We start from the raw sequence: 49380 nt of genomic DNA, 5'->3' as shown, positions 1-49380 counted from the left end.
GGCGGCGGCGCCGTTGCCGGGGGCGGCGCCGTTGCCGGGGGCGGCGCCGTTGCCGGGGGCGGCGCCGTTGCCGGGGGCGGCGCCGTTGCCGGGGGCGGCGCCGTTGCCGGGGGTCAGCCCCCGGGCCCCCGCGCCTCAGACGCCGGCGGGGCTGTCATCGCCCCGCGGGCCGGTTTGCCGCGCAGCGGCGATTCCGGCCCGGTCGGGGTTCGCGTGGGGTCTGGGGCCCAGCCCCAGGGAACGGGCGAAGGGCGGGGCCGGGGCAAAATCCGCCGCAGCGATGCCGCACCAGGGGATCACGGCCGCCGGCCAGACCGGCCCGAGCGCCTCGGCGCGCTCCGTCGCACCCGGGCGAACCCCCGGGATCTTCACCAGCGCCTGCGGCCCCTGGACGACCGGGACCAGATCCAGGTCCGCCGGGGCAGGGATCGCCAGGGACGGGTCCGCTGAGCCCGGGATCGCCGGGCCCGGGGTCCCGACCTGCCGGCCCGGGATCGCCGGGATCGCCGGAGCCGAGGTCCCGACCAGTCGGCCCGGCCCCGCCGAAGCCGCCTGCCCCCCGGTCCCGACCGTCCGGCCCGGCCCCGTCGGGGTCGACGCGGGCGGGGTCGCGGCCGTCAGTTCCGGCACCGTCGGGGCTCGGAATTCGACGGTGACGACGTACGACCCCGGCTCCGGGAAGTGGTTCGTCGCCTCGGTCGTGGCGACCACGCGGCGGCTCGCCGGATCGATTCGGCAGTCCGTGATCCGTACGTCCTCCCGCGCCGCCCCGGCCGGCCGCTCGGCCGGTGCGCCGCCGGCCCACACGTACAGCCCCAGCGGGGCGAAGACCAGCAGCCCCGCCACGAACACCAGGGCGACCAGCCAGCCCTGCCACTTCAACGCGCTCACGCCACCCATGGGACGATCCTCCCGGCCGACCGCCCCGCGAACCAGCACCCGAGGGCCCACACAGCATTTCGAAGTGGGACCGCCTGGTCACCTGCCGTTCACTCAACCCAGCGCGGAATGTGGGTTTCCGCGAGCACTCTGCACCCGTGAGACGCATCCTGGGAATCGCTCTGGCGGTCCTCCTGATCGGCGGCGTGATAGCGGCCATCGTCATCGGGGGCAAGAAGCCGGAGGGCACGGCAACGAAGACCGTGCGTGGCGTCATCGGTTCGGAGAAGTCCGAGTTCTTCCGCGACCCCGACGTCGTCAAGGCCCTTGCGGACAAGGGCTACACCGTGAAGACGGAGACATCGGGCTCCTGGGCGATGGACCAACTCGCCCTCAAGGAGTTCGACTTCGCCTTCCCCAGCAGCAGTGAACCGGCCAAGGAGATCGAGGCCGCGGCCGGGGTGAAGGGCGCGCAGAACACCAAGCCCTTCTTCTCCCCGCTCGTCGTCATCGCCCGCCCCAACGCCGCCAAGGTCCTCGCCGACCACGGTCTGGCGAAGATGACCGGCAAGAACTCCGGCACGCTCCTCCTCGGCCCCTACCTGAAGGCCGCCGGCGAGGACAAGAAGTGGCAGGAGCTCCAGGGCGGCACCACCGCCTACCCGGAGCTGACCGGCACGGTGTTCATCAAGACCACCGACCCGGCGACCTCCAACTCGGGCGCGCTCTTCCTCGCCACGGCCTCGAACGTGGCCAACAACTCGACCGTCGTCTCCGACGACCAGGGCATCGAGAAGACCGCGCCCCTGATGCGCAAGCTGATCTCGGTGCAGGGGGCCCTGGAGCCGAGCACCGACGATCCCTTCCGGGCCTTCATCAGCGGCAGCGGCGAACCGCTCATCCTCGCCTACGAATCGCAGGTGGCCAGTCTGCTCCTGCAGAAGCAGACGCCGGGCGACATGGTGGTGCTCTACCCGGACACCACCGTCAACTCCCCGCACACCTTCGTGCCGATCAGCGAGAAGGCCAAGGAGCTCGGCGGCCTGCTGGCCACCGATCCGAAGCTGCGCGAGCTCGCGGTCCGCCACGGGTTCCGGCCGCAGGAGGGGGTGGCCGAGTTCACCGCCGCCACCGCGCCGCACTCCGCGTACCTCAACCCGGGGCTGACCGGGATCCGCCAGGTCGGCGCGCCGACCGTCAAGATCCTGATGGCGCTGGCCGCGCGCGCCAAGGGATAGGGGGACAGAACATCATGACATTGACGCCACCCGAGGACAGCCCGCTCGTCCTCACCGCTCCCGAGCCCGTCGCCGCCGTCAAGCGGGAGCAGGCCTCCGGCCTCGTACCGCTCCAGGACGGGGTGCGCGAGGAGATGGCCCGCCGGGCCGGGGAGTACGTCGGCTCGCTGGCCGGCATCGACAGCCGCTCCCCCGAGTTCGCGACCCGGATCGGGGAGATCGCGGGCCTCGGCTCCGCCGACATGCGCGGCGCCGCCCAGCAGTCCAACCGGATGCTGGAGCGGGCCGTGCGCTCGCTCGGCTCGGACGGCGGCGACGCCCAGGGCCGCGTCGCGAGTTCACTGGTCGAACTCCGGCGTACCGTCGAGGAGTTGGATCCGCGCGACACCCCGGCCAAGGGGGTCCGCAAGCTGCTCTCCAAGCTGCCCGGCGGCAACAGGCTCCAGGACCACGTGGCCAGGTACGCCTCCTCGCAGACGACGCTCAACCGGATCGTCGGCGCCCTGCGCGGCGGCCAGGACGAGCTGCGCCGCGACAACGCGGCCCTGCACACCGAGCGGGCGCGCCTGTGGGAGACCATGGGCAAGCTCCAGGAGTACGCGGTGCTCACCGAGGCCCTGGACGCGGCCGTCGAGCAGCGGATCGCCGCCCAGAGCGACCCGCAGCAGGCCGACGCGCTCCGCGTGGACGTGCTGTTCCCGGTGCGGCAGAAGCACCAGGACCTGCTGACCCAGCTGGCCGTCTGCGCGCAGGGCTACCTCGCGATGGACGTGGTCCGGCGCAACAACGACGAGCTGATCAAGGGCGTCGACCGGGCCGCGACCACGACCGTGTCCGCGCTGCGGATCGCCGTGATGCTGGCCGCGGCGATCGACAACCAGGGGAAGGTGATCGCGCAGATCAACACCCTGCGCGATACGACGGAGGACCTGATCCGCGGCAACGCGGAGATGCTGTCCACGCAGAGCGGGGAGATCCAGCGGATCGCCGCCGACCCCGCGGTGGGCGCGGAGACGCTGCGTACGGCCTTCGCCCAGATCTACAAGACGCTGGACGCGATCGACACCTTCAAGGCGCAGGCGACCGAGAACATGGCGGCCACCGTGGAGTCCCTGACGGGTGAACTCCAGAACGCCTCCGCGTACCTGGCGCGCACCCGCAACGCGAGCGCACTGGAAGGCGGGGACCGATGAACGGCATCAGCATCCGCGGCGCCGTGATGCGCCGGCGGCTCGCCGCGGCGGTGGCGCTCGCCGCGACCCTGCTCGGGGCGAGCGCGTGCTCCTCCGAGGACGCGCCGGACAAGCCGAAGCAGACGGCGTACCAGGAGGGCAAGCTGCGGGTCCTGGCCTCCAGCGAACTGTCCGACATGGACGAGGTGCTGAAGGCGGCGAAGAGCGCCACCGGGGTCAGCGTGGAGCTGACCATGTCGGGCACCCTCGACGCGGTCGAGCAGATCGCCTCCGGCAAGGCGGACGGGAAGTACGACGCCGTCTGGCTGTCCTCCAACGACTACCTGCGGCTGCGGCCGGAGGCGGCGGGGAAGCTGTCCAGCGAGACCCCGGTGATGTCCTCGCCGGTGGCCATCGGTGTGAAGCCGCAGGCACTGGCCCGGCTGGGCTGGAAGCCCGGGGAGGTCACCTGGTCGGCGGTGCACGAGGCGGTGGCCACGGGGAAGCTGACGTACGGCATGACCGATCCGGTGCGCTCCAACTCCGGTTTCTCGGCGCTGATTTCCGTGGCGTCGGGGCTCTCGGGCGCGCAGGCGGCGCTGACCGACGCGGACGTGGCGAAGGCGCAGCCGAAGCTGAAGGAGTTCTTCACCGGGCAGAAGCTGACCTCGGGCTCCTCGGGCTGGCTGGCGGCCGCGTACACCAAGCGCGGGGACGTGGACGCGCTGGTGAACTACGAGTCGGTGCTGCTGTCCATGAACCGGGACGCGAAGACGGACCTGACGGTGATCCGGCCGCTCGACGGCGTGGTCACGGCGCACTATCCGCTGACCCTGCTGACCTCGGCCCCGGCCGGGGCCCGCGAGTCGGGGCGGTCGCTGACCGAGTACCTGCGCGGCGCCGACGCGCAGAAGGCGATCACCGAGAAGACCTTCCGGCGGCCCGTCGCGGCCGGTGTGACCCCGGGGGCCGGGCTGAACGCGGACAAGCGGCGCGAGCTGCCGTTCCCGGGCACCCGGTCGGTCGCGGACGGGCTGCTGGCCAGCTACGAGAACGAGCTGCGCCGGCCCTCGCGCACGGTGTACGTCCTGGACACCTCGGGCTCGATGGCCGACGAGGACCGGATCGGGCGGCTGAAGTCGGCGCTCACCGAGCTGACGGGGAGCGGGACTTCGGGGACCGGGCAGAGGTTCCGGGACCGCGAGGAGGTGACGCTGCTGCCGTTCGGCGACAAGGTGAAGAAGGTACTGACGCACGTGGTCGAGCCGGGCAATCCGGGTCCGGCCCTGGACGCGATCCGCGGTGACGTGAAGTCGCTGACACCGGAGGGGGGTACGGCCGTGTACGGCAGCCTGAAGGCGGCGTACCAGCACCTGGGGCAGGGCAACGGGGACGCCTTCACCTCGATCGTGCTGATGACGGACGGCAAGAGCGGCGACAAGGCGAAGGACTTCGACAGCTTCTACGCGGGGCTGCCGGAGGCGCAGAAGCGCACGCCGGTCTTCGCGGTGCTGTTCGGAGACTCGGACCGCAAGGAGCTCACCCACATCACCGAACTGACCGGCGGACGGCTCTTCGACGCCACCGACGGCAACGGTTCCCTGGACGGCGCCTTCGAGGAGATCCGTGGCTACCAGTAGGACGGCCGGGAACGCCTTCGGCGCGGGTCTCCTGAAGTTCCTGGAGTCGAAGAAGAACCTCGCGGGCAGCGCCTGCGGGGTGGTCGGGGTGGGCCTGACCCTGACCGGGGTGGCGGGCACGTACTGGCCGGTGGTGATCGCCGGGCTGTACGCGGCGGGCGCGCTCGTCGCCCCGCCGGACGTGCCCCCGCCCCCGGTGATCCCGGAGCCCGCCGAGCAACTGGGCTTCGTACGGGACGACTTCGCGCGGCTGAGCGAGTACGTCGGCGAGGTGGACCTGCCGGCGGAGCCGGCCGGCATCCTGGCCGAGCTGCTGGCGCTGTACGCGGCGATGCTGGAGCCGGGCTGGGTGGGCCACGTCCTGGCCACCGAGCCGGAGGCGGTGCACGCGCTGACGCGGGCGATCCGGACGGACGTCCCGGAGTGCGTGGACACCTACAACCGGACCCGCTGGTGGACCAGGCTCACGCCGGGCGGGGAATCGCCCGAGCGGCACCTGGAGCGGCAGCTGTCGCTGCTGCTCGAGGAGGCGGAACGCGTGACGGCGGACCTCCGTGAAACGGAGGCCCGCCGTCAGCAGACGCACACGACCTATTTGGAAGGTCGCAGGGAGCCCTAGGTCGGGGAATCCCGCGTCGTCCTACGGCCGGGGACAGCCGGACGCAGGGGTTTCGGGGTGGCCGGGGATCAGCCCAGGCGCGCGATCAGCGCGTCGTACTGGTCCCACAGCTCCTTCGGCGTGTGGTCGCCGTAGGTGTTCAGGTGCTCGGGGACCAGCGAGGCCTCGTCGCGCCAGACCTCCTTGTCGACCGTGAGCAGGAACTCGAGGTCGGCGGCCGGCAGGTCCAGGCCGTCGGTGTCCAGGGACGCGACGGTCGGCAGGATGCCGATCGGGGTCTCCACGCCCTCGGCGGTGCCGTCGAGGCGCTCGACGATCCACTTCAGGACGCGGCTGTTCTCGCCGAAGCCGGGCCACACGAACTTGCCCGCGTCGTTCTTGCGGAACCAGTTCACGTAGTAGATCTTCGGGAGCTTGGACTGGTCCTTGTCCTTGGCGACGTCGACCCAGTGACCCATGTAGTCGCCCATGTTGTAGCCGCAGAACGGCAGCATGGCGAAGGGGTCGCGGCGCAGTTCGCCGACCTTGCCCTCGGCGGCGGCGGTCTTCTCGGAGGCGATGTTCGAGCCGATGAAGACGCCGTGGTTCCAGTCGAAGGACTCGGTGACCAGCGGCACGGCGGAGGCGCGGCGGCCGCCGAAGAGGATCGCGGAGATCGGGACGCCCTTGGGGTCCTCCCACTCGGCGGCGATCGTCGGGCACTGCGAGGCCGGGACGGCGAAGCGGGCGTTGGGGTGGGCCGCCGGGGTCTCCGACTCCGGGGTCCAGGCGTTGCCCTTCCAGTCGATCAGCTGGGCGGGGGCTTCCTCGGTCATGCCCTCCCACCAGACGTCGGAGCCGTCCGGGGTGAGCGCGACGTTGGTGAAGACGGTGTTGGCGTACATCGTCTTCATGGCGTTGGCGTTGGTGTGCTCGCCGGTGCCGGGGGCGACGCCGAAGAAGCCGGCCTCGGGGTTGATCGCGTAGAGGCGGCCGTCCTCGCCGAAGCGCATCCAGGCGATGTCGTCACCGACGGTCTCGACGGTCCAGCCGGGGATCGTGGGCTCCAGCATGGCGAGGTTCGTCTTGCCGCAGGCGGAGGGGAAGGCGGCGGCGATGTACTTCGCCTCGCCGGCCGGCGGGGTGAGCTTGAGGATCAGCATGTGCTCGGCGAGCCAGCCCTCGTCGCGCGCCATGACGGACGCGATGCGCAGGGCGTAGCACTTCTTGCCGAGCAGGGCGTTGCCGCCGTAGCCCGATCCGTAGGACCAGATCTCGCGGGTCTCGGGGAAGTGCGAGATGTACTTGGTGGTGTTGCAGGGCCACGGCACGTCGGCCTCGCCCTCGGCGAGCGGAGCGCCGAGGGTGTGGACGGCCTTGACGAAGAACCCGTCGGTGCCGAGCTCGTCCAGGACGGGCTTGCCCATGCGGGTCATGGTGCGCATGGCGACGGCGACGTAGGCGGAGTCGGTGATCTCGACGCCGATCGCGGAGAGTTCGGAGCCGAGCGGGCCCATGCAGAAGGGGACCACGTACATGGTGCGGCCCTTCATGGAGCCGCGGAAGATGCCGCCCTCTTCGCCCTTGCCGGCGAAGAGCTCCTTCATCTCGGAGGGGGCCTTCCAGTGGTTGGTCGGGCCCGCGTCCTCCTCCTTCTCGGAGCAGATGAAGGTCCGGTCCTCGACGCGCGCGACGTCGGAGGGGTCGGAGGCGGCGTAGTAGGAGTTCGGGCGCTTGGCCGGGTCCAGCTTCTTGAAGGTGCCCTTGGAGACGAGCTCCTCGCACAGGGCCTCGTACTCGGCCTCCGAGCCGTCACACCAGACGATGCGGTCCGGCTGGGTGAGGGCCGCGATCTCGCCGACCCAGGAGACGAGCTCCTGGTGATTCGTCGGGACGTCGGAAGTGGTGGGAGCCGCGTTGTCGCGCGCCACGATTGCTCCTTGTTGATGGATTCGTTTGGTTTGTGCCCCGTGGGGGCCGCGACCCGGACGCTTCGCGCTCCGCTCATCCGGTGCCGACCGCACTCATCTGATCATCCGGTGGATGTGCGCATATGTCCAGGGGGCCTCTCACGTGAGCATCGCCACTCCAGTCAATCTTCCGTAAAGCGCACTAACGGAAACCTACGCAACCGTAGGTAGCATGTTCCGCATGACTTCTGACGCCGCTGCCGTCGCCGCTCCGGTGGTCGAACCGGCCGACCCGGAGCCCAAACCGCTCATGCGCGGCTGGCTGCACACCGGGATGTTCCCCGCCGTGGTGATCGCCGGTCTCGTCCTCATGGCCTTCACCGACTCGACGCGGGCCCGGGTGGCGTGCGGGGTGTACGTCCTCACGGCGTGCCTGCTCTTCGGGGTCAGCGCCGTGTACCACCGCGGCACGTGGGGTCCGCGCGGCGAGGCCATCCTGCGACGGCTCGACCACGCCAACATCTTCCTGATCATCGCGGGCACCTACACCCCGCTCACGGTCCTGCTCCTGCCGGACTCCAGCGGGCGGACCCTGCTGTGGGCGGTCTGGATCGCGGCCGCGGCCGGCATCGCCTTCCGCGTGTTCTGGGTCGGCGCCCCGCGCTGGCTCTACACCCCCTGCTACATCGCGATGGGCTGGGCGGCGGTCTTCTTCCTCCCCGAGTTCATGCGGACCGGCGGGATCGCGGTCCTGGTCCTGGTCATCGTCGGCGGCCTCCTCTACAGCGTCGGCGGCGTCATCTACGGCATGAAGCGCCCGAACCCCTCCCCGCGCTTCTTCGGCTTCCACGAGGTCTTCCACTCCCTGACCCTCGCCGCGTTCGTGGCGCACTACGTCGGCATCTCGCTGGCGGCGTACTCGCACTAGCCGGGCGGGCCCGGTCCGCTCCGGGGCCCCGCCACGCGCGCGGCAGGGCCCCGGGGCGGGCCCGGGACTACGTGCAGGCGTAGCCGTCGCCGTCCGGGTCCAGGCGCAGCGGGTCGCTGCCGTTGACCTTCAGGCGGGGCGGGAAGCGGTGGGACGCCAGCCAGTCGCAGCGGGCCTTCGCCGTCTGCGTCACCTCCGCCGGGAACCGCGTCGGCACGCACACGTTGACCGAGCCGTAATGCCGGTCGCAGCCGGCCACGCTCGGGGGCACCGGTACCGAGTCCCGGCGTCCGGGGTTCTGCTTCGGGGCCGCCTGCGGGGCGTCCGCGAACTCGTGCACGTGCGCGGTCGGGGCCTGCACCGCCTCGGCGACCGAGGGCGCTCCGCCGAGGTGGACCCAGGTGGCCACCGACGGGACGCCGGCCGCGTCGACCCCGAAGAGCATGTACCAGCCGGGCGGCGCCAGGTTGGGGTTGGTGGTCACGTTCAGGTCGACCGTCGTACCGTTGACCACCGACATCGGCAGGTCCACGAACCGCTGGTTGGGGTCCGAGGAGTGCGTGACCGCCGCCGGCCGGATCAGTTCCGCCTTCGCGATCGGCCGGTCCACGGTGACCCGCTGCGTGTCCCCGTACACCCAGTCCGTGTCGATGACCGAGGTGAGCCGCGGGCGCGCCCCCTTGAAGAGGTAGGGCGGGGCGTAGAGCGACACGTTGTCGTTGTAGGTGCCGTTGCCCGGGTTGTCGCCGACCGTCATGACCCGCCCGTCGGGCAGCAGGAAGCCGCCGGAGTGGTACGTGCGCGGGATCGGGTCGGCGGGCAGCCCGGCCTGGTAGGTGTTGGTGACCGGGTCGAAGAACGAGGCCTCGTACACCGGGTCCGCGCGGTCGTGCAGGGCGCCGCCGGTCTCCAGCACCTTGCCGTCCGGCAGCAGCACGGCCGACGGGTACATCTTCCCCTCGGCCCCGGTCTGCGGGCGCTTGCCCGTACCGGTGTCGACCAGGCCCTGCGGGAGGTCGGGGCCGGCCGTGTACACCGGGTTCGCCGCCTTGAGGTCGATCAGGTCGGTGATCCGGTTCGCCGCCGGGTTGGTCTCGTTGTTGCCGCCGCCGATGGTCAGGACCCGCTGGTCCTGCGCCGGGGGCAGCAGCACGCTCGCCGACTCGTCGCGCTGGTCCTTGTTCCGCAGTCCGGGCACGTCCGTGACGGTGTTGGCGTCGTAGTCGTAGATCGACGCGCCGCTGCCCTGGGTGCCGTTGCCGAAGGTGTGGCTGCCCGAGTAGAAGAGCCTGCCGTCCTGCATGAGGATCATCGACGGGTACAGGCCCCAGTACGACCAGGTCTGGTTGACCTCGTTCATCGGCAGCCACTTGTTCTGCGCCGCCGAGAACTTCTCCGCGGTCACGTTGCCCGTCGAGTCCTCCTTCAGACCGCCGAAGGAGATCACGTCGCCGTTCCCGAGGATCGTCGCCGACGGATACCAGTGCCCGCCGTTCATGTCGTTCGTCTTCGTGTACTTCTCCGTCGCCGGGTCGAAGACGTAGCTGTCCTTGAGCCCCTGGTAGCCGATCTTCCCGTCGGCCGACGGATAGCCCTTGTTGCCGCTCATCACCAGCACCCGGCCGTCGGACAGCTGCACGTGCCCGGAGCAGAACATGTCCACGGGCGTCGGGATCGTCTTGAACGAACCGTTCGCCGGGTCGTAGACGGCCGAGGTGAAGCTGCCCGCGTCGAACCGGGCGATGTCGTTGCCCGAGCCCGCGATCAGCAGCACCTTCCCGTTCCTCAGGACCACGGCGTGCATCGAGCGCACCGGGTTCTTCGCCGGGATCACCTCCCACTTGCCCGTCGCGCACTCCTGCGGCGTACCCGTGCAGGTGGGCTGCGGCGGGGGCGCGCCCACCTCCTCCACCGCGTAGTCGTCGCTGGTCAGCACGCCGGCCCCGTAGACGGAGAGCCCCCACGTGATCTTGTCGGTGCCGGGCGGGACGGCGGGCGTACGGACCTGCGTGCGCGACCAGGCCGCGCTGACCGGCGGGTTGGCCAGGTCGGTCCAGTACTGCCAGCCCGCCGTGACGTCGTGCCGGAACACCGTCACCGACACGTCCGGGGTGTCGGACTTGTACCAGGCCGACAGGTCGTACTGCCGGCCCGGGGTGACGGCCGGCGCGCAGGCCGCGTTCTCCGTGACCATCGCCTTGCGGTCACCGCTGACCCGGCGGGTCAGCGCCACCTTCATCGCCTTGGTGCCGGAATGCGCGTCGGCGACGGTGGCGAAGCTGAAGTCGTTGTCGCCCCAGCCGGACCTCTCCCAGCAGGACGGCATGTCGGCGCCCGGCCCCCCGGCCGTCTCGAAACCGGGGTTGGTGATCAGATTGGGCGGCCCCGCCGCGGCCGGCTGCGGTGCGCTCAGCAGCAGTCCCGCGGTCATCGCCCCGACGGCGAGCAGGGCGGCCCGCCGGCCCGCCCCCCGCCGCGTCTTCCCTCGCCGGTACTTCCCCGGCCGGATCTTCCCTCGCATGGAGACGTTCCTTTCGGTACGGGGCCCTTCGGTGCGGCTCACCTCGGGTGGGTACGGCCTGCCTTGCGCGGGAGGTAGACGAGCGCTTCCGTCGCCGCGAACCGCAGGACGAACGTGAGGACCAGCGCGAACGCGGTCGCGGGCAGCACCCCGAAGCCCAGCTCGGCGACGAGCAGGGCGATCAGCGGGATGCGCAGCAGCAGATCGGCATTGGCCAGCAGCGCGAACCGGCCGGCCCGGTCCGCCCAGTGGCGGTGGGAGCGGCGGTCGCGGAACAGCAGGGTCTCGATGAGCAGGAAGTTCCACAGCACCCCGGCCTGGTTCGCCGCCACCTCCGCGAGGAGGTAGTTCATGCCGGCGTGCGTGAGCAGCCACAGTGCGGCCAGGTTCGGGACGAAACCGGAGAGCCCGACGAGACCGAAGCCGATCATGCGGGCGAACGGGGTCGCCGAGCGCAGCGCGGCGAGGTGGGTGAGGAAGCGCAGGCCCTCGCGGGCCGTGGACTTCGACTCGCCCGCGTACCGGTCCTGGAAGACGAACGGCACCTCGGCGACGCGCGCCGGCCGGCAGCGCACGGCCAGCTCCAGCAGGATCTTGTAGCCGAGCGGCTTGAGCACGTCCGCCGTCACGGCCGTGCGGCGCATCGCGAAGAAGCCGCTCATCGGATCGCTGATCCCGCGCAGGGCCCGCGGGAACAGCCCCTTCGCCAGCCAGGTCGCACCGCGCGACACGGCGATCCGGTAGCTTCCGGCGAGCCCCTCCCGGCTGCCCCCGGCGGTGTAGCGGGAGGCGACGACCAGGTCGGCGCCGGTGCGCTCGCCCTCGCCGACGAGTTCGGGTACCAGGTGGGGCGGATGCTGGAGGTCGCCGTCCATGACCACGATCCAGTCGGTGCCCGCCCGTTCGATCCCCGCCACGACCGCCCCGCCGAGGCCCCCCTCGGGACTCTCCCGGTGCAGGACCGCCACCGGGAAGGCGCACGCCGCGGCCGCCTTCTCGATGACGGCCGGCGTGTCGTCCGTGGAGTCGTCGACGAACAGCACCTCGCAGGGCAGGTGCGCGGGGAGCGCCGCACCGATCCGGCGCAGCAACTCCGCCACGTTCCCGGCCTCGTTGAAGGTCGGGACGATGAGGGTGACACTGCCCGGGGCGGGCGTCTCCGAGCGGCCCGGCAGCACCGGAGCCGCCGGCTCCGGGCCGGTCGGGACGTGCGGGGTCCACAGGTCTTCGCTCATGCCGGATCAGCTCCCGTTGACGACGCGGTCGGTGCGACTGGTTTCGATGCGGCTGGTTTCGATGCGCCGTATCTCGATGCGGTCCTCGCCCTCGCCGAAGACGGCGACCGGCGTCGAATGTTCCAGTGCGGCCTTCACGTTGGGCAGCGTCGCCGCGTCCCTGCGGACGGTGGGCGAGGAGACGACGTAATCGACGTCCTGCCAGCCGCGCGGCATCGTCCTGGTCACGGCCGGGTCCAGGTCCGCCTTGTAGAACCAGATGGCGCCCAGCCCGGGATCGAAGCCGTGGTGCACGGCGTCCAGCCACAGGGCGTCGTCGACCAGGACCCGGGTCCCGGCCGGGTCGCGCACCTCGTGCCCGAGCCAGGCCGCGGCCTGCCGGTACGGGACGTTCGCGTCGACCGTGAGGGCCGTACGGTCGCCCTCGTACCAGCGCGGCAGGACGTACACGGCGGCCGAGGCGGCCAGTACGCCGAGCAGGACCCGCCTGCCGTGGGTGAGCGCGCGCCGCTCCCCCGCCGCACGGCGGCCGCGCAGCACGGCGTGCGCGATTCCCGCCGCGGCCCCGGCGAGGACCAGCGCCAGGAACGGCAGCGCCTGGATCACGTACATCGCCGGGAGGTAGCCGGAGGGCCGCAGCGCGACGAGTGCCAGCAGGACGGCGGCCAGTGCCGGGCCGGCGAGCGCCCGCGCGGCGGTCGACCGGACCGAGGCGGCCAGGAGCAGGACGGCGCAGGCCAGTCCGCCGAGCGGCAGCACGGTGTCGTAGTACAGCCAGGACCGCAGGACCCCGTGCGAGCCGGAGCCGGGGTCCAGGACGAACCCGGAGCCGGCGCGGCCCATCTGGTACGTGATGCCGTCGATGAGGGAGACGTGGCCGGAGCCGGGCAGCAGCTCCCCGTTGAGCAGTGCGTAGAGCGGGTACGTCAGCCCGATGAGCGCGCAGGCGGTGACGGCTCCGGTGACGGCGAACTTGCGGGTGTCCCGGTGGCTGTGACGCCACATGGTCACCATCAGCGCCGGCAGCACCACCAGCATCGTCTCCTTGGTCAGGACGGCGGTGGCGGCCGCCAGCCCCGACGCGAAGTGGTGCCACAGGTGGCGGCGGGGGGACGCGGCGAGGCAGAAGGCCAGCAGCATCCACACCGCGGCGAGGTTGTCGAGGAAGATCTCCCGCCGCAGCACGACGCAGAGCGGGGACAGCCCGAACAGGACCATGGCCAGGGCGGCCGCCCAGCGCGGCAGCCGGAGCCTGAGCGCCAGCACGTACAGCAGCACCGAACCGGCGGCGGAGACGGCGAGCATCGAGAACCGCATGGGCGCCACGGTCATCGAGTCGGGCACGAACAGGGACGGCAGGTAGGTCAGCCCCGCGATCTGGATCCAGCCGAGGGGCGGATGGTCGTACCAGTACGTGTAGTGCGCCAGCCCCCGGCCCTCCTGGACGGCCCAGGCCTGCGCCAGATACGTGCCCTCGTCGTCGCTGAGGGCCGGGAAGCCGGTGAGGTTCCAGCCCTGGACGAGCGTGATCGCGAGCAGCAGCACCCCGCAGAGGAGCAGGTCGGGGCAGGAGGAACGGAACCGGACCGGTCCGGTGCGCGGGGCTCGCACGGTGGACGCGGCGCCGGCCGGTCCCCGGCGCTGGGCGGGGACCCTCGGCGGGGCGGAAGCCGGGGCCTGGGCCTGGGCCTGGGCCTGGGCTTGGGACGAAGTCGCGGTCGCGGTCGGGTCGGTCGCGGCCGGCCGGGGCTCCGGATCAGTGGCCGTGGGCACGGTGGTGGTCACTGGTGACTGTCCTCTCGGCTCGACGCGAGCGACCCGGCGAGGTGCGCCCCGGTGTGACTGGTGAGCTCCCACTCGTTGCGCCCGCGCTGCTCGCGCCAGACCGCCCGGATCGCCGCGCCCGCCAGCATCACCTGGTAGAACGGGCCGCCCGCCACGAGCTTGACGTAGTGCGGGAAGCGCACGCGCAGTCCGTACTGACGGCCGAAGTCGTGCAGGCCGACGATCTCGAAGACGAAGGTGACCATCGCGGTGATCATCGGCAGGAAGGTGACGATCGCGATCCCCACGGGCACGTCCAGGAAGAGCGCGACGGCGAAGTTCAGCGGGATCACCACCCCGGAGGTGGCCTGCATGAACGGGGTCATCAGCGTGTAGCGGGCCAGCCAGCGCTGACCCCGGCCGGGCAGCCGGTGCCAGTCCTTCTTCCGGTACACCTGCAGGAAGCCCTGATTCCAGCGGGTCCGCTGCTTGAGCAGGCTCAGCAGCGAGCCCGGGGTCTCCTCGCGGGTGACCATGTCGCTGTCGTAGGCGACAACCACCTTCTTGCCCACGGAAGACAGCCGCACGCCCAGATCGCAGTCCTCGGCGAGGCAGTTCTGGTCCCAGCCGCCCACCTCGCGCAGCACCTCGGTGCGCACGAAGACGGTGTTGCCGCCGAGCGGGATGAACCCCTTCTCCGCGTGCAGGTGCAGGCGCGAGCGGAACCAGAAGAAGTACTCCAGGCAGTTGCGCAGGCTGTACCAGCTGGAGTGGAAGTTGATGAGCTGCACCCCGCCCTGCACCACGTCGGCGCCGGTGGCGCGGAAGGCGTGGTCCACGTGGGCGAGCAGCTCCGGGTGGACCTGGTCCTCGGCGTCGAAGACCCCGACGATGTCGCCCCGACAGTGCGGCAGGGCGGTGTTCAGGGCCTTGGGCTTGTTCTTGACCTCGTTGTGGTCGGTGACGACCCGTACGAGACCGGGCGCCCCGGCGGCGGCCCGCTCCGCCACGGCGGCCGTCTCGGGGTCGTCGTGGCCGACGATCACGATGATCTCGTAGTCGCGGTGGCTCGATTCGAGCAGCCGGTCGATCGTGTGCTCCAGGACCGCCTGCTCGTGGCGGGCCGGCAGGAGCAGCGAGAAGGCCAGCCGGCCGCCGCCGTCGGGGCGGTCGAAGCGGGTCGAGGCCAGCGTCTCGGGCGTGCGCCACGCGTGCATCTGCCACCAGAGCGTGAACGCGGCCATCCAGAAGAGCACGAGTGACACGACAGAAATGAACACGGATGTGAACAAAGCGTCCCCCACAGACACGCCGCATCCCCAGGCGGCGAACGTCGAACCCCCCAAGGGCGGCGCTCGGCGGGCCCCCCGGCCCGCCACCGCACCCGCCCATTTCCCCCTGCGCAGCCCCCCGCTGCGCGCCGGCCGCCGTCACCGACGGCGACCGATCGGTTGCTCCGAAGCCATGAGACTAGGCGGCGAACGTGAAGCCGAGTCACCCCGCCCGATAAAAACCACGTTTCCGGACTGATCTACAGGCAACCGGAATTGGCGCTACTCCGACCACTTCAGGGACGAACCGCCCCCAACTGCTCGGCCAGCTCGACCGGGTCCGTCGTAGGCCGCGCGCAGACGAAATGTCGACACACGTACGCCGTCGGGAGGTCGCGTACGAGAGTGCGCTCGGCCAAGAGGGGGAACTCGCCCCCGCTGCCGTCCGCCGCGCGCGGCAGCCCGGTCGCCACCACCGCCCCGGGAGCCGTCCCCAGCAACGCGGTCCGGTGCAGTTCCGCCCGCGCCGGATCCTCCGGGTGCCCGACGACGGCCACCTCGCGCGGCCCGTCCACGAGCGCCTCGGCCACCGCCAGCCCGTGCCCGATGAAGCGCGGAGCGCGCGGGCCGAGCGCGTGCACCACGGCGAGCGCCCGCTCCGCCGCCGTACGGTGCGGCTCCGATCCGGTGTGCGCGGCGTACGAGAGCAGCGCGCCCGCGGCGGCGGTCCAGCCGGACGGGGCCGCCGTGTCGGTCGGATCCTGGGGCCGGCGGATCAGCTGCTCGGCGTCGTGCGCGGTGTCGTACAGCGATCCGTCCTCGGCGGTGAACCGGTCCAGGACCAGATCGACGAGGAACCCGGCGAACTCCAGCCAGACCCCCTCCCCCGTGACGGCGGCCAGGGCCAGGAACCCCTCGGCCACGTCCCCGTAGTCCTCCAGCACCCCGGCGTTGACCCCGACGTGCCCGTCCTTGCTGGTCCGCGCGAGCCTGGCCCGCCCGGCCGCCGCGTCGAAGTGGACCCGTACGAGGAGATCCGCGGCCTCGGTCGCCCGCTCGACCAGATCGGGCCGGTCGAAGAAGGCCCCGCACTCGGCGAGGGCGGCGACGGCGAGCCCGTTCCAGGCCGCGACGATCTTGTCGTCCCGCCCAGGCGCGGGCCGCGCGGCGCGGGCGGCGAGCAGCCTCTCCTTGATCCCGGCGAGCCGCTCGGGCTCGACGTCCGGCCCGTCCGCGGGGAGTTGCAGTACGGACGTCCCGTGCTCGAAGGTCCCCTCCTCGGTCACCCCGAAGCAGGCGACGGCCAGCTCCCCTTCCTCCTCGCCGAGCACCTCCCTCAACTGGGCGGGAGTCCAGGCGTAGTAGGCCCCCTCCACGTGCTTCCCGGTGTCCGGGTCCTCGCTGTCGGCGTCGAGCGCGGAGGCGAACCCGCCCTCGGAGGTGCGCAGTTCACGCACCATGAAATCGGCCGTCTCCAGGGCCACGCGACGGGCGAGGTCCGATCCGGTGGACCGCCACAGGTGCGCGTACACCCGACAGAGCAGCGCGTTGTCGTAGAGCATCTTCTCGAAGTGCGGAACGACCCACTCCCGGTCCACGGAGTAGCGCGCGAACCCGCCCCCGAGCTGGTCGTAGATACCGCCCCGCGCCATGGCCTCACACGTGTCGGCGGCCATCTGCAGCGCCCCCTCGGACCCGGTCCGGGCGTGGTGGCGCAGCAGGAACTCCAGCACCATGGACGGCGGGAACTTCGGCGCCCCGCCGAATCCGCCGTGCGTCGAGTCGTACTCCCGCACCAGCCCGAGCAGCGCCTGCCCGAGCTCCTCGGGCCCGGGCGTGCCCGCCTTCCCGTAGTCGAGCTTGCGCCCCGCGAGGTCCCGCACGATCCGCTGCGCGACCTCGGCCACCTCGTCGGGCCGCCCCACCCAGGCGGTCCGCACGCCTTCGAGCACCTGCATGAAGGACGGCATGCCGTGCTTGGGCTCGGGCGGGAAGTAGGTGCCGAAGTAGAAGGGCTCGGCCTCGGGCGTCATGAACACGGTCATGGGCCACCCACCCTGCCCGGTGGCGGCCTGCACGGCCTCCATGTACACGGCGTCGATGTCGGGCCGCTCCTCGCGGTCCACCTTGACGTTGACGAAGTGCTCGTTCATATAGGCGGCGGCCAGCTCGTCCTCGAAGGACTCGTGGGCCATGACATGGCACCAGTGGCAGCTCGAGTAGCCGACGCTGAGCATCACCGGCACACCGCGCTCCCGTGCCTCCGCGAAGGCCTCCGGGGACCAGGGCCACCAGTCGACGGGATTGTCGGCGTGCTGGAGCAGGTACGGGGAGGTCTCGTTCGCGAGGCGGTTCGGCATGGGGCCATCCTGCCGCACGGGATCACCGCGCGTGACGACCCGGCGCCGGTGTCCCACGGGTCGGTCAGTGCCGCAGGAGGGGGGTCAGGTGGTGGGTCCAGGTGTCTCGGGTGTGGGTCCAGGTCGTGGTGCAGGTCGTGCGGGACTCGGTGGCCAGGTCCTTGTGCTTCCCGGGGAACGCGCCGTGGACCGCGCAGCGGTGGGATTCCGCGCGGGTGGCGTCCGGGGCGTGTTCGTCCGTGGGGTCGGGGGCCCTTTCGGCGGCGGCCGAGCGGTCGTAGGCGCGGGCCGCCGTCAGGAGGGTGTCGTCGCCCTCGGGGTCGCGGAGCAGGAGCGCCACCTGGGCGAAGCGGTCGGCGGCGTCCTCCTCGGCGCGCGCTCCCTCGTCCGGGAGGTCCAGGGCGTCGATGAGGGCGTGGCCCGCCTCGTGGTAGACGGTCTCGCGGACGAGCTCGGACAGGTCCTCGTCGCGCGGGACCGTGTCCCGTTGCTCGGCGAGGTCGTCGTAGCAGAGCTCGATGCGGCGGGTCCCGGGGTCGTAGCCGGTGCCCTCCCCGTGGCAGGACCGGGCGACGACCATGACCCGGTACGGGAGGTCGACCCAGGCGTTGAGGTCGGCGAGGGTGAACTCGGCGGTCTTCCAGTTGGTGAGGAAGCGGTGGTCGGCATCGTCGGCCGGGTCGGGTTTCTCGTAGCGGAGTACGAAACCCCGGTCGGGCAGGGGCTCTTGCGGCCACCCGCATCCGGCCGCCGAGGCCAGCAGCAATGCCGTCGCACACAGTCCTGGAATCCCCCAGCGTCTGCTCACCGTGCCACCATATGCGACCGGTTGCGCGTCAACTCCCTCTGAACTAGCTCAGATTCCCTCGCGCTCGCGACCGTACCGGCGGACACTTGTGGCACGGTGCCGGAGCTCTCTGAGGGGGATGCCGATGCGGGACAGCCATCGCGGTGAGGCCGAGCGACTGCTGGGACGGGCCGTGGACGAGGAGGCCCGGCGGGGAGCGGGCGGGGCCGCCGGAACCCCGGAGGCCAAGGCCGCGCTGCTCGCACGCGGCAAGGAGGCGCTGGACGCGCTGGCGGCGAGCGCGGCGACGGAGTACGAGGCGTACGTGCGGGCCCTGGACGAGGCCGCGGCGGGGGACGAGTCGCTGGGCGAGGCCTTCCGGCGTGCGAACACCTCGACGGCGTTGCTGGTGACGGCCGTGGCCGCGGTCGCCGCCGTCGGGGCCGACCTGGCCTTCGGCGTGGAGCTCGGCACGGCGCTGACCGCCGGGGCCGTCGCGGGGGTGGCCGGGGCGACGGCGACCGTGGCCAAGGTGACCGCCCTGCACCTGCCGGCGGCGAACCGGCGGGCCGGGGAGCTGGGCCGTCCGGGCGGGCCGGAGCAGTTGAAGCTGCAGTGGCTGTCGGCGCTGGAGGTGCGCGGGGTACGGCCGTTCGTGGAGCAGCAGCGCAAGGTGGCCGCTGCCGCCCGCACCTCCCACCCCAACCTCGGCTCCCTCTCCCCCGTGAACGGGAGCGTCGGCGGCGGTCCCCTCCAGTCGCGTCAGAGCAACCGCAGTGCCGAGGCCCGCCGGCGCAGCATGCTGGAGCAGTCGTTCGGTCAACTGCCGCAGCTGGACGGGGTGTTCGTGGGACGGCGGGACGAGCTGACCCGTATCGCGCAGTGGGTGCGGACCGCGCGGGCCAGTACCGAGACCCGCCCGGTGGTCGTGGTGCTGCACGGTGAGCCGGGGGTGGGGCGCACCACGCTGGCGCTGCGTGCCGCGCAGGCGTTGCGGGACCAGTTCAAGGGTGCCTGTGTGGTGGACCTGCGCGGTGGTGCGGCGGAGACGCCGCTGCCGACGCGCGAGGCGTTGCTGCACCTGATGAACCGGCTCGGTGCCCCGCGGGAGCAGCTGCTCTTCCGGGAGGGTTCTTCGGCTGAGCAGCAGGTGCGCAGGCTGGGCGAGTTGTACCACCAGCATCTGCAGGGCACGCCGGTGACGGTGGTGCTGGACGATGCGGTCGACGCCGCGCAGGTACGGATGCTCGTGCCCGAGCGCTCGGAGAGCCTGGTGCTGGTCACGGCGCGGGAGCCGCTGGCGCTGCCCGAGGACCTGTCGGCGTGGGTGTATCAGCTGCCGGTGGCGCGGCTGTCGCGGGAGAGCGGCGCGGAGCTGGTCCGGGCGGGTGCGGGGGCCGAGCCCGACGCGGCGGGCGCCGCGACCGAGCCGGACGCGGCGGGCGCCGAGGAGGCCCCGTACCGCGAGGAGACCTTACGGAGGCTGCTCGCGCTGGGCGCCGGGCTGCCGCTCGCGCTGCGGGTGCTGTCCCCCTTGGGGACCGAGCGGCGCCCCGAGGGCCTCGCCGGCGCCGAGGGCCCTGAGGGTGTCGGTGCCTCCCTGGACGCCGCGCTCGACCTCGCCTACGCGGCCCTGCCCGAGGAGCGGCGCCGGCTGCTGCGCCGGCTGACGCTGGCCGGCCGGGCCTCGCTCGGGGCGGCCGCGGCGGCGGCGCTGATCGACGCGGACCAGGTGGAGGCCGGGCGGCTGCTGCGCGAGCTGTCCCGTGCGGGGCTGCTGGACCACGTACGCGGGGACCGGTTCCGGATGCACGACGCGGTGCGTTCGTACGCGGCGGCCCGGCTGGCGGCGGACGAGGACCGGGCCGGGGCCGCGGCGGCGCACGAGCGGCTGATCCGGACGTACGCGCAGCTCGCCGACTCGGTGATCCGGATGGTCGACGGGAAGATGTCCACGCGGGCCAACCACTTCGGGAGCCACGGCTTCGCCTCGCTCGACGCGGCGCTGCGCTGGCTGGACGACGAGTCGAGCTTCATCACGGCGGCGCTGCGGCATTCGGAGGGCGTGGACCAGCAGGCGGTCCTGGATCTGCTGGGTGCGCTGTGCGACTTCTGCCTGCTGCGCGGGGACCTGTACCGGCTCGGCGAGATCAACGAGCTGACGCAGGCCGTCGAGGCGGCCGCCCAGGGAGAGGAGGGGCAGCCGGGGCGGCTGGTCCGCTCGGTGCAGTGGCGTACGGGTATCGCGGCGCGCCAGCTGGGCGAGCTCGACAAGTCCCGCACGACCCTGACCTCGCTGGTGGACAGCTTCATGGAGGCCCACCAGGAGGCGGGGGCGGGCATGGCCCTGGTCTCGCTGGGCATCACCCTGCACCACCAGGGCAATCTCCCCGAGGCCTCGGCCCGCATCCGCGAGGCGATCGCGCTGCAGGCGCCGGAGGAGCTGGCGGGCGACCGGGCGTGGGCCCTGCACGCGCTCGGCGCGGTCGAGCGGGACCGGGCGAACCTCGCGGAGGCGCTGCGGCTGCTGCGCGAGTCGCTCGTCCTGCACCGCGAGAGCGAGAGCGTGCACGGCGAGGCCTGGGCGCACCTCCAGCTGGGGCAGGTGTACCTGCGTCTGGGCGAGGTGGCGCGGGCGGAGGCGGAGCTGCGCCTGGCGCTGGAGCTGTACGGGCGTACGCGCGACGACCGCGGCCAGGCCTGGGCGCTGACCCAGCTGGGCCGGGCCCGGGTCGTGGACGGTGATCCGGAGCCGGCGCTGGAGCGGCTGCGCGACGCGCTGGCCCGGCACCGGGAGGCGGAGGACGCGCGGGGCGAGGCCTGGACGCTGTACTACCTCGGGCAGGCGCTGGAGGAGGCCGGGGAGCGGGACCGGGCGGTGCGGGAGCTGGAGCGGGCGCGCACGATGTTCTCGCGGATGCGGGACGTGTACGGGCTCGCGCACGCCCGCCACCACTCGGGCCGGGTGACGCGCGACCAGCAGGCGGCGCGGACGGGGAGCCTGAAGAACTCGGGCTTCGCCCGTCAGCTGCTCATCGACGCGCGGGCGGATTTCCGGCGGATCGGGCTGGCGCACGGGGAGGCGTGGACCTGCCTGGAGCTGGCGGTGGTGGACGCGGGCAACGCGCGGGTCGCGCAGGCGGTGACCCTGTGCGAGGAGGCGGTGCGGCTGTTCATCTCCTACGGGGACCGGCGCGGGGAGGACTGGGCGCGGTTCCTGCGCTGCACGCTCCTGCCGTACGCGCTTCCGGGAGCCGCGGACGAGGCGCGCACGGAGCTGTCGCGGCTGGCGGAGTCCCCGCACGGGATGCGGGACGGGCGTCTGGAGGACTGCCTGGAGTCCTACGCGATGATCCTGGCGCGCGGGGTGGATCCGTCGGAGGGCTGGCAGGCGTGGCGGCTGTCGCTGGTCCCGAACCTGCATTCGCGGGAGATCATGGGCATCCCGGTGCCGCTTCCCCCGCACTAGGCCACCTGCTCGGCGGTTCCGCCCGCGCGAGAGTCCGCCGCCCCGCCGTTTCTCGGCCGGGCGGCGGTGTCGCATGGAGCGGCGGTGGCACGCAGCGGCGTACGGACGCCGCGGTCCCCTACGGGGTGCGCGTACCGTCCGTCGGGGTGGGCTCCGGGGCTTCCTTGAAGTCGACCCGGCCCATGTGCCGGCTCATCGACTTCATCAGGCCCCATACGCCGAGGGCGAGGGCCGCGAACACGATGAAGCCGAGGATTCCGGGGGTCACCTTGTTCTTGTCGAAGGTGTCACCCGCCAGCGGAAGAAGCTCGTTCAGTGCTGCCTGCGTAGCGCTCATAGCTACGCATTCTCCCGGATGCCCGCGAAGAGGTCGGACTCGGGGAGGGAAGTGTCGACGAGCGACTTCGCCAGCTCGTACTCCTCGGTCGGCCAGACCTCCTTCTGGATCTCCATCGGGACGCGGAACCAGCCGCCGTCCGGGTCGATCTGCGTGGCGTGCGCGATGAGCGCCTTGTCGCGGATCTCGAAGAAGTCGCCGCAGGGCACGTGCGTGGTCAGGGTCCGCTCGGCGCGCTGGAACTCCTTCCACCGCTCCAGCCACTCCGCGTACGGGGATTCCAGGCCGCGGGCCAGGAGCGCCTCGTGGAGGGCGATGGTGCGCGGCTTGTTGAAGCCCTGGTTGTAGTAGAGCTTCTGCGGCCGGTACGCCGGGCCGAACTCGGCCTCCGGGTACTTCTCGGTGTCGGCCGCGTGCTCGAAGGCCACCATCGTGATCTTGTGGGTCATGATGTGGTCGGGGTGCGGGTAGCCGCCGTTCTCGTCGTACGTGGTGATGACCTGCGGCTGGAAGGCGCGGATCTTCTTCACCAGTTCGCCGGCCGCCTCGTCGAGGTCCGCGAGGGCGAAGCAGCCCTCGGGCAGCGGCGGCAGCGGGTCGCCCTCGGGCAGCCCGGAGTCGACGTATCCCAGCCATTCCTGGTCGACGCCGAGGATCTCGCGCGCCTCGTCCATCTCCTTGGCGCGCACCTCGTGGATGTGCTCCTCGATGTACTTGTCGCCCTGGAGCTTGGGGTTGAGAACGGATCCGCGCTCACCGCCCGTGCAGGTCACCACCAGCACGGACACCCCCTCGGACACGTACTTGGCCATCGTGGCCGCGCCCTTGCTCGACTCGTCGTCGGGGTGGGCATGGACGGCCATCAGTCGAAGCTGCTCGGTCAAGACAGGATCCTCTTTGAGTCGTTCAGGCGGGCGCCTTCTATATTGAATCCTCCCCGATCCTGAGGGTCGGGGATTCCTGGCTCACGTCGGCTGTGGACCTGCGGCCCCTCAGCTCTTACACGATCGGCACCAGCCGGGTCGAGACCAGCCCGGACCAGCATCACGCGGGCGGAATTCTTGTCCCTGGGGGACACGGCTTCACACACGGTGCAGGTGTAGGTACGTTCCGAGAGAGGCAGTGCGTGCTTGGTTCTCGCTCCGCACTGCGCGCAGTCCATCGTGGTGTGCGCGGGATGGACCAGGTGCACGATACGCCCGTGCTTGCGGGCCATGTTGATCAGCTCACGCTTAGTGGTGGAGATCGCGGCGTCGGCCGCCTTGCGTGCCATGGCGGACTTGGCGAGGAACTTCGGGCGGAAGTCCTCCACAGCAAGGGCGTCGTGGTCGCGGACGACCGCCTTGGCCCACTTCCGGGCGCCGTCCTGGCGTTGCCGGGCCACTTTCCTGTAGAGCTTCGCCGTCAGCTTCCTCGCCGCCCGGTAGCCTTTCGACCCGCGCCTGCCCTTCGCCGGTTTCCGGCGGGCCATCATCCGCTGATAGCGCGCGAGCTTGGCAGCGGCCTTCTTGCCGTGCTCGGCGTGCGGGAGGTCATGGAAGTCGCTGGTGGTGGTCGCGGTCTCCGTCACGCCCCAGTCGATCCCGATCACCGTACCCGTTCCCGGGAGTGGCTGGGCTTCGGCGGGGACTACGAAGGACGCGTACCAGTGCCCGAGGGGGTCGCGGTAGATCCGCACGCTCGACGGGGTCGCCGGGAGTGCGCGGGACCACACTACGGTGAGGCTGATGCCGCCCGCCAAGTGCAGGCGGCCGTCCTTGATCCGAAAACCACGCCGGGTGTAGTTCAGGCTCGGATCGGCCTTGGCCTTCTTCTTGTACTTGGGCATTCCCGCCCGCTGCCGCATCGGCAACCGGGCCTTGATGTCTTTCAAGGCTTTGGTGCGGGACCTTCCGAAGTCCCGCACCAACTGCTGCTGCGGAACGCTGCTGCCGTCACCCAACCAGGTGTTGCGGTTGCGGGCTTCAGTCAGCATCTTGTCCAGCCGGGCCGGACCGCATTCCTCGTTCTCAGCCCGGGCCTTCTGCGACCGCGCACAGCATTCGTTCCAGACCCACCGGCAGCGCGCCCACTCGCCCAACAGCTCTGCGAGCGCGGTGGAAGACACGCGAAGCCGGTAGGTGAACCGAGCAAGCCCGGCCACATCCGTCTTTTGCCGTGCCGTCATGCGATCAACCTAACCGAGCCCACTGACAACGCCGGAAAGCGCAGTTCATGGCAGGCGCGAAGAGAGCAGTGGCACTCCGCGTCTACGATGGCGGGACCGCCCTCCCCGGGCTGGGATTTCCGGTGTTCGCCCGTCTCGAAGGGAACGATCGATGAGCGCGGTGCGCGAGGGACTGCCCGAGGGCCGTTACGGCCGGTCGGCGGACGAGCGTGCGGACCGCAAGCTCAAGATCGTCGGTTCGGTGCTGGGCGTCGGGCTGCTCGCGGCGGTCGGCTGGATCGGCTGGGACTACGTCGCCGGGCAGAGCGTCAGTGCCGAGGTCATCAAGTTCAAGGTGGTCTCGGACAGTGCCGTAGAGGTACACCTGGAAGTGCGCAAGGACGCCTCGGTGACCGGGGTGTGCACGCTGAGCTCGCAGGACGAGACGCACGGTGAGGTGGGCCGCGCCGACTTCACGTTCGCGCAGAAGGACAAGCGCGTGGACGAGATGGTGACGCTGAAGACCACCGGGCGGGCCACGATGATCGAACTGATCGGCTGCCGGGCGGCCGGCTCCGCGAACTGAGGGGCAACACGCCGGACGGCGGAGCCGTTCCTTCCGGTGGAGTCGCGTTTCCGGGCTTCCGGGCCGCGCCCTGACGCACTTCACACGCTTCGTGTCCTCCCCCTTCCCCTTCCGAATTGTTAGGCTCGTGGTTTCGTCCGCCGCTGGCGGCTTTTGTAGTCCCCTGTACCGACGAGGAGCACCCGTGACCCAGACGAGCGAAAGCGTCACCTGGCTGACCCAGGCGGCGTACGACCAGCTGAAGGCGGAGCTGGACTACCTCTCTGGTCCCGCACGCACGGAGATCGCGGTCAAGATCGCAGCCGCCCGCGAGGAGGGCGACCTGCGTGAGAACGGCGGTTACCACGCGGCCAAGGAGGAGCAGGGCAAGATGGAGCTCCGCGTCCGTCAGCTGACGCAGCTCCTGGAGAAGGCCAAGGTCGGCACCGCGCCCGCCTCCGACGGTGAGGTGGCCCCCGGCACGCTCGTCACGATCGCCTTCGACGGCGACCCGGACGACACCATGGAGTTCCTGCTGGCCTCGCGCGAGTACGCGTCCTCGGACTTCGAGACGTACTCGCCGCAGTCGCCGCTGGGCACCGGTGTGATGGGCAAGAAGATCGGCGAGGACGCCGAGTACGAGCTGCCGAACGGCAAGAAGGCCTCGGTCAAGATCCTCGACGTCAAGCCCTTCACCGGCTGATCACCCCCCTTCGCAAGATTTCGCCCCGCCGGACTGCCGTCCGGCGGGGCGAAGTGCTTTTCGGGTGCGCCGCGAGGGGCGCCCGGCGGGCCGGGCCGCCTCGCGGCGGGCGGGTCAGGCCGTCGCCGAGCGGTACTTGCGCACCGCCAGGGTCCGGAAGACCACGATGATCAGCAGCGACCAGAGGATGGACGCGATGATCGGGTGCTGCATCGGCCAGGCCTCGGGCGTCGGGTAGCCCTCCGGGAGGTTGCCGAAGAGCTGGCGGGCCGCCTGGACGGTGGCGCTGAAGGGGTTCCACTCCGCGATGTGCCGCAGGAACGTCGGCATGTTGTCGGAGGGGACGAACGCGTTCGAGATGAACGTGAGCGGGAAGAGCCAGATCAGCCCGCCCGAGGTGGCCGCTTCGGGGGTGCGCACCGACAGGCCGATCAGGGCGCCGATCCAGGAGAACGCGTAACCGAGCAGGAGCAGCAGGCCGAAGCCGGCCAGGACCTTCCCGAAGTTCTCGTGGGTGCGCCAGCCGACGATCAGCGCCACGACCGCCAGGACGACGACCGTGAGGGCGGTCTGGACGAGGTCGGCGAGGGTGCGGCCGGTCAGGACGGCGCCGCGGGCCATCGGCAGCGAGCGGAAGCGGTCGATGAGGCCCTTGTGCATGTCGTCCGCGATGCCCGCGCCCGCGCCGGCCGTGGCGAAGGTGACGGTCTGGGCGAAGATGCCCGCCATCAGGAACTCCCGGTAGGCGGCGGGCGAGGTGCTGCCGCCGACGGATATGGAGCCGCCGAAGACGTAGCTGAAGAGGACGACGAACATCACCGGCTGGATCACGCCGAAGATGATCATCTCGGGGATGCGGGACATGCGGATCAGGTTCCGCTTGGCGATCACCAGGGAGTCGTTGACGCCCTGGACGATGCCGCCGCGCGGGCGGGGCGCCGCCAGTTCCGGGGTCGTGGAGGTCAGGGTCACTTCGCCTCCTCCTTCTTCGCCTTGCGGGATCCGCGGCCGCCCTTGGCGTCGGCGGGGGCCTCGCCGTTCTCCTCGGCCGCCAGCTCCGCGGCGTGGCCGGTCAGGGAGATGAACACGTCGTCCAGGGTGGGCCGGCGCAGGCCGATGTCGTCGATCTCGATGCCGCGGCCGTCCAGTTCGCGGATGACCTCGGCGAGCAGTTTGGCGCCGCCGGAGACCGGGACGGTCAGCTTGCGGGTGTGCTCCTCGACGGTGGTCTCGCCCTTGCCGAATCCCGCGAGGACCTCGCGGGCGTCCGCCATGTGCTCGCGCTCGTGCACGACGACCTCGACGCGCTCGCCGCCCGTACGGGCCTTGAGCTGGTCGGAGGTGCCGCGGGCGATGACCTTGCCGTGGTCGACGACGCAGATGTCGTGCGCGAGGTGGTCGGCCTCCTCGAGGTACTGCGTGGTGAGCAGCAGGGTGGTGCCGCCCGCGACGAGTTCCTGGATGATCGCCCACAGCGCCTGGCGGTTGCGCGGGTCGAGGCCGGTGGTGGGCTCGTCCATGAACATCACGGGCGGGCTGACCACGAGGGCCGCCGCGAGGTCGAGGCGCCTGCGCATGCCGCCGGAGTACGTCTTGGCGGTGCGGTCGGCGGCGTCGCCGAGGTTGAAGCGTTCGAGCAGTTCGGCGGCCCGGGCCTTCGCCGCCTTGGAGCTCATCTGGTAGAGCTGGCCGACCATTTGGAGGTTCTCCCGGCCGGTCAGGTATTCGTCGACGGCGGCGAACTGCCCGGAGAGGCCTATCGCGCGGCGGACTTCGTTGGGGTGTTTGAGGACGTCTATGCCCGCCACGACGGCCTTGCCGCTGTCGGGCTGGAGGAGGGTGGTCAGGACGCGTACGGTCGTGGTCTTGCCCGCACCGTTGGGGCCGAGCAGACCGAGGACGGTGCCTTCGGGGACGTCTAGGTCCACGCCGTCCAGTGCCCGTACATCGCCGAAGGTCTTGACCAGGCCTTCGGCGTAGATGGCGCCTGGCATATGGATTCTCCCAGTGTGGATCGGGCGAGCAGAATCGGGACATTCCTACGCAGATCTTATGGGCGCGGGCCTGGGCCCGCCGTTCGGGCGCCACCGTAACGCGTTATATCGCGTACCGCCACGGGTTTTACCCGGACCGTACGGACGTGTGGATCCACGGACGCACGGGGCTCCGCTAGCTCATGACCTTGTAGCCGGCGCTGTGCAGCGATCGGGCGACCTCCGCGCAGTGCTTGGGCCCCTTGGTCTCCAGGTGCAGCTCGACCTCCACCTCCGTGAGCCCGAGCCGCGGGTCGGTCCGTACGTGGCTCACGTCCAACACGTTCGCATCCACCACTGACAGCACCCCCAGCAGACCGGCCAGCGCCCCGGGCCGGTCGGTCACGCGCAGCCGCAGCGAGAGGTAGCGGCCCGCCGCCGCCATGCCGTGGCGCAGGATGCGCTGGAGGAGCAGCGGGTCGACGTTGCCGCCGGACAGGACGGCCACCACCGGGCCGTCGCCGTACAGTTCGGGCTCGCTCAGCAGCGCCGCCACCGGACTGCAGCCGGCCGGCTCGACGACCATCTTCGCCCGCTCCAGGCAGAGCAGCAGGGCGCTGGACAGGGCGTCCTCCGACACCGTACGGACGTCGTCGAGGAGCTCGCCGATGATTTTGAAGGGGACGTCGCCGGGCCGGCCGACCTTGATGCCGTCCGCCATGGTGACCGGGTTGTCGATGGACACCGGGTGCCCGACCTTCAGCGAGGGCGGGTACGCGGCCGCGCCCGCCGCCTGCACGCCGATCACCCGGACGTCCGGGCGCAGCGCCTTCACCGCGACCGCCACACCGGCCGCGAGCCCGCCGCCGCCGATGCCGACGAGGATCGTGCGGACCTCCGGGCACTGCTCCAGGATCTCCAGGCCGACCGTGCCCTGGCCCGCGATGATGTCGCGGTGGTCGAAGGGGTGGATGAACACGGCCCCGGTGCGGTCCGCGTACTCCTGGGCGGCGGCCAGCGTCTCGTCCACGACCTGCCCGTGCATCCGTACCTCGGCGCCGTAGTCCTGGGTCGCGGCCACCTTCGGCAGCGGTGCCCCGACCGGCATGAACACCGTCGAGCGGACCCCGAGGAGCGAGGAGGCCAGCGCCACGCCCTGCGCGTGATTGCCCGCGCTGGCGGCGACGACGCCGGCGGCGCGCTGCTCGGGCCGCAGGCCCGCGATGCGCACGTACGCCCCGCGCAGTTTGAAGGAGCCGGTGCGCTGGAGGTTCTCGCACTTGAGGTGCACGGGAGAGCCGGTGAGGGAGGAGAGGTACCGGCTGCCCTCCATCGCGGTCACCCGGGAGACGCCGGAGAGCATCTTCTGGGCCCCCCGGACGTCGTCGAGGATGACCTGCGGAACGGGCTGCGGCACGCGGTAGTTCATGCGGCCAGTCTCGCAGCCCGCGCGGATCGCGGCGCAGGACGAGATCCCTCCGAGCGGGATGCAGGCGGGATGCGGGCGGGATGCGGCCCGGACGCGGACGGGGCCCGGGCGGACCCGGACGGGACCCGGACGGGACCCGGACGGGACCCGGACGGGCGAAATCCGGCCATCCGGGGCGGCCCGCGCCCGGGCTTCTGCACGGGCCGTATCAGTTCTCGTACGAGGAGTACGAGCCGCCGCACGGCCGCGTACTCTGTCCCCCATCCTTGTCGGCCCCATGCGAAGAGAGCCCACGTCCATGCCCTCCACCTCGGCCAGTTCCGACCTGCCCGCGCCGGCCGGCGCGCCCGCCGAAGCCGGTCTCCTCGACGCGCTCCAGCACCAGGTGGCGGTCTTCGCCCGGCGCGCCGAACAGACCCGTCTGGGCGGGGTCGGCCAGGCCCGCAACTCGATGGACCGGGCGGCGTACCTGCTGCTGAACCGGCTCGACCTGGAGGGGCCGATGGGCGTCAAGGCGCTCGCCGGCGGCATGGGCATCGATTCCTCCACCGTCACCCGCCAGGTCGCGCCGCTCGTCGACAGCGGACTGGTCAAGCGGACCTCGCACCCGGAGGACGGGCGGGCCGTGGTCCTCGCGCTGTCCCCGCGCGGGCTCGCGCGGCTGGAGGAGGTCCGCTCCTCGCGGCGCGAGCTGATGGCCCGGGTGACGGACGGCTGGAGCGAGGACGAGCGCGAGTCGTTCACCGGTCTGCTGACCCGTTTCAACATCTCGCTGTCCGAGCTGATGTCGGCGGGCTCCGAGGCCGGCCCCGCCTCCTGATCCGGGATCGGCCGCGCCGCCCGATCCCGGTGCGACCCGACCGCCCGATCCGGGTACGACCGACCCCTTGACCGGGACGGTCCCGCAGACCGCACTATGTGGACTGTGGACCACGGGCCGGGCCCCTACGCCGAGTTCGAAGCCTTCGTCGCGGGAGCGGCGGGGCGGCTCCTGCGCGTCGCGATCCTGCTCACGGCCGAGGACGAGGACGAGGCACCCGCCGCGCGCGGGCTCCTCGGCGGCGCGCTCGCCCGTACGTACGCGAACTGGCGCAGGCTGCGCGGGGACGATCCGTACGACTACACCCGCCAGGAACTGTGCGCCGCCTTCTTCCGCACCGGCCGCCGCCACCACGGCGGCAGCGGGGTACTGGCACCGCTGGGCCCGCTGGAGCGGCTCGTCCTGGTCCTGCGGATCTACGAGGGGGTCGCCGAGGAGGTCACGGCGGCGCAGCTGGGGCTGCCGCCCGAGCGGGTGCGGGCCCTGTGCAACCGGGCCGTGGCGGCGCTGCGCCCCCGGCACGCGGGCGTACCCGAGGTGGACTCCGGGACCGACGCCCGCCGGAGGGAGGCCGCATGAGCCGCCCGGACCCCAGGGAAGTCCAGGTCAGAGAGTTGCTGGAGGGCCCGTACCCCTCACTGCCGACGGGCTTCGCGGCGGGCGCGGCGGCGCGCGGCGACCGGATGCTGCGGCGCCGCGCGGTGGTCCGCAGGATCGGCTGGACGCTGCTGGCCGCGGCCGTGGTGGCCTTCTTGGTGTGGGCCTCGCTGACGCACGCGTGGACGACCGCGCCGAGCGAGGTCTCCCCGCCGTGGCAGGACTGGTGACCGGACGGTCCCTGAGCTGACTGGGCGGTCCGGGCCCTGAGCTGACCAGGCGGTCCGGGCCCTGAGCTGACCGGGCGGGCCGATCCCCGGGGGGACCGGACCGCCCGTCCCTGCTGCTAGCCCAGCGCCTGCGTCAGATCGGCGAGCAGGTCGTCGACGTTCTCGATGCCGACCGACAGGCGGATCAGGTCCGCCGGGACCTCCAGGGCCGAACCGGCCACCGAGGCGTGGGTCATGCGGCCCGGGTGCTCGATGAGGGACTCGACGCCGCCGAGGGACTCGGCCAGCGTGAAGATCTTGGTGCGGCCGCAGACCGCGACGGCCTCCGCCTCGCCGCCGGTGACCTGGAAGGAGATCATTCCGCCGAAGTTGCGCATCTGCTTGGCGGCGATCTCATGGCCCGGGTGCTCGGGCAGGCCCGGGTAGAGGACCTTGTGGACCTTGGGGTGGCGGGTCAGCAGTTCGGCGACCTTCGTCGCGTTCTCCGCGTGCCGGTCCATGCGCACGGCCAGCGTCTTGATGCCGCGCAGCACGATCCAGGAGTCGAAGGGACCGGCCACGGCGCCCATCGCGTTCTGGTGGTAGGCCAGCTCCTCGCCCAGCGCCGCGTCCGCGGTGACGAGCGCGCCGCCGACGACGTCGGAGTGGCCGCCCATGTACTTGGTCAGCGAGTGCACGACCACGTCCGCGCCGAGCGCGAGGGGCTGCTGGAGGTAGGGGGACGCGAAGGTGTTGTCCACGACCAGCTTGGCGCCGGCCGTCCGCGCGATGTCGGCGACGACGGCGATGTCGGTGATGCCGAGCAGCGGGTTGGAGGGGGTCTCGACCCAGATGACCTTGGTCTTCGGGGTGATGGCGGCCCGTACGGACGCCGGGTCGGAGGTGTCGGCCACCGACCACTCGACGCCCCAGCGGGAGACGACCTTCGCGAAGAGGCGGAACGTGCCGCCGTAGGCGTCGTTGGGGATGACCACGTGGTCGCCCGGGGAGAGCAGCGTGCGCAGCAGGCAGTCCTCGGCGGCGAGCCCGGACGCGAAGGCGAGGCCGCGCCGGCCGCCCTCCAGCGCCGCGAGGTTCTCCTCCAGCGCGGTCCGGGTGGGGTTGCCGCTGCGGCTGTACTCGTAGCCGCCGCGCAGTCCGCCCACGCCGTCCTGCTTGTACGTGGACACCTGGTAGATCGGGGGCACGACCGCGCCGGTCTGCGGGTCCGCCGTATTGCCCGCGTGGATGGCGCGGGTCTCGAAGCTCTGGTGCTCGTGGCTGTCGTCGCTCATGGCCCGATGCTAAGCGGTCACGGGGAGGTGGGGTGCGTTTCCCCACTCTCCCTCGCTCGCCTCCCCCGGCCCCTATTGGCATTCGCGCGGGTGCGTCTGGTTCGCTGGGGTCATGGAGATTCTGTGGTTCCTGCTCGCGATGGCCATGCTCATGGCCGTCGTCGGACCGTTCGTACGGCGCAAGCGCGGCGGCCTGCGCCTGGTCGCGCCCGGCAGCCCGGACGCCGCCGACCCCTCGGACTACGGATTCGCCCGCCAGGAGGACCTCGACGTACGGATCCCCGGCCCCGACCCGGACCTGATGGACGCCCTGGCCAACGTGCAGCGGACCGGGCAGTGGCAGGCCGCCTCCCAGCTGCTGGCGGGCACCCCGAAGGAGGGCGAGGTGCGCTGGCAGCGCGTCCAGGCCTTCGCCGGCTCGGCGGCGCTGGAGCTCTCCCGGGAGCCCGGAACGGGCGCGCGCTGGCTGAAGGCGTGGCGGCTGGAGGCCCCGAAGGACGCGGGCGGCGCGCAGGTGCACGCCGAACTGCTGGCGCAGCAGATGTGGCGGCGCCCGGCGGGCATGAGCGACACCGACCTGCGGATCATCGCGGAGGAGGCCCGGGAGTCCTGCCGCACGGCCGCACTGCTGGCCCCCGGCGACCCGGTCCCGTACATCGTCGAGCTGTCCGTCGCCCGCGTGCTGCACTACTCCGAGGCCGAGTACGACGCCCTGTGGGCGGAGATCATCGAGCGGGCGCCGCAGCACATGGGCGCGCACCTGGCCGCGCTGAACTACTGGTGCGAGAAGTGGCACGGCTCCCGGGAGAAGGCCGACGCCTTCTCCCACTTCGCGGCGGCCCGCGCCCCGCAGGGCTCGCTGCTGGCGGCGCTCCCCCTGTTCGCGCTGTACGAGCACGTGCCCGACGTCATCCTGGTCAACAGCTTCCACCAGAGCGCGGCCGTGACCCGGGCGGTGGAGGGCGCGCTGTACGCCGTCCACAGCGCCCGCGCCGACGACCCGATGCTGGCGCACGTACGCCACCTGCTCCTCCTCTTCCTGGTCGGCGGCGAACGCTGGGCGGAGGCGATGGACCAGGTCCGGCACGTCGACGGCTACGTGGGCGCCCTCCCCTGGACCACCAACGAGGACCCGGCGGCCTCGTACGCGGTCTACCGCGCCCTGGCGGTGGCCGGCTACGAAGCGAACGGCGGCTCCCCGGCGACGCTGCCGCACTGACGGACGACCCCGCCCCCCGCGGTACCGAACCCCGGCCATAAGGTTCGCGTAAGCAACACCGCACCGCTTCGTCCCGTGGGGGGATCTGTCCATATGGGCGCTTCACTGCGCGCCTTGCGCGCCCTCGTCCTGCTCGCCGGCTTCTATTTGCTCGGCGTCGTCCTGCTCGCCGTCCTCGCCGGCGTCGTCCTCGGCGCCGAGTCGGCCGGACTGCACGGCCCGGGCCTGTTCAAGCTGTTCCTCGCCGCCGGCGTGCTCGCCGTCCCGATCGTGCGCGGCATGTTCATGCTCCGCCTCCCGGCACCGGACCCGCTCCCCGGCGTCCCCGTCACCGAGCGGCAGGAACCCGCCCTGTGGCAGGCCGTGCGGGACGTCGCCGCACAGGTCGGAACCCGGGCGCCCGACGAGATCGTGCTGATTGCGGACGTCAACGCCGCCGTCACCGAGGACGCCAAACTGCTCGGTCTGCTCCCGGGGACCCGCCGCCTGTACATCGGTCTGCCGCTGATGACGGGCATGGACGAGATGCGGCTGCGCGCCGTGCTCGCCCACGAGATGGGCCACTACGCCAACCTCGACACCCGCCTCACCCCGCTGATCCGGCGCGGCCGCGTCCAGCTGCTGCGCACCGTCGACACCTTCAACGACCGCTCCGACGCCAAGATCGCCAAGGAGCGGGCGAAGCAGGAGAAGAAGGCCGCGAAGCGGATCGCGGCCGGCAAGAAGGCCAAGGAGATCGACACCACCGGCAACGGCGCCATGTACCGCGCGATGGCAAAGATCTACACCGGCTACGGGGACTTCTACCAGCGCGCGACGCTCGTGGACTCCCGCCGCCAGGAGCTCGCCGCCGACCTGGCCGCCGTTCGCGTCGCGGGCCGCGACTCCGCCGCCTCCGCGCTGCGCGAGCTCAACGCCATCGGCCCGGCGCACGAGTTCTACATGGACTCCTACGCCACCCTCGGCGTCGGCGCCGAACTGCTGCCGCCCCACGGGCAGGTCTTCGGCGGCCTGCGCCACCTCCTCGACGCCCGCGCCGAAGAGCTGGACGAGATGCGCGCGCAACTGCCGCAGGAGCCGGCCGACCCGTACGAATCCCACCCCGCGCTCGCCGACCGCGTGGCCCGCATCGAGGCACTGCCCGACGACGGCCGCGCCGCCCAGGCCTCCCGGCCCTCGCTGGAGCTGCTCGCCCACGCCGAGACCTCGATGGTCGAGCTGGAGCGGGCCGTCCTGACCCCCGAGGCCTTCGCGATGCGCCGGCTGGAGTGGCCCGACCTGGTCCACGAGAGCATGACCCGCTACGTCGGCCAGGGCTCGCGGGAGTTCCTCGAAGCCGCCGCCGCCGAGGGCGCCGGCTCCGGTCTCGCCTCGCTGCTGGACGCGATCGACGCCGACCCGGCCGTGCGCTGGCGGATCACCGACCGCCTCCCGAGGTCCGAGGAGGCCGCAGCCGCCACGGGCCGCGCGGCCCGCGAGTTCGCCCGCCCGGCGCTGCGCCGCGCGCTGAGCCGGCTGGCCGACACCGAGCTCGCCGAGTGCGGCGCCGCCCGCTGGCAGCTGTCCTGGGAGGACGCGGCCACCCTGCGCTACCCGGCCGACGGCTTCGAGGAAGAGCTGGAGACCGCCCTGACCTCCGCCGTCGCGGACCACCCCGACACCGAACCGCTGCGAAAGCTGGTGCTCCTCCGATGCTCGGTCTGATCATCTTCGGCCTCATCCTGTTCGGCGGGGCCGGCTACCGGTTCATCACCGCCCGCACCAAGACCCTCCAGGGCAGGATCGCCGCCCACCAGGCGGCCTCCGAGGACACGAAGGCCCGTACGGCCGCCGAGAAGGCGGAGAAGAAGGCCCGGGAAGCCGCGGCGGTCGTCGCCCTCGGCTACGTCGCCGAGGCCGACCTCGACACCGAGAACACCCGGCCCGTACGGCCCGAGGAGACGGCGGCGCTCGCCGCGGTCCGCTCCGGCGACTGGGCGGCGGGCAAGGCCTGGATCGACGGGGCCGGTACGGACTGGGAGGAGCGCTGGCAGCGGCTGCGCCCGCTGTCCGACCTGGCCGCGGAGGACGACGCCTGGCTGCTGGCCTGGCGGGCGGCGCGGCCGTCCGACCCGACCGCGGCGCTGGTCGACGCCGACACCGCCGTGCTGGTGGCCTGGAAGGTACGCGGCGGCCAGGCGGGCAGCCGCACGACGCAGGAGCAGTTCCGCCTCTTCCACGAGCTGCTGCTCGTGGCGCAGGAGGCGGTCCACGAGGCCCAGCGGCTCGCCGACCCGGCCGACCCGGTTCCGTACATGGTGGAACAGGCCGTCGCGCAGGGCCTCGGCTACCCGAACGACGAGTACCGCAAGCTGTGGGCGCAGATCACCGCCCGCGACCCGAAGAACCTGAGCGCCCACGCCAACGCGCAGCAGTACTGGGCGCGCAAGTGGCGCGGCTCGCACGAGCTGGCCATGACCGTGGCCCTGGAAGCGGCGGCCTCGGCGGCCCCCGGTGAGCTCCTCACGCTCCCCGCCCTGATCGCGCTCGTCGAGCACGAACTGCACGAGGACGACCTCAAGAAGGAGGTCTTCTTCAAGGAGCCGGCCGCCGTCGCGGCGGTGGACGCGGCCCTCGCCGACCTGGCGGCGGCCGACCCGGAGGACTGGCGGACCCTGCGGCTGCGGCACCTGCTGGCGTGGCTGCTGTTCTGGCAGGACCGGGACGCGGAGGCGCTGGAGCAGTTCAAGGTCATCGACGGGTACATCGGCGCGATGCCGTGGCGCTACTACGGGAAGGCCCGGTACGTGCACGCGCGCGACTGGGTGGTCCGGGAGTGCACGCCGGGATTCTGAGCCCGGGTGGGGGAACGGCGGGTCGGGGGAATCCCGGCCCGCCGTTCGCCGTTACCGCTACACCACAAGGAGGGAATCCATGTTCTCGTACCGCCGCACGCCCGAGCTCCCCACCCGCGAGGAAGCCCTGACCGGCCGCGCGGAGCCGCTCTTCGCCCTGCCCGCCGTCCACACGGTGCTCGGCAACCCCCTCGCGGGCCCGTACCCCGCCCACCTGCGGGTCGCGGACTTCGGCCTCGGCTGTTTCTGGGGCGCCGAGCGCAAGTTCTGGCAGACCCCGGGGGTGTGGACCACCCTGGCCGGCTACCAGGGCGGCTTCACCGAGAACCCGACCTACGAGGAGGTCTGCTCGGGCGGGACCGGCCACACGGAGGTCGTCCGCGTGGTCTACGACCCGTCCCAGGTCTCCTACGAGGCCCTCCTGAAGCTGTTCTGGGAGTCCCACGACCCCACCCAGGGCTTCCGCCAGGGCAACGACGTCGGCACCCAGTACCGCTCGGCGGTCTACACCCACTCCCCCGCCGACCAGGCCACGGCCGAAGCCTCCCGCGACGCCTACCAGCGCGTCCTGACGGGCTCGGGCTACGGCCAGATCACCACGGCGATCCTCCCGGCGGCGGAGCGCCCCTTCTGGAATGCCGAGGCATACCACCAGCAGTACTTGGACAAGAACCCCGGCGGCTACTGCGGCATCGGCGGCACGGGCGTCTCCTGCCCGATCGGCGTGGCCCGCGCCGACGGCTGACGCCGTCCCGCGGGGGTGTGCGCCCCCGCCGAGCAGGGCTCTGCCCTCCCCCGGGCCCCGGGTCCTGCTCGGCCCGGGCCGGGTGCGCGAAGTACCTGGTGCCTCACCATCCCAGGGTTTAGGGTCGTGACTCAGCTGGCAGGCACGGCGGCCTCCCCGTGCCGGATCCGACGGGTGGGCGAAGTGAACAAGGCCATCGTCATTGGCATCGACACGTATCCCGACGCGCCGTTAAGCGGCTGCGTCAACGACGCGAACGACGTCGCCTCGTGTCTCTCCCTGGAGCAATACGACTTCGACAGCCTGACCTTGCTGAACGGCCGGGCGACCCGGCCCAACATCCTCAAGGAACTGTCCCGCATCGCCTACGCCGAGGAACACAACGGAGAGGGGAGCATCCTCCTCTTCTACTTCGCGGGGCACGGCCAAGTCCTCGGCCAGGCCGGGCACTTGGTCACCCATGATGCGGAGAACTTCGACCCGGGGATCTCCCTGGCCCAGCTCGCCCAGCTCATGGAGTCCGCGAGCCTCGTCTTCGATCACGTGGTGTCCGTTCTGGACTGCTGCCACTCCGGCTCCGCTTTCACCTGGACCAACAGCCGCCCGCTCAGGCCCTCCGACGTGGAACGCGAGGTGCAGGCGGTGAACGAGAGCCGCTGCGTGCTCGCCGCCTGCCGCCCCGAAGAGGTCGCGGTGGAGTTGAACGGCCGCGGCGTGTTCACCGACATCCTGACGGACGCGCTGCTCGGCGCCGCGGTGAACTGGGACGGCGACGTCACCCTGATGAGCATCTACGAGTACGTCGCCAGCGCCCTGCCCAAGGAGGTCCAGACCCCCGTCTTCAAGGGCGATGTCGCCGGCACCGTCGTGATCGGCAGCGGCTTCGAGCCGCGCCAAGGGCGCCCGATCGAGAAGAACGAGCTGAACCGGATCATCTCCAAGGCGCAGAACCTGGTCGACCAGTACTACTACTTGCAGCTCAGGGAACTCAGCGACCGAGGCATAAGGATGTCCGGGGGAGCGAAGAACTGCGCCACGGAACTCGAAGGCGTCGTGGCATGGTTCGAGGAGACCGAGCAGGATCTGCCCGACGTGCGCCGGAACCCCGAGTGGGACGATCTCACGCGCCGCATCCGCGAGTTCCGCAAGCACCTCTCAGAGGTCAGCGTGGGCGAGGAGACCCGCTTCGGAAGGATCGTCCGGCACATCGGGCACGGCGGCTACGGCCACGTGTGGGAGGTGGAGAACGCCGAGGGCGAGCTGCGCGCCCTGAAGATCTTCCACGGCAACGAGCTCGACGACCCCGTCAAGGTGCAGCGCTTCAGCAACGGTTACCGCAACATGCGCAAACTGGAGCACCCCCGGATCGTCCGCGTGCACGAGATGACGGCGGCGCCCTTCGGATTCCTGATGGACTCCATCCAGGGCGACAACCTGCGCAACTTCTACATCGAGCGGAACGGCAACGCCGAGGCCACCGTACGTCTGATGATCGACGTCTGCGAGACGGTCCAGCACGCTCACTCCCAGCGGGTCCGCCACCGGGACATCAAGCCCGAGAACATCATCATCTCCTATGCCGCCGACGGGAATTTGGACCCGTACCTGACCGACTTCGACCTGGCGTACCACGAGACGAACCGCACGATGACGGCGAACCTCGGCGTCGGCGGCGTCATCAACTACGCGGCGCCGGAGCAGCTGTACGAACCCAACGCCAGGACGGCCCGGAGCGAGACCGTCGACGTGTTCAGCCTCGGCCAGCTGATGTTCTTCCTGATCACCGGCCGGGACCCGAACCCGGAGAACTTCGCGAAGAACCACGAGATCCTCTCGCACGAACTCGCCAGCTGGGTGGACGACCGCGCCTCCGAACAGCTGCTGGAGTTGTACAAGCAGGCGACGGCGAAGTCCCCCGACGACCGCCCGCAGACGGTCACCGACTTCGTCGCGCCCCTGCGGTCGGCGGAGGCGATCATCCAACTGGCCAGCGGATCCGACGAGGTGTCGGAGGAGGACCTCTGCCGCCGCGTCGGTCAGCTCTACGTGGGATTGGGACGGTACGAGGCCGGCGACGGACAGGTCCGCATGATCAGCCACTCCGGCCAGGTGGAGATCGTCGCCCGGTTCAAGTCGCTCACCGCTGCCGCGACCGTCGTGGTGGAGATCGAATGCTCCGCGAACCAGAACATCCCCATCACGGCATTGAAGTCCGGGAAATCCGCGCGCGACACGATAAACGCCCGGCTCGACAAGACGCTCTCGGCAAAGTTCGGACAGTCCGTTCAACGGCGCAACGGGCGACAGGGGATGTACCAGGTGTTCGTCACGGTCACGGACGTCAAGTGTGACGTCACGGGCGTCACGCGCCTCTGCGACGTCATCGCCGCGACCGTCAACGGCATCGAGAGCTGGTAGGCGGGGGCGAAAGCCCCCGCCCACCAGCAAGCCCCTCAGACCACCGTCACCCGGGCCAGGGCCCACGAGGTGTGGTCGAAGGCGGAGTTCGCGTTGGCGTCCTCGACCACCAGGTGGAGGAGGCGGACGCCGCGGACGTCGATGTCGAGTGCGGTCGGGCCCGAGGCGCCCGTCAGGACACCGGTCGTGAACAGGGTGCGGCCGTCGGCGCGGACGGTCGCGCGGGTGGCTCCGGCCGAGGACTGCTTCGTCGAGAAGTCGTCGATGCCGACCAGGGCGGTGAACCGGTTCCCGCGTCCGCCCAGGTGGTAGACGATCTCCGACGGGGCGTGCACCCCCAGGCCCTTGGCGTAGGTGACTCCGCCGAAGGCGATCGGGGTGCCGTCGCCCGCCGCCTGCTTGCCGTTCGAGCGGTCGATCTCGACCGGGCCCCAGCCGTTGGCGGCCGAGACCCACGTGAGGTCGCTGAGGTAGCTGTCCTGCGCGGGCGGGGCCGGCAGGGGGGTGTAGCGGGTGGGCGCCGTGAAGCCGAGGGAGGACGAGGTGGTGGCCTGCGGAACGAGGAGCACGGGTGCGGGCACCGTCGAGGGCGGGGTCAGCTGCCACGTCGTGGTCAGGGACTCGCCCGCGGCGAGGGAGGAGGTGGTCGTCGCGGTCGTCGCGGTGGCCGTCCAGCCCGACGGGAGCGGAAGGGTGACGCGGACGTCCGGCCAGGGGCGGGTCGTGCCGTTCGAGACGGTCGTGGTGAGCGTCGAGGCCACCGCGTCCACCACCGCCTTCAGGCCCCACGGGCGGCGTACGTACGTGTCCGCCCAGGAGGAACGGAGGAGGGCCGTCAACGACGTGACCACCGACGGGTTCTTCGCCGCCACGTTGTTCTGCTCGCCGAGGTCCACCGCCAGGTTGTAGAGCTCGAAGTCCCACTTCGAGTCCGCCACCGTCCGGTCCCGCGCGGGAGCGAACCGTACGGCCTTCCACTGGTCCTTGCGGATGGCCTCCGCGACCTGCTTCGCCCGGCCGCCGTCCTGGGTGTTGGCCCGGCTGGTGACGCCCTGCTCGTCGCGGTACCAGTAGAGGTGGCCGTGGACCGGGGCGAGGGCGGGGGTGCCGTTCAGGACGGGGGCCGCCGAGAGGCCGTCGATGTCGGAGGGGGCGGGGGCGCCGCCCGCCAGGTCCGCGAGGGTGGGCAGCAGGTCGTACAGCGGGGTGGGGCGGGCGCTGGTGGTGCCGGGTGCGATGCGGCCCGGGGACCAGGCGATCAGCGGGACGCGGACGCCGCCCTCGTAGAGGTTTCGTTTGTAGCCGCGCAGCGGGCCGTTGGCGTCGAAGAGGTCGGGGTTCACGCCGCCCTCCTCGTGCGGGCCGTTGTCGGAGGCGACCAGGACCACGGTGTTCTGCGCGAGCCCCCGCGCCGTCAGCCGGTCCACGATCGCGCCGACCTGTGCGTCGAGGAGGCTGATCTGCGCCGCGTGCGCCTTGTTCGCCTGCGTCCAGGACTGGGAGGCGTAGGCGCCGACGTCGGGGATGTCGCTGGGGGCGTGCGGGAGGTTCGGGGCCAGGAAGAGCAGGAAGGGGTCGGTGCCGGCGGCGCGGGCGTCGATGAAGTCGAGGGCGCGCGCGGCGATCGCGTCGGGGGCGAAGGTGCCCGCCGGGACGGTCTCCTTGGCATTGTTGTGCCACAGGTAGGACGGGTAGTACTCGTGGGCGTGGCTGTGGTCGATGTAGCCGTAGAACTCCTCGAAGCCTCGCGCGCCCGGGTGGCTCGGCTGGTCCCCGGTCTCCGGTCCGAAGCCCCACTTGCCGAACAGGCCCGTACGGTAGCCGCGTGCCCGGAGCACCTCGGCGAAGGTGGTGTCGCCGGCGCCGAGGCTGCCCTGGCCGCCGCTGGAGGGGTTGGCGCGGACGGCGGCGTGGCCGGTGTGCAGGCCGGTGAGCAGCGCGGCCCGGGAGGGCGCGCAGACGGCGGCGGCGGAGTAGGCGTCGGTGAAGCGCAGGCCCTCGGCGGCGAGCCGGTCGATGCGCGGGGTGGTGATGAGCTTCTGGCCGTACGCGCCCAGGTCCCCGTATCCGAGGTCGTCGGCCAGGACCACCACGATGTTCGGGGGCCCGCCGGCCGGCTCGGCGGCGGCCGCCCGCGAGGGCTGCGCCAGCTGCGGGAGGGCCGCGAGGCCGGCGGCGGCCGCCGCCGATCCGGCGAGGAAGTGACGGCGGCTGGACATCGCGAACTCCTGGACTGGTGCGGGTGGTCGGTCGGTGCGTAGATCATCCGCAAGCCCGCGCGGCCAAGGCCATGCACGCGGCGTGAAGAACATGTGACACCGATTACCGGATCCACCCGCCCGGCCCCGTGCGATCAGATCGTCGAGGTGTCGATGACGAAGCGGTAGCGGACGTCGCCCGCCTGGACGCGCTCGTAGGCCTCGTTGACCTCCTCGGCCCGGATCACCTCGATGTCCGAGCCGAGCCCGTGCTCCGCGCAGAAGTCGAGCATCTCCTGCGTCTCGGCGATCCCGCCGATCATCGAGCCGGCCAGGGTCTTGCGGCCGCCGATGACGGAGAACAGGTTCAGCGAGACGGGCTCCTCGGGGGCGCCGACGTTGACCAGCGCGCCGTCCACCTTCAGCAGCCCCAGGTAGGCGTCGAAGCCGAGGGGGGCGGAGACGGTGGACACGATCAGGTCGAAGCGGCCGGCCAGCTCGTCGAAGGTGGCCTCGTCGTTCGTGGCGTAGAAGTGGTCGGCGCCCAGCTTCAGCCCGTCCTCCTTCTTGCGCAGGGTCTGCGAGAGCACGGTGACCTCGGCGCCGAGCGCGTGGGCGATCTTGACGCCCATGTGGCCGAGTCCGCCGAGGCCGACGATCGCGACCTGCTTGCCGGGGCCGGCGTTCCAGTGCTTGAGCGGGGAGTAGAGGGTGATGCCGGCGCACAGCAGCGGGGCGGCCACGTCGAGGGCGAGGCCGTCGGGGATGCGGACGGTGTAGTTCTCGTCGACGACCACGTGCGTGGAGTAGCCGCCGTACGTGGGCTCGCCGTTCTTGTCGAGGGCGTTGTAGGTGCCGGTCATGCCCTTGGCGCAGAACTGCTCCTGGCCGGCGAGGCACTGCTCGCACTCGCGGCAGGAGTCGACGAAGCAGCCGACGCCCACGTGGTCGCCGACCGCGAACTTGGTGACGTCCGAACCGACTTCGGCGACCACACCGGCGATCTCGTGGCCCGGGACCATCGGGTAGATGCCCTCGCCCCAGCCGTCGGTGACCTGGTGGATGTCGGAGTGGCAGATGCCGGCGAACTTGATGTCGATGAGGACGTCGTGCGGGCCGACCGGGCGGCGCGGCACGGTGGTGCGCTCCAGCGGCGCCTTGGGGGCGGGGGCGGCGTAGGCGGCGACCTGGGTGACGGACACGGTGGGACTCCTCGTGGGACTGCTGGCGAAGACTGCTGGTGGAGACTGCGCCGCGGGGGACCGCGGCTCGGCCACCAGCTTGCCCACCCGCTCGGCGGACACCCATCCCCCTGTCCTGCCTAGGACTGGCGAACCTACCCCTGGCGGGGTCAGGCACAGCCGCCCGGTCGCACGTCCGTCCGGCGATACTGGGGTGATGGATCAGCTTGACCAGCGAACCGAGCTCGGCGAATTCCTGCGGTCCCGGCGTGCCCGGCTGCGCCCGGAGGACGTGGGCCTGCCCGATTACGGACGCCACCGGCGGGTCCCGGGGCTGCGCCGCGAGGAGCTGGCGCAGCTGGCCGGGGTCTCCGTGGCGTACTACACGCGCCTGGAGCAGGGCCACGGCCAGAACGTGTCGGCGGAGATCCTCGACGCCATCGCGCGGGCCCTGCGCCTGGACGGTACGGAGCACGCGCACCTGAGCCGGCTGGCCGCCCCGAAGCCGCGCAGGCGCCGCCAGACGACCCGCCCGCAGCAGGTCCGGCCGGAGCTGCGGACGCTGCTGGACGCCATGGACGGGGTACCCGCGTACCTGGTCGGGCGGCGCCAGGACGTCATCGGGTGGAACCCGCTGGCGGCCGCGGTCTTCGGGGACTTCGGTGCCCTGCCGGCGCAGGAGCGCAACCTCGTGCGGATGGTGTTCCTGGACCCGGCGACGGCCGAGCTGTACGCGGACTGGGAGTGCCGGGCCTGCGAGGTGGTGAGCAATCTGCGCCTGTACGCCGGCCAGTACCCCGAGGACGAACGCCTGTCGGCCCTGGTGGGCGAGCTGTCGGTGAAGAACGAGGAGTTCCGCCGGCTGTGGGCGGCCCACACGGTGGCGGACAACAAGACCCACGGCCTGAAGCGACTGCGCCATCCCCTGGTCGGCGAGCTCCTGCTCTCCTTCGAGACCCTGGCCCTGCCGGACGATCCGGCGCAGTTCCTCGTCACCTATCACGCGCCTCCGGGCTCCCCCTCCGCCGACGCCCTGCGCATGCTCTCCTCCTGGTCGGCGCCTGCGGCTCCGGCCGCGGCGCCGCAGGGCGCACCGGCCTCCGGTCAGTGAGCGGCCGGTCCGGAGCCCGGACCGGCCCCCGGGTCAGTCCTCGATCCGCAGCTGGAAGTACCCGGCCGTGCGTTCGAGGCGGTAGCCGAGCGCGGCGTTGACCGCGAGCATCGGGGCGTTGTCGTCGGCCACCGAGGTGGCGACGGTGCGCAGGTCCGGGTGGCGGACCGCCGCCTCCGCGAGCATGCGGAGCTTGACCGCGCGGCCGAGGCCGTGGCCCCGGTGCGCGGGGACCACCACGGTGTCGTACTGCAGCGCGCGCGGGCCCGCCGGATCGGGGAGGACCAGTTCCGTGTAGGCGGCCACCTCGCCGTCGGGGGTGACGGCGGCGACCGTGGTCAGCGCGCCTCCCCGGTCCAGGATCTTGCGGTGGGCGGCGTGCAGGCGCTCCGCCGTCCATACCTGGACCTGCTGGTCCAGGTCCCCGGAGGGCGCGTCCTCCATCGACCCGTGGGCGGCGGCCACCGCCGGCGCCCAGGCGTCGGGGACCAGCCCGGGCCAGCAGAACAGCTCGTAGCCGGGCGTGGGCGGCTCGGGCTCCTCCCGCGCCGCCCGTACGTCCTGGACGTACCAGCCCATCGACAGGACGTTCTCGAAGCCCACGGACTCCGCGAACGCCTGGCCCGGCCCGCCCAGGTCCACCTCGGCCGAGACCGAGGTCCGGCCGTCGGCGAGCAGTTCCTCCCGGACCCGCGCCCACAGGGCCGTTCCCGCACCGCGCCTGCGCGCGTCCGGCCGTACGGTCAGCTCGTCCAGGAACGCGGTCCGGTCATTGCGGCCGTCGGTGAACAGGACCAGCGAGGCGATGCCCTCCTCCGTGGCCCAGTGCACCGAGCGCCCCCGCGGCGAGGGCACCCGCAGCGCCCCGGCCACCTCCGTCCGGGACGGCGGCGGTGCCTGCGGCAGGTCGGCCGTCCGGGCGGAGGCCAGGACGGCCCACCAGTGGTCGACCTCGGCGTCGGTCGGGGGTACGGAGAGCGGGGTGATCATCATGCTCAGGACCCTAATCCGGACCCCGGCGGCGCGCTCAGGCGTTTTCGGTGATCGTCACCCGGCCCTTGCGGATCGTGGCCACGCGCGGTGCCCGCTTGGCGAGCGCGCTGTCGTGCGTGACCATCACGAAGGTCAGGCCGTGCTCCTTCCACAGCCCTTCCAGCAGGTCCATGACCTCGTCGCGCATCGATTCGTCGAGGTTGCCGGTGGGCTCGTCGGCGAGCAGCACCTTCGGCCGCTTCACCAGGGCCCGGGCGATGGCCACGCGCTGCTGCTGGCCGCCGGACATCTCGCCGGGCAGGTGGCCCATCCGCTCGCCGAGGCCCACGGAGTCCAGTGCCTCGGCGGCCCGCTCGCGGCGCTCGCGCGCCTTGAGGCCGAGCGGGACCAGGGCGGTCTCGACGTTCTCCTGCGCGGTGAGCGTCGGGATCAGGTTGAAGGACTGGAAGACGAAGCCGATGTTCTCCGCCCGGACGCGGGTGAGGCGGGCCTCGGAGACGGTGGCGAGGTCGAGCCCGTCGAGGACGACCGTGCCCGCCGTCGGCCGGTCGAGGGCGCCGAGCATCTGCAGGAGGGTGGACTTGCCGCCGCCGGTGGGCCCCTGGATGACGAGCCGGCCGCCGTCCTCGATGGTCAGGTCCACGCCGGCCAGCGCGTCGATGGATTCCTTGCCGCGCCGGTAGCGCTTGGTGACACCGGTGAGTTGGTACATCTCGTTCCTTCGCTCGCTCAGAAGTACGTACGGTCGCCCGCGCGCGGGCGGTCGGACCCGCGGGCCCGGCGGCCCGCGGGGCGGACGGGGCTGCCCCGCGGGGCGGACGGGCTATTCGACGCGGCGCAGGGCGTCCGCCGGCCGCAGCCGGGAGGCGCGCCAGCCGCCGAAGCCGCCCGCGATCAGTCCGCCCGCGACGGCGAGGGCGACGGCCAGGCCGATGGTGGAGAGCGAGACGGGCGCGGTGAGCGCGATGTCGAGGGCCTTGCCCGCGCTCTGCCGGGCGGAGCGCATCATCCCGCCGCCGGCGCCCGCGCCGGCCCGGGCGCCGCCGCCGGCGATCTGCGCGGTGAGCTTCGGGCTGATCGCGGTGATGGCGTACGCGGCGGCGAGGCCGACACCGATGCCGAGCGCCCCGCCGATCAGGCCGTTGACCAGGGCCTCTCCGGCGACCTGGCGGGTGACGCGGCCGCTCTTCCAGCCGAGGGCCTTCAGGGTGCCGAACTCGCGGACGCGCCGGGAGACGGCGGAGGAGGTCAGCAGCCCGGCGACGAGGAAGGCCGCCAGGAGGACCGCGTAGGAGAGCCACTTGCCGACGGTGGAGGCGAGGGAGGCAGCGGTGGAGAGCGAACCGGAGACCGTGTCGGCCAGGTCGGCGGAGGTGGTGACGGTGGTGTCCGGGACGTTCTTCTGGATGGCCTGCTTCACGGAGCCGATGGCCTGGGAGTCCTTGGCCTGGACGTAGACCGTGGTGATCTTGTCGGGGGTCCCGGCGAGGGTCTGGGCCTGCTCGAGCGGGAGGTAGACGTTGGCGGCCGCGTCCCCGCTGTCGGCGGTGGCGATGCCGACGACCTTGAACTTGGCGTTCTTGATGGTGATTTCGGAGTCGACGACGAGCTTGTTCTTCATGGCGTAGGCGCTGTCGACGACGGCGACGGCCGCGTCGGTCTCGCCGGTCCCGAAACCGCGGCCCGAGGTGATCTTGGACGTGGTGAGCGGGCCCAGCTCGGGCCGCGTGACGTCCGTGCCGTAGACGGAGAAGGAGTTGACGTCGAAGTCGGCGCCGCCGCCCTCGACCTTGCCCGTCCCACCGCCCGAGGCCCCGCCCGTGGCGCCGGGCTTGGAGGTGGTGGCGCCGCCGCCCGCGGTGCCCTCCGCGCGCCTGAACTCCCCGCGCTTGAACTGCCCGTTGACCTTCATCACCTGGAGGCTGAGCCCGCCGACGGCCCGGGCGACGCCGTCCTGGCCGGACACCTGGCCCACGGTCGCGGCGTCGAGCGTCTCGAAGCCCTGCGGCATCACGAGGTCGCTGCTCTGCTCGGCCTCGGCGCCCGTGTCGCCCTCGCCCTTCGCGTCGAACCGGAAGCGGGGCCGGGCGGCGCCGCCCTCGCCCGGTGGGGTCTGCGCCTTGGTGACGGTCATGTCCGTCCCGAGGCCGTAGAGCGACTGGAGGACCTTGCCCTGCGCCTGCGCCATCCCCGCCGAGACCGAGGTGACGACGATGACGAGGGCGATGCCCAGGGCGAGCCCGGAGGCGACGACGAGCGCCGCCTTCCTGCGGCGGCGCAACTCGCGCCGGAGGTAGGTGAAGAACATGCGGCCGAACCTAGGCAGCACCTCTGATCGCCGGATAAGCCGCGGGTAAGAGTCGGATGAGAAGGGGGGTACGGGAATGGGGTTCGGAAAGGCCGAACGGCGGGGAGCCGCTCCGGGAGTCACTCCGGGGGCTCCCCGCCGTTCGCGGGGTTCCGTGCCTGTCGGCGCGTCAGACGGCCGAGCCCGCCTTCCACTCCGTCCAGCTCATGTTCCAGCCGTTCAGGCCGTTGTCCGGCTTGATGGTCTTGTCCGGGGAGTTGATGACCGTGACGACGTCTCCGATGAGGGAGTTGTCGTAGAACCAGGCCGCCGGCTGGTTCGGGTCGTTGGCACCCTTGGCGTCGTTCAGGCCGACGCAGCCGTGGCTGGTGTTGACGCTGCCGAAGATCGAGTCCGATCCCCAGTAGTTGCCGTGCACGAAGGTGCCGGAGTTCGACAGGCGCATCGCGTGCGGAACGTCCTTGATGTCGTACTCGCCCTTGCCGTCGTCGTCCGTGAAGCCGACGGTGGCACCGTTCATCCGGGTCTCCTTGAACTTCTCGGAGATCACCATCTGGCCGTTGTACGTCGGGTTCTCCGGGGAGCCCGCCGAGATCGGGATGGTCTTGAGGACCGCGCCGTCCCGGGTGACCGTCATCTTCTTCGTCTTCGCGTCGACCGTGGAGACCTGGCTACGGCCGATCTTGAAGGTGGCGGTCTTGTTCTGGACGCCCTGGATGCCCGGGCCGCCCGCGACGCCGTCCAGCGCCATCTTCAGCGTGACGGTCGAGTTCGCCTGCCAGTACTTCTCGGGGCGGAAGTCGAGGCGCTGAGCGCTGAACCAGTGCCCCACGACTTCCTGGCCGCTCGTGGACGTCACCGTGATGGCCGCCTGGACGGCCTTCTTGTCCTTGATCGGCTTGTTGAAGGTGATCGAGACCGGCATGCCCACGCCGACGGTCTTGCCCTCGTCCGGGATGAACGAGCCGACGAAGCTGTTCTCCGGGGAGACGGTGGTGAAGGAGGCGTTCTCGTGCGCCTCGCGGCCCGCCTCGTCCTTCGCGGTCGCCGACAGCGCGTACTTGGTCGAGCGCTTCAGCGCGGCGTCCGGCTTCCAGCTCTTGCCGTCGGCGGCGATCTTGCCCGCGACCGCGGTGCCCTCGCTGGTCTTCAGCTCGACCTGGGTGAGCGTGCCGTCCTCGACGGCCACGTTCGCCGCGTCGTTCAGACCGACGTTGGCGGCGCCGTCCTTGGGCGTGATGGTTATCTTCGCCTTCGAGCTGTCCTTGGCCGCCGCCGCGTCGACATCGGCCTTGGCAGACGCCTCCCCGTTGGCCTTCGGTACATCCTTCGCGCCGTCGCCGGAATCACCGCATCCCGCGAGCACCAGTACGCCACCCAGTACGGCGGATATGGCCACCAGGGACCTTCTCCGTCGCTTGCTGTCCGTCCTCACACGCCACTCCATCGTTGCCGGAACCCTGTTCCCCGGGCAGGGGGGCGTGGCCCCCCTGCCTCGTCCTGACAACGTGTTGACGCCCCGGGTCGCTTCCACATTCCCTTCGGATGTGGTCAACCCCACCGTCAGACGTTGTCAGCCTCTACGTCGATGTCCCCATCTTCCTCGTCCAGGTCCCACTCCATGGACTCGGGGTCGTATTCCACGGGCTCGCTGCTCCAGGAAGCCTGCGCGAGCTCCACTCCGGGGATTTCCGCGACCAGGTCGGTGGGGTCCACCAAGTAGGCCAGGGCCTCGGATTCGTCCTCCCGGACGGCCGCTTCCGCGTGGCCCCGCTCCTCGTCCGGCATGAACTCGTCGGCCTTGATGTGCGCGAGCGCGGCTCCGGTGAGCGCGTCGACATCGGGTACTTCGAGTACCAGATCCACCCGAAGTCGTACGTATCGTGATGTCTCAGAAGGGTTCATATGACGGAGGGTAATCCCGTGCAATCCCCGGGTTCCCGCGACCCGCCCCTTCCGCTCCGATTCCGCTTCCCCGCGAACGGGGCCCTTTCTCCACGGAGTCGAGAACGCCACGATATGACCCGATATAAAGCCACCTGCTTTCCCTCCCCTTTCCCTGGAGTTCCCCCCACAGGGCTTTCCGCACCGGGCTGAAGCCCGGACCGCTCCGGAGGTACCATCACCGGACACGGCCAATTCGCTGCTGCCACAAGGGGGATCGCACCGTGTCCGCACGCCGATCGACACTCACCGCTCTCGGAGCGACCACCCTCCTCGCCGCTCTGTGGTTCGTCCCCTCGGCCAACGCCACCGCCCCCGGGCACGCGAACGGCTCCGCCGGCGCGTCCGCCGCGGAGAGCGCCCGCGTCCAGGCCGCGTCGGCCGGATCGCCCGCCGACGCCTCGCTCGCACTCGCCGAGACCGGCTCCGTCGACACCACCCCGTACCTGCTGGGCGGCACGCTCTGCCTGGGCCTCGGGGCCGGCTTCGTGACCTTCTCGGTCCGCCGCTCGCGCGTCGCGCCGTAGCGGAGCCCCGGCGGCCACCGCACGCTCCGTACACGAGGAAGGGCCGCGGCCCGGGG

Annotated in this window: 40 protein-coding genes; 18 read left to right on the top strand and 22 right to left on the bottom strand. The window is 71.6% G+C overall.

Features of this window, described 5'->3' with window-relative positions; translation table 11 throughout:
* Nucleotides 1-135: 135 nt before the first annotated feature.
* On the bottom strand, nucleotides 136-891 hold the full coding sequence (locus ACWGDE_RS06400) for a hypothetical protein (protein ID WP_453387829.1): 756 nt from the start codon (nucleotides 889-891) through the stop codon (nucleotides 136-138).
* Nucleotides 892-1037: 146 nt separating this feature from the next.
* Between ACWGDE_RS06400 and ACWGDE_RS06395 the strand changes: the two genes are divergently transcribed.
* The 4 genes from ACWGDE_RS06395 to ACWGDE_RS06380 are packed head-to-tail and all read left to right on the top strand — an operon-like array spanning nucleotide 1038 to nucleotide 5548.
* Nucleotides 1038-2117, top strand: coding sequence for a hypothetical protein (locus ACWGDE_RS06395; RefSeq protein WP_453387828.1), 1080 nt, complete (start codon nucleotides 1038-1040; stop codon nucleotides 2115-2117).
* Between the two features lie 14 nt (nucleotides 2118-2131).
* Nucleotides 2132-3310 carry a toxic anion resistance protein gene (locus ACWGDE_RS06390; RefSeq protein ID WP_453387827.1) on the top strand — a complete coding sequence of 393 codons (1179 nt, stop codon included), beginning with the start codon at nucleotides 2132-2134 and terminating at the stop codon, nucleotides 3308-3310.
* Nucleotides 3307-4929 carry a substrate-binding and vWA domain-containing protein gene (locus tag ACWGDE_RS06385; protein WP_453387826.1) on the top strand — a complete coding sequence of 541 codons (1623 nt, stop codon included), beginning with the start codon at nucleotides 3307-3309 and terminating at the stop codon, nucleotides 4927-4929. Before ACWGDE_RS06390 ends, ACWGDE_RS06385 begins: the two co-directional genes overlap by 4 nt.
* Nucleotides 4916-5548, top strand: a complete 633-nt coding sequence (locus ACWGDE_RS06380; protein WP_453387825.1) for a hypothetical protein — start codon at nucleotides 4916-4918, stop codon at nucleotides 5546-5548. The genes ACWGDE_RS06385 and ACWGDE_RS06380 overlap by 14 nt, the downstream gene beginning before the upstream one ends.
* Nucleotides 5549-5616: 68 nt before the next feature.
* On the opposite strand, the gene ACWGDE_RS06375 is transcribed toward ACWGDE_RS06380, so the two are convergent.
* Nucleotides 5617-7458: a phosphoenolpyruvate carboxykinase (GTP) gene (locus ACWGDE_RS06375; protein ID WP_453387824.1), complete on the bottom strand. Its 1842-nt coding sequence runs from the start codon at nucleotides 7456-7458 to the stop codon at nucleotides 5617-5619.
* 220 nt (nucleotides 7459-7678) lie between these two features.
* On the opposite strand from ACWGDE_RS06375, the gene trhA reads away from it, so the two are divergent.
* Nucleotides 7679-8365 (top strand): PAQR family membrane homeostasis protein TrhA, encoded by a 687-nt coding sequence (gene trhA / locus ACWGDE_RS06370; RefSeq protein WP_453387823.1) that lies wholly within the window; start codon nucleotides 7679-7681, stop codon nucleotides 8363-8365.
* 67 nt (nucleotides 8366-8432) lie between these two features.
* Here the strand turns inward: trhA and ACWGDE_RS06365 are convergent, their stop codons facing one another.
* From ACWGDE_RS06365 to ACWGDE_RS06340, 6 genes are all read right to left on the bottom strand, one after another.
* Nucleotides 8433-10796: a galactose oxidase-like domain-containing protein gene (locus ACWGDE_RS06365; protein WP_453387831.1), complete on the bottom strand. Its 2364-nt coding sequence runs from the start codon at nucleotides 10794-10796 to the stop codon at nucleotides 8433-8435.
* Nucleotides 10797-10924: 128 nt separating this feature from the next.
* Entirely contained in the window at nucleotides 10925-12121 is a 1197-nt protein-coding gene (locus ACWGDE_RS06360) for a glycosyltransferase (protein ID WP_453387822.1), read from the bottom strand.
* A 6-nt stretch (nucleotides 12122-12127) separates the two neighbouring features.
* On the bottom strand, nucleotides 12128-13732 hold the full coding sequence (locus ACWGDE_RS06355) for an ArnT family glycosyltransferase (RefSeq protein WP_453387830.1): 1605 nt from the start codon (nucleotides 13730-13732) through the stop codon (nucleotides 12128-12130).
* Between the two features lie 170 nt (nucleotides 13733-13902).
* Nucleotides 13903-15177 (bottom strand): glycosyltransferase, encoded by a 1275-nt coding sequence (locus ACWGDE_RS06350; RefSeq protein ID WP_453387821.1) that lies wholly within the window; start codon nucleotides 15175-15177, stop codon nucleotides 13903-13905.
* Nucleotides 15178-15452: 275 nt separating this feature from the next.
* Entirely contained in the window at nucleotides 15453-17516 is a 2064-nt protein-coding gene (locus ACWGDE_RS06345) for a thioredoxin domain-containing protein (protein ID WP_453387820.1), read from the bottom strand.
* Between the two features lie 64 nt (nucleotides 17517-17580).
* Nucleotides 17581-18324 (bottom strand): DUF4344 domain-containing metallopeptidase, encoded by a 744-nt coding sequence (locus tag ACWGDE_RS06340; protein WP_453387819.1) that lies wholly within the window; start codon nucleotides 18322-18324, stop codon nucleotides 17581-17583.
* A gap of 124 nt (nucleotides 18325-18448) precedes the next feature.
* On the opposite strand from ACWGDE_RS06340, the gene ACWGDE_RS06335 reads away from it, so the two are divergent.
* On the top strand, nucleotides 18449-21772 hold the full coding sequence (locus ACWGDE_RS06335; protein ID WP_453387818.1) for a tetratricopeptide repeat protein: 3324 nt from the start codon (nucleotides 18449-18451) through the stop codon (nucleotides 21770-21772).
* A gap of 118 nt (nucleotides 21773-21890) precedes the next feature.
* On the opposite strand, the gene ACWGDE_RS06330 is transcribed toward ACWGDE_RS06335, so the two are convergent.
* From ACWGDE_RS06330 to ACWGDE_RS06320, 3 genes are read right to left on the bottom strand one after another with little or no spacing between them, the layout of a single operon-like run.
* Complete coding sequence (locus ACWGDE_RS06330) at nucleotides 21891-22109, bottom strand: hypothetical protein (protein ID WP_453387817.1); 219 nt, start codon at nucleotides 22107-22109, stop codon at nucleotides 21891-21893.
* A gap of 2 nt (nucleotides 22110-22111) precedes the next feature.
* Nucleotides 22112-22993: a mycothiol conjugate amidase Mca gene (mca, locus tag ACWGDE_RS06325; protein WP_453387816.1), complete on the bottom strand. Its 882-nt coding sequence runs from the start codon at nucleotides 22991-22993 to the stop codon at nucleotides 22112-22114.
* The gene (locus ACWGDE_RS06320) at nucleotides 22990-24276 is read right to left on the bottom strand and encodes an RNA-guided endonuclease InsQ/TnpB family protein (RefSeq protein ID WP_453387815.1); all 1287 of its coding nucleotides are present in this window, start codon (nucleotides 24274-24276) and stop codon (nucleotides 22990-22992) included. The genes mca and ACWGDE_RS06320 overlap by 4 nt, the downstream gene beginning before the upstream one ends.
* A gap of 151 nt (nucleotides 24277-24427) precedes the next feature.
* Here ACWGDE_RS06320 and ACWGDE_RS06315 point away from each other — a divergent pair, with 151 nt between their 5' ends.
* On the top strand, nucleotides 24428-24841 hold the full coding sequence (locus ACWGDE_RS06315; protein WP_453387814.1) for a DUF4307 domain-containing protein: 414 nt from the start codon (nucleotides 24428-24430) through the stop codon (nucleotides 24839-24841).
* Nucleotides 24842-25025: 184 nt separating this feature from the next.
* Nucleotides 25026-25523 (top strand): transcription elongation factor GreA, encoded by a 498-nt coding sequence (gene greA, locus ACWGDE_RS06310; RefSeq protein ID WP_453387813.1) that lies wholly within the window; start codon nucleotides 25026-25028, stop codon nucleotides 25521-25523.
* 114 nt (nucleotides 25524-25637) lie between these two features.
* On the opposite strand, the gene ACWGDE_RS06305 is transcribed toward greA, so the two are convergent.
* From ACWGDE_RS06305 to ilvA, 3 genes are all read right to left on the bottom strand, one after another.
* Entirely contained in the window at nucleotides 25638-26495 is an 858-nt protein-coding gene (locus tag ACWGDE_RS06305) for an ABC transporter permease (protein ID WP_453387812.1), read from the bottom strand.
* Entirely contained in the window at nucleotides 26492-27517 is a 1026-nt protein-coding gene (locus ACWGDE_RS06300; protein WP_453387811.1) for an ATP-binding cassette domain-containing protein, read from the bottom strand. Before ACWGDE_RS06300 ends, ACWGDE_RS06305 begins: the two co-directional genes overlap by 4 nt.
* Before the next feature lie 175 nt (nucleotides 27518-27692).
* A complete protein-coding gene (ilvA, locus tag ACWGDE_RS06295; RefSeq protein WP_453387810.1) occupies nucleotides 27693-28925 on the bottom strand; it encodes a threonine ammonia-lyase in 1233 nt (410 codons plus the stop codon).
* Between the two features lie 298 nt (nucleotides 28926-29223).
* Between ilvA and ACWGDE_RS06290 the strand changes: the two genes are divergently transcribed.
* The 3 genes from ACWGDE_RS06290 to ACWGDE_RS06280 all read left to right on the top strand — a co-directional run bounded on the left by ACWGDE_RS06290 (nucleotide 29224) and on the right by ACWGDE_RS06280 (nucleotide 30572).
* Nucleotides 29224-29745, top strand: a complete 522-nt coding sequence (locus ACWGDE_RS06290; RefSeq protein WP_453387809.1) for a MarR family winged helix-turn-helix transcriptional regulator — start codon at nucleotides 29224-29226, stop codon at nucleotides 29743-29745.
* Nucleotides 29746-29850: 105 nt separating this feature from the next.
* Entirely contained in the window at nucleotides 29851-30324 is a 474-nt protein-coding gene (locus tag ACWGDE_RS06285) for a sigma factor-like helix-turn-helix DNA-binding protein (RefSeq protein WP_453387808.1), read from the top strand.
* Complete coding sequence (locus tag ACWGDE_RS06280) at nucleotides 30321-30572, top strand: hypothetical protein (protein ID WP_453387807.1); 252 nt, start codon at nucleotides 30321-30323, stop codon at nucleotides 30570-30572. Before ACWGDE_RS06285 ends, ACWGDE_RS06280 begins: the two co-directional genes overlap by 4 nt.
* 116 nt (nucleotides 30573-30688) lie before the next feature.
* On the opposite strand, the gene ACWGDE_RS06275 is transcribed toward ACWGDE_RS06280, so the two are convergent.
* Nucleotides 30689-31846 carry a cystathionine gamma-synthase gene (locus ACWGDE_RS06275; RefSeq protein WP_453387806.1) on the bottom strand — a complete coding sequence of 386 codons (1158 nt, stop codon included), beginning with the start codon at nucleotides 31844-31846 and terminating at the stop codon, nucleotides 30689-30691.
* A 112-nt stretch (nucleotides 31847-31958) separates the two neighbouring features.
* On the opposite strand from ACWGDE_RS06275, the gene ACWGDE_RS06270 reads away from it, so the two are divergent.
* The 5 genes from ACWGDE_RS06270 (at nucleotide 31959) to ACWGDE_RS06250 (ending at nucleotide 39062) form a co-directional block, all read left to right on the top strand.
* Nucleotides 31959-33065 carry a hypothetical protein gene (locus ACWGDE_RS06270; RefSeq protein WP_453387805.1) on the top strand — a complete coding sequence of 369 codons (1107 nt, stop codon included), beginning with the start codon at nucleotides 31959-31961 and terminating at the stop codon, nucleotides 33063-33065.
* Between the two features lie 93 nt (nucleotides 33066-33158).
* Nucleotides 33159-34769 carry a M48 family metalloprotease gene (locus ACWGDE_RS06265; RefSeq protein WP_453387804.1) on the top strand — a complete coding sequence of 537 codons (1611 nt, stop codon included), beginning with the start codon at nucleotides 33159-33161 and terminating at the stop codon, nucleotides 34767-34769.
* Entirely contained in the window at nucleotides 34757-35899 is a 1143-nt protein-coding gene (locus ACWGDE_RS06260; protein ID WP_453387803.1) for a hypothetical protein, read from the top strand. Before ACWGDE_RS06265 ends, ACWGDE_RS06260 begins: the two co-directional genes overlap by 13 nt.
* 79 nt (nucleotides 35900-35978) lie before the next feature.
* Nucleotides 35979-36644 carry a peptide-methionine (S)-S-oxide reductase MsrA gene (gene msrA / locus ACWGDE_RS06255; RefSeq protein WP_453387802.1) on the top strand — a complete coding sequence of 222 codons (666 nt, stop codon included), beginning with the start codon at nucleotides 35979-35981 and terminating at the stop codon, nucleotides 36642-36644.
* A 126-nt stretch (nucleotides 36645-36770) separates the two neighbouring features.
* Nucleotides 36771-39062 carry a protein kinase domain-containing protein gene (locus ACWGDE_RS06250; protein WP_453387801.1) on the top strand — a complete coding sequence of 764 codons (2292 nt, stop codon included), beginning with the start codon at nucleotides 36771-36773 and terminating at the stop codon, nucleotides 39060-39062.
* 35 nt (nucleotides 39063-39097) lie between these two features.
* Here ACWGDE_RS06250 and ACWGDE_RS06245 read toward each other — a convergent pair whose 3' ends face one another.
* Together ACWGDE_RS06245 and ACWGDE_RS06240 are read right to left on the bottom strand one after the other, a co-directional pair.
* Complete coding sequence (locus ACWGDE_RS06245; protein WP_453387800.1) at nucleotides 39098-41281, bottom strand: sulfatase-like hydrolase/transferase; 2184 nt, start codon at nucleotides 41279-41281, stop codon at nucleotides 39098-39100.
* A gap of 134 nt (nucleotides 41282-41415) precedes the next feature.
* On the bottom strand, nucleotides 41416-42462 hold the full coding sequence (locus ACWGDE_RS06240; protein WP_453387799.1) for an NAD(P)-dependent alcohol dehydrogenase: 1047 nt from the start codon (nucleotides 42460-42462) through the stop codon (nucleotides 41416-41418).
* 196 nt (nucleotides 42463-42658) lie between these two features.
* Between ACWGDE_RS06240 and ACWGDE_RS06235 the strand changes: the two genes are divergently transcribed.
* Nucleotides 42659-43552: a helix-turn-helix transcriptional regulator gene (locus ACWGDE_RS06235; protein ID WP_453387798.1), complete on the top strand. Its 894-nt coding sequence runs from the start codon at nucleotides 42659-42661 to the stop codon at nucleotides 43550-43552.
* Between the two features lie 33 nt (nucleotides 43553-43585).
* Here the strand turns inward: ACWGDE_RS06235 and ACWGDE_RS06230 are convergent, their stop codons facing one another.
* The 5 genes from ACWGDE_RS06230 to ACWGDE_RS06210 all read right to left on the bottom strand — a co-directional run bounded on the left by ACWGDE_RS06230 (nucleotide 43586) and on the right by ACWGDE_RS06210 (nucleotide 48719).
* Nucleotides 43586-44545 carry a GNAT family N-acetyltransferase gene (locus ACWGDE_RS06230; protein WP_453387797.1) on the bottom strand — a complete coding sequence of 320 codons (960 nt, stop codon included), beginning with the start codon at nucleotides 44543-44545 and terminating at the stop codon, nucleotides 43586-43588.
* A 34-nt stretch (nucleotides 44546-44579) separates the two neighbouring features.
* Nucleotides 44580-45257, bottom strand: coding sequence for an ABC transporter ATP-binding protein (locus tag ACWGDE_RS06225; protein WP_453387796.1), 678 nt, complete (start codon nucleotides 45255-45257; stop codon nucleotides 44580-44582).
* A 111-nt stretch (nucleotides 45258-45368) separates the two neighbouring features.
* Nucleotides 45369-46853 (bottom strand): ABC transporter permease, encoded by a 1485-nt coding sequence (locus ACWGDE_RS06220; RefSeq protein WP_453387795.1) that lies wholly within the window; start codon nucleotides 46851-46853, stop codon nucleotides 45369-45371.
* Nucleotides 46854-47022: 169 nt separating this feature from the next.
* Nucleotides 47023-48300 carry a L,D-transpeptidase gene (locus tag ACWGDE_RS06215; protein ID WP_453387794.1) on the bottom strand — a complete coding sequence of 426 codons (1278 nt, stop codon included), beginning with the start codon at nucleotides 48298-48300 and terminating at the stop codon, nucleotides 47023-47025.
* Nucleotides 48301-48416: 116 nt separating this feature from the next.
* Nucleotides 48417-48719, bottom strand: a complete 303-nt coding sequence (locus tag ACWGDE_RS06210) for a hypothetical protein (RefSeq protein ID WP_453387793.1) — start codon at nucleotides 48717-48719, stop codon at nucleotides 48417-48419.
* Nucleotides 48720-49021: 302 nt separating this feature from the next.
* Here ACWGDE_RS06210 and ACWGDE_RS06205 point away from each other — a divergent pair, with 302 nt between their 5' ends.
* A complete protein-coding gene (locus ACWGDE_RS06205; protein ID WP_453387792.1) occupies nucleotides 49022-49324 on the top strand; it encodes a hypothetical protein in 303 nt (100 codons plus the stop codon).
* Nucleotides 49325-49380 lie beyond the last annotated feature (56 nt).

It is taken from the genome of Streptomyces sp. NPDC054956, from assembly GCF_053609185.1.
The sequence above is the reverse complement of the archived record's forward strand: the minus strand, read 5'-3'. Positions and strand labels throughout refer to the sequence as shown.

Coding starts and splice junctions, on each gene's coding strand:
- ACWGDE_RS06390 (WP_453387827.1), top strand. CDS start 2,132: ATGACATTGACGCCACCCGAGGACAGCCCGCTCGTCCTCACCGCTCCC.
- ACWGDE_RS06385 (WP_453387826.1), top strand. CDS start 3,307: ATGAACGGCATCAGCATCCGCGGCGCCGTGATGCGCCGGCGGCTCGCC.
- trhA (WP_453387823.1), top strand. CDS start 7,679: ATGACTTCTGACGCCGCTGCCGTCGCCGCTCCGGTGGTCGAACCGGCC.
- ACWGDE_RS06365 (WP_453387831.1), bottom strand. CDS start 10,796: ATGACCGCGGGACTGCTGCTGAGCGCACCGCAGCCGGCCGCGGCGGGG.
- ACWGDE_RS06360 (WP_453387822.1), bottom strand. CDS start 12,121: ATGAGCGAAGACCTGTGGACCCCGCACGTCCCGACCGGCCCGGAGCCG.
- ACWGDE_RS06345 (WP_453387820.1), bottom strand. CDS start 17,516: ATGCCGAACCGCCTCGCGAACGAGACCTCCCCGTACCTGCTCCAGCAC.
- ACWGDE_RS06335 (WP_453387818.1), top strand. CDS start 18,449: ATGCGGGACAGCCATCGCGGTGAGGCCGAGCGACTGCTGGGACGGGCC.
- ACWGDE_RS06330 (WP_453387817.1), bottom strand. CDS start 22,109: ATGAGCGCTACGCAGGCAGCACTGAACGAGCTTCTTCCGCTGGCGGGT.
- ACWGDE_RS06320 (WP_453387815.1), bottom strand. CDS start 24,276: ATGACGGCACGGCAAAAGACGGATGTGGCCGGGCTTGCTCGGTTCACC.
- ACWGDE_RS06315 (WP_453387814.1), top strand. CDS start 24,428: ATGAGCGCGGTGCGCGAGGGACTGCCCGAGGGCCGTTACGGCCGGTCG.
- ACWGDE_RS06300 (WP_453387811.1), bottom strand. CDS start 27,517: ATGCCAGGCGCCATCTACGCCGAAGGCCTGGTCAAGACCTTCGGCGAT.
- ilvA (WP_453387810.1), bottom strand. CDS start 28,925: ATGAACTACCGCGTGCCGCAGCCCGTTCCGCAGGTCATCCTCGACGAC.
- ACWGDE_RS06290 (WP_453387809.1), top strand. CDS start 29,224: ATGCCCTCCACCTCGGCCAGTTCCGACCTGCCCGCGCCGGCCGGCGCG.
- ACWGDE_RS06280 (WP_453387807.1), top strand. CDS start 30,321: ATGAGCCGCCCGGACCCCAGGGAAGTCCAGGTCAGAGAGTTGCTGGAG.
- ACWGDE_RS06275 (WP_453387806.1), bottom strand. CDS start 31,846: ATGAGCGACGACAGCCACGAGCACCAGAGCTTCGAGACCCGCGCCATC.
- ACWGDE_RS06270 (WP_453387805.1), top strand. CDS start 31,959: ATGGAGATTCTGTGGTTCCTGCTCGCGATGGCCATGCTCATGGCCGTC.
- ACWGDE_RS06265 (WP_453387804.1), top strand. CDS start 33,159: ATGGGCGCTTCACTGCGCGCCTTGCGCGCCCTCGTCCTGCTCGCCGGC.
- ACWGDE_RS06260 (WP_453387803.1), top strand. CDS start 34,757: ATGCTCGGTCTGATCATCTTCGGCCTCATCCTGTTCGGCGGGGCCGGC.
- msrA (WP_453387802.1), top strand. CDS start 35,979: ATGTTCTCGTACCGCCGCACGCCCGAGCTCCCCACCCGCGAGGAAGCC.
- ACWGDE_RS06245 (WP_453387800.1), bottom strand. CDS start 41,281: ATGTCCAGCCGCCGTCACTTCCTCGCCGGATCGGCGGCGGCCGCCGCC.
- ACWGDE_RS06235 (WP_453387798.1), top strand. CDS start 42,659: ATGGATCAGCTTGACCAGCGAACCGAGCTCGGCGAATTCCTGCGGTCC.
- ACWGDE_RS06230 (WP_453387797.1), bottom strand. CDS start 44,545: ATGATGATCACCCCGCTCTCCGTACCCCCGACCGACGCCGAGGTCGAC.
- ACWGDE_RS06225 (WP_453387796.1), bottom strand. CDS start 45,257: ATGTACCAACTCACCGGTGTCACCAAGCGCTACCGGCGCGGCAAGGAA.
- ACWGDE_RS06220 (WP_453387795.1), bottom strand. CDS start 46,853: ATGTTCTTCACCTACCTCCGGCGCGAGTTGCGCCGCCGCAGGAAGGCG.
- ACWGDE_RS06215 (WP_453387794.1), bottom strand. CDS start 48,300: ATGGAGTGGCGTGTGAGGACGGACAGCAAGCGACGGAGAAGGTCCCTG.